The 42,896-nt window shown below is 62.7% G+C and carries 50 protein-coding genes and 4 tRNA genes; 3 read left to right on the plus strand and 51 right to left on the minus strand.

Annotation, left to right across the window (positions count from 1 at the left end):
- Positions 1–679 (minus strand): PAS domain-containing protein (locus CYJ07_RS18540; protein ID WP_156085525.1); only part of this gene is annotated, 679 nt, incomplete at its 3' end.
- Between the two features lie 250 nt (positions 680–929).
- On the opposite strand from CYJ07_RS18540, the gene fabA reads away from it, so the two are divergent.
- Both fabA and fabB read left to right on the plus strand, forming a co-directional pair.
- Positions 930–1,445, plus strand: a complete 516-nt coding sequence (fabA, locus tag CYJ07_RS18545; protein WP_104205203.1) for a 3-hydroxyacyl-[acyl-carrier-protein] dehydratase FabA — start codon at positions 930–932, stop codon at positions 1,443–1,445.
- 14 nt (positions 1,446–1,459) lie between these two features.
- Positions 1,460–2,677, plus strand: a complete 1,218-nt coding sequence (gene fabB, locus CYJ07_RS18550) for a beta-ketoacyl-ACP synthase I (protein ID WP_104205204.1) — start codon at positions 1,460–1,462, stop codon at positions 2,675–2,677.
- A 124-nt stretch (positions 2,678–2,801) separates the two neighbouring features.
- On the opposite strand, the gene CYJ07_RS18555 is transcribed toward fabB, so the two are convergent.
- From CYJ07_RS18555 to CYJ07_RS18570, 4 genes are all read right to left on the minus strand, one after another.
- Entirely contained in the window at positions 2,802–3,563 is a 762-nt protein-coding gene (locus tag CYJ07_RS18555; RefSeq protein WP_104205205.1) for a lysophospholipid acyltransferase family protein, read from the minus strand.
- Positions 3,560–4,447: a sugar nucleotide-binding protein gene (locus CYJ07_RS18560; protein WP_104205206.1), complete on the minus strand. Its 888-nt coding sequence runs from the start codon at positions 4,445–4,447 to the stop codon at positions 3,560–3,562. Before CYJ07_RS18560 ends, CYJ07_RS18555 begins: the two co-directional genes overlap by 4 nt.
- A 30-nt stretch (positions 4,448–4,477) precedes the next feature.
- Positions 4,478–5,068, minus strand: a complete 591-nt coding sequence (ssb, locus tag CYJ07_RS18565) for a single-stranded DNA-binding protein (protein ID WP_104205207.1) — start codon at positions 5,066–5,068, stop codon at positions 4,478–4,480.
- Positions 5,069–5,139: 71 nt separating this feature from the next.
- Entirely contained in the window at positions 5,140–6,528 is a 1,389-nt protein-coding gene (locus tag CYJ07_RS18570; protein ID WP_104205208.1) for an MFS transporter, read from the minus strand.
- Between the two features lie 158 nt (positions 6,529–6,686).
- Between CYJ07_RS18570 and uvrA the strand changes: the two genes are divergently transcribed.
- Positions 6,687–9,548 (plus strand): excinuclease ABC subunit UvrA, encoded by a 2,862-nt coding sequence (uvrA, locus tag CYJ07_RS18575; RefSeq protein WP_104205209.1) that lies wholly within the window; start codon positions 6,687–6,689, stop codon positions 9,546–9,548.
- Between the two features lie 317 nt (positions 9,549–9,865).
- Here uvrA and rplQ read toward each other — a convergent pair whose 3' ends face one another.
- The 46 genes from rplQ to CYJ07_RS18805 all read right to left on the minus strand — a co-directional run bounded on the left by rplQ (position 9,866) and on the right by CYJ07_RS18805 (position 42,704).
- Positions 9,866–10,261 (minus strand): 50S ribosomal protein L17, encoded by a 396-nt coding sequence (gene rplQ / locus CYJ07_RS18580; RefSeq protein WP_010626491.1) that lies wholly within the window; start codon positions 10,259–10,261, stop codon positions 9,866–9,868.
- A 39-nt stretch (positions 10,262–10,300) separates the two neighbouring features.
- Positions 10,301–11,299, minus strand: coding sequence for a DNA-directed RNA polymerase subunit alpha (locus tag CYJ07_RS18585; RefSeq protein ID WP_104205210.1), 999 nt, complete (start codon positions 11,297–11,299; stop codon positions 10,301–10,303).
- An 82-nt stretch (positions 11,300–11,381) separates the two neighbouring features.
- Entirely contained in the window at positions 11,382–12,002 is a 621-nt protein-coding gene (rpsD, locus tag CYJ07_RS18590) for a 30S ribosomal protein S4 (protein ID WP_010626489.1), read from the minus strand.
- 12 nt (positions 12,003–12,014) lie between these two features.
- Entirely contained in the window at positions 12,015–12,401 is a 387-nt protein-coding gene (gene rpsK / locus CYJ07_RS18595; protein ID WP_010626488.1) for a 30S ribosomal protein S11, read from the minus strand.
- Between the two features lie 39 nt (positions 12,402–12,440).
- Positions 12,441–12,797, minus strand: a complete 357-nt coding sequence (gene rpsM / locus CYJ07_RS18600) for a 30S ribosomal protein S13 (RefSeq protein WP_104205211.1) — start codon at positions 12,795–12,797, stop codon at positions 12,441–12,443.
- Between the two features lie 123 nt (positions 12,798–12,920).
- Positions 12,921–13,034, minus strand: a complete 114-nt coding sequence (rpmJ, locus tag CYJ07_RS18605) for a 50S ribosomal protein L36 (RefSeq protein ID WP_009099023.1) — start codon at positions 13,032–13,034, stop codon at positions 12,921–12,923.
- 52 nt (positions 13,035–13,086) lie between these two features.
- Positions 13,087–14,418, minus strand: coding sequence for a preprotein translocase subunit SecY (secY, locus tag CYJ07_RS18610; protein WP_104205212.1), 1,332 nt, complete (start codon positions 14,416–14,418; stop codon positions 13,087–13,089).
- Positions 14,419–14,853: a 50S ribosomal protein L15 gene (gene rplO / locus CYJ07_RS18615; protein ID WP_104205213.1), complete on the minus strand. Its 435-nt coding sequence runs from the start codon at positions 14,851–14,853 to the stop codon at positions 14,419–14,421.
- A 3-nt stretch (positions 14,854–14,856) separates the two neighbouring features.
- Positions 14,857–15,039 (minus strand): 50S ribosomal protein L30, encoded by a 183-nt coding sequence (rpmD, locus tag CYJ07_RS18620; RefSeq protein WP_010626484.1) that lies wholly within the window; start codon positions 15,037–15,039, stop codon positions 14,857–14,859.
- 5 nt (positions 15,040–15,044) lie between these two features.
- Complete coding sequence (rpsE, locus tag CYJ07_RS18625; protein ID WP_104205214.1) at positions 15,045–15,545, minus strand: 30S ribosomal protein S5; 501 nt, start codon at positions 15,543–15,545, stop codon at positions 15,045–15,047.
- A gap of 11 nt (positions 15,546–15,556) precedes the next feature.
- Complete coding sequence (rplR, locus tag CYJ07_RS18630; protein WP_104205215.1) at positions 15,557–15,907, minus strand: 50S ribosomal protein L18; 351 nt, start codon at positions 15,905–15,907, stop codon at positions 15,557–15,559.
- Positions 15,908–15,916: 9 nt separating this feature from the next.
- Complete coding sequence (gene rplF / locus CYJ07_RS18635) at positions 15,917–16,447, minus strand: 50S ribosomal protein L6 (RefSeq protein ID WP_104205216.1); 531 nt, start codon at positions 16,445–16,447, stop codon at positions 15,917–15,919.
- 9 nt (positions 16,448–16,456) lie between these two features.
- Positions 16,457–16,849, minus strand: a complete 393-nt coding sequence (gene rpsH / locus CYJ07_RS18640) for a 30S ribosomal protein S8 (protein WP_104205217.1) — start codon at positions 16,847–16,849, stop codon at positions 16,457–16,459.
- A 32-nt stretch (positions 16,850–16,881) separates the two neighbouring features.
- Positions 16,882–17,187, minus strand: coding sequence for a 30S ribosomal protein S14 (gene rpsN, locus CYJ07_RS18645; RefSeq protein ID WP_104205218.1), 306 nt, complete (start codon positions 17,185–17,187; stop codon positions 16,882–16,884).
- Positions 17,188–17,197: 10 nt separating this feature from the next.
- Entirely contained in the window at positions 17,198–17,737 is a 540-nt protein-coding gene (gene rplE / locus CYJ07_RS18650; RefSeq protein WP_104205219.1) for a 50S ribosomal protein L5, read from the minus strand.
- A gap of 18 nt (positions 17,738–17,755) precedes the next feature.
- Complete coding sequence (gene rplX / locus CYJ07_RS18655; protein WP_086507996.1) at positions 17,756–18,073, minus strand: 50S ribosomal protein L24; 318 nt, start codon at positions 18,071–18,073, stop codon at positions 17,756–17,758.
- Positions 18,074–18,087: 14 nt separating this feature from the next.
- Positions 18,088–18,459, minus strand: a complete 372-nt coding sequence (gene rplN, locus CYJ07_RS18660) for a 50S ribosomal protein L14 (protein ID WP_008959163.1) — start codon at positions 18,457–18,459, stop codon at positions 18,088–18,090.
- A gap of 39 nt (positions 18,460–18,498) precedes the next feature.
- The gene (gene rpsQ, locus CYJ07_RS18665) at positions 18,499–18,759 is read right to left on the minus strand and encodes a 30S ribosomal protein S17 (protein WP_104205220.1); all 261 of its coding nucleotides are present in this window, start codon (positions 18,757–18,759) and stop codon (positions 18,499–18,501) included.
- Between the two features lies 1 nt (position 18,760).
- A complete protein-coding gene (gene rpmC, locus CYJ07_RS18670; RefSeq protein ID WP_010626474.1) occupies positions 18,761–18,952 on the minus strand; it encodes a 50S ribosomal protein L29 in 192 nt (63 codons plus the stop codon).
- Complete coding sequence (gene rplP / locus CYJ07_RS18675) at positions 18,952–19,365, minus strand: 50S ribosomal protein L16 (protein WP_102588120.1); 414 nt, start codon at positions 19,363–19,365, stop codon at positions 18,952–18,954. The genes rpmC and rplP overlap by 1 nt, the downstream gene beginning before the upstream one ends.
- A gap of 15 nt (positions 19,366–19,380) precedes the next feature.
- Positions 19,381–20,079: a 30S ribosomal protein S3 gene (gene rpsC / locus CYJ07_RS18680; RefSeq protein WP_104205221.1), complete on the minus strand. Its 699-nt coding sequence runs from the start codon at positions 20,077–20,079 to the stop codon at positions 19,381–19,383.
- 11 nt (positions 20,080–20,090) lie between these two features.
- Positions 20,091–20,423: a 50S ribosomal protein L22 gene (rplV, locus tag CYJ07_RS18685; RefSeq protein ID WP_097790618.1), complete on the minus strand. Its 333-nt coding sequence runs from the start codon at positions 20,421–20,423 to the stop codon at positions 20,091–20,093.
- Positions 20,424–20,441: 18 nt separating this feature from the next.
- Positions 20,442–20,717, minus strand: a complete 276-nt coding sequence (gene rpsS, locus CYJ07_RS18690) for a 30S ribosomal protein S19 (protein ID WP_009098993.1) — start codon at positions 20,715–20,717, stop codon at positions 20,442–20,444.
- 22 nt (positions 20,718–20,739) lie between these two features.
- Positions 20,740–21,567, minus strand: a complete 828-nt coding sequence (gene rplB, locus CYJ07_RS18695; RefSeq protein WP_104205222.1) for a 50S ribosomal protein L2 — start codon at positions 21,565–21,567, stop codon at positions 20,740–20,742.
- Between the two features lie 17 nt (positions 21,568–21,584).
- Positions 21,585–21,881: a 50S ribosomal protein L23 gene (gene rplW / locus CYJ07_RS18700; protein ID WP_104205223.1), complete on the minus strand. Its 297-nt coding sequence runs from the start codon at positions 21,879–21,881 to the stop codon at positions 21,585–21,587.
- A complete protein-coding gene (gene rplD, locus CYJ07_RS18705) occupies positions 21,878–22,483 on the minus strand; it encodes a 50S ribosomal protein L4 (protein ID WP_104205224.1) in 606 nt (201 codons plus the stop codon). Before rplD ends, rplW begins: the two co-directional genes overlap by 4 nt.
- 14 nt (positions 22,484–22,497) lie before the next feature.
- Positions 22,498–23,136 carry a 50S ribosomal protein L3 gene (gene rplC, locus CYJ07_RS18710; RefSeq protein WP_104205225.1) on the minus strand — a complete coding sequence of 213 codons (639 nt, stop codon included), beginning with the start codon at positions 23,134–23,136 and terminating at the stop codon, positions 22,498–22,500.
- Positions 23,137–23,288: 152 nt separating this feature from the next.
- The gene (gene rpsJ, locus CYJ07_RS18715) at positions 23,289–23,600 is read right to left on the minus strand and encodes a 30S ribosomal protein S10 (RefSeq protein WP_010626466.1); all 312 of its coding nucleotides are present in this window, start codon (positions 23,598–23,600) and stop codon (positions 23,289–23,291) included.
- 165 nt (positions 23,601–23,765) lie between these two features.
- Positions 23,766–24,959: an elongation factor Tu gene (gene tuf / locus CYJ07_RS18720; RefSeq protein WP_104205226.1), complete on the minus strand. Its 1,194-nt coding sequence runs from the start codon at positions 24,957–24,959 to the stop codon at positions 23,766–23,768.
- A gap of 29 nt (positions 24,960–24,988) precedes the next feature.
- Positions 24,989–27,109 carry an elongation factor G gene (gene fusA, locus CYJ07_RS18725; protein ID WP_104205227.1) on the minus strand — a complete coding sequence of 707 codons (2,121 nt, stop codon included), beginning with the start codon at positions 27,107–27,109 and terminating at the stop codon, positions 24,989–24,991.
- Between the two features lie 45 nt (positions 27,110–27,154).
- On the minus strand, positions 27,155–27,625 hold the full coding sequence (rpsG, locus tag CYJ07_RS18730; RefSeq protein ID WP_010626463.1) for a 30S ribosomal protein S7: 471 nt from the start codon (positions 27,623–27,625) through the stop codon (positions 27,155–27,157).
- A gap of 115 nt (positions 27,626–27,740) precedes the next feature.
- Positions 27,741–28,115, minus strand: coding sequence for a 30S ribosomal protein S12 (gene rpsL, locus CYJ07_RS18735; protein ID WP_010626462.1), 375 nt, complete (start codon positions 28,113–28,115; stop codon positions 27,741–27,743).
- Between the two features lie 148 nt (positions 28,116–28,263).
- Complete coding sequence (gene rpoC, locus CYJ07_RS18740) at positions 28,264–32,484, minus strand: DNA-directed RNA polymerase subunit beta' (RefSeq protein WP_104205228.1); 4,221 nt, start codon at positions 32,482–32,484, stop codon at positions 28,264–28,266.
- An 11-nt stretch (positions 32,485–32,495) separates the two neighbouring features.
- Positions 32,496–36,575, minus strand: a complete 4,080-nt coding sequence (gene rpoB, locus CYJ07_RS18745) for a DNA-directed RNA polymerase subunit beta (RefSeq protein WP_104205229.1) — start codon at positions 36,573–36,575, stop codon at positions 32,496–32,498.
- Positions 36,576–36,809: 234 nt separating this feature from the next.
- A complete protein-coding gene (gene rplL, locus CYJ07_RS18750) occupies positions 36,810–37,184 on the minus strand; it encodes a 50S ribosomal protein L7/L12 (protein ID WP_104205230.1) in 375 nt (124 codons plus the stop codon).
- A 90-nt stretch (positions 37,185–37,274) separates the two neighbouring features.
- On the minus strand, positions 37,275–37,778 hold the full coding sequence (rplJ, locus tag CYJ07_RS18755) for a 50S ribosomal protein L10 (protein ID WP_104205231.1): 504 nt from the start codon (positions 37,776–37,778) through the stop codon (positions 37,275–37,277).
- A 268-nt stretch (positions 37,779–38,046) separates the two neighbouring features.
- Positions 38,047–38,739, minus strand: a complete 693-nt coding sequence (gene rplA / locus CYJ07_RS18760) for a 50S ribosomal protein L1 (protein ID WP_104205236.1) — start codon at positions 38,737–38,739, stop codon at positions 38,047–38,049.
- Between the two features lie 2 nt (positions 38,740–38,741).
- Positions 38,742–39,173 carry a 50S ribosomal protein L11 gene (gene rplK / locus CYJ07_RS18765; protein WP_071943762.1) on the minus strand — a complete coding sequence of 144 codons (432 nt, stop codon included), beginning with the start codon at positions 39,171–39,173 and terminating at the stop codon, positions 38,742–38,744.
- Positions 39,174–39,264: 91 nt separating this feature from the next.
- The gene (nusG, locus tag CYJ07_RS18770; RefSeq protein WP_104205232.1) at positions 39,265–39,798 is read right to left on the minus strand and encodes a transcription termination/antitermination protein NusG; all 534 of its coding nucleotides are present in this window, start codon (positions 39,796–39,798) and stop codon (positions 39,265–39,267) included.
- Positions 39,799–39,806: 8 nt separating this feature from the next.
- A complete protein-coding gene (gene secE / locus CYJ07_RS18775) occupies positions 39,807–40,175 on the minus strand; it encodes a preprotein translocase subunit SecE (RefSeq protein WP_104205233.1) in 369 nt (122 codons plus the stop codon).
- A gap of 67 nt (positions 40,176–40,242) precedes the next feature.
- Positions 40,243–40,318: transfer RNA gene (locus CYJ07_RS18780), tRNA-Trp, on the minus strand.
- Positions 40,319–40,461: 143 nt separating this feature from the next.
- Positions 40,462–40,536 (minus strand) — tRNA-Thr (locus CYJ07_RS18785).
- A gap of 26 nt (positions 40,537–40,562) precedes the next feature.
- Positions 40,563–40,636: transfer RNA gene (locus CYJ07_RS18790), tRNA-Gly, on the minus strand.
- Positions 40,637–40,684: 48 nt separating this feature from the next.
- A tRNA-Tyr gene (locus tag CYJ07_RS18795) sits at positions 40,685–40,768 on the minus strand.
- 116 nt (positions 40,769–40,884) lie between these two features.
- Complete coding sequence (locus CYJ07_RS18800; RefSeq protein ID WP_104205234.1) at positions 40,885–41,724, minus strand: type III pantothenate kinase; 840 nt, start codon at positions 41,722–41,724, stop codon at positions 40,885–40,887.
- Positions 41,721–42,704: a biotin--[acetyl-CoA-carboxylase] ligase gene (locus CYJ07_RS18805; RefSeq protein WP_104205235.1), complete on the minus strand. Its 984-nt coding sequence runs from the start codon at positions 42,702–42,704 to the stop codon at positions 41,721–41,723. Before CYJ07_RS18805 ends, CYJ07_RS18800 begins: the two co-directional genes overlap by 4 nt.
- Positions 42,705–42,896: the final 192 nt, after the last annotated feature.

Consider the following 42,896-nt stretch of genomic DNA (forward strand, 5'->3'; position numbering starts at 1 on the left):
TGACCGCCTTGAAGCCATCGATGTCGATGATCGCCATGTCCAGGCTCTCGCCTGCGCGCAGGTGCCGCAGACGCGAAGTCATCAGGTCGTGCAGGCGGCGTCGGTTGGGCAGCCCGGTGAGCGGATCCTCGAAGCCGATGCGTCGGAGGTCCTGCTCACGCGCCTTGTGAACGGAGATGTCGGTGAAGGTGCCGACATAATGCGTGATACGCCCGCGACCGTCGGTGATCGCCTTGACCCGCAGCCATTCGGGGAATTCATCGCCCTGCTTGCGCCGATTCCAGATCTCGCCTTCCCAGCGCCCCTTGCTCTGCAGGGTCTGCCAGAAGCGCTTGAAGAATGCCGTATCGTGACGTGCCGCCGCCAGGTTGGTGGCGTTGAGGCCGCGCACCTCCTCTTCGGTGAAGCCTGTGATCCGCGTGAAAGCGGGATTCACGGCGAGAATGTGATTCTCGGCATCGGTGATCTGTACGCCTTCCTCGGAGAGCATCAGCGCTTGCTGCATCAAGTCGGCATGCTGGCGGTCGCGCTTCACCTGCCGCCAGATATCCACGACCCCCAGCGCCACGACACCGACCGCGACCATGCGCAGGGCGACGTTGGGCAGCCAGATGCAGGCCAACAGCGCTGCCAGGGCAGCCCAGACGAGCGGGCGATTGGTCGCAATGGATGACCGCATGTGAATTCCCGGTAATCGGTTGGTAAAGTACGACAGCACGCCCATGCGAAGCATCGACCCTGCATAGGAGTATCGACACAATGCGCCGACACTTTAATTGCTGGTCGCTACCGCGTCATGCCTGACGTGCAATCACGGGCCTCGGCCAGTAGACTAGGCAGGGCCGCCCGGGCGGGTCGGCCGTCAGTGCCATGCCGCATTCGCATTGCGCGCGGGAGGGCCCACAACAACTGCGACTCGGAACGACTCAGTGACCAAGCAACATTCTTTCGAACGCGAAGAACTGCTGGCATGCAGCCGCGGTGAGCTCTTCGGTCCCGGCAACGCCCAACTGCCGGCGCCCAACATGTTGATGCTCGACCGCATTACGCGCATCCACGAACAGGGCGGCCAGTTCAACAAGGGCGAGCTGATCGCCGAGTTGGATATCCACCCCGACCTGTGGTTCTTCGATTGCCATTTCCCCGGCGATCCGGTCATGCCTGGATGCCTGGGACTGGATGCCATGTGGCAGCTGGTAGGCTTCTACCTGGGTTGGCTCGGCCATCCCGGACGCGGTCGCGCACTGGGCTGCGGCGAGGTGAAGTTCACCGGCCAAATCCTGCCCGAGGCCAAGAAGGTTACCTATCATATCAATATCAAGCGCATCATTACCCGGCGCCTGATTTTGGGCATCGCCGACGGCACCGTCTCGGTCGATGGCCGCGATATCTACCAGGCCCACGACCTGCGCGTCGGCCTGTTCACCTCTACCGCGAATTTCTGAAACAGGAGGCTCCCATGCGACGAGTGGTAGTCACCGGCCTGGGCATCGTGTCCTGCTTGGGCAACGACGCACAAACGGTCGTCGAGGCGCTCCGGAGCGGGCGCTCGGGCATTCGCTTCAAGGAGGAATACGCCGAGCGCGGCTTCCGCAGCCATGTCGCCGGGGTCGTGGATATCGATCTTGATGCGCTGGTTGATCGCAAACTGCGCCGCTTCATGGGCGACGCGGCAGCCTATGCGTATGTCAGCATGGCCCAGGCCATCGAGGATGCGGGCCTCTCCGCCGAGCAGATTTCCAGCGAACGCATCGGTCTGATCGCCGGCTCCGGCGGCGCGTCCAGCGCCAACCAGGTCGAAGCCGCCGACGTCATGCGCGAGAAGGGCCTGCGCCGGGTCGGCCCCTATCGAGTCACGCGCACCATGGGCAGCACCGTGTCCGCGTGCCTTGCCACGCCGTTCCAGATCAAGGGCGTCAACTACTCCATCTCCTCGGCCTGCGCCACTTCGGCCCACTGTATCGGCAGTGCCATGGAACAGATCCAGATGGGCAAGCAGGACATCGTCTTTGCCGGTGGCGGCGAGGAGGAGCACTGGACCCTGTCGTGCCTGTTCGATGCAATGGGCGCCCTGACGACGCAGTACAACGATACGCCCGACAAGGCCTCGCGCCCTTACGACAAGGCTCGCGACGGCTTCGTCATCGCCGGCGGCGGCGGCATGCTGGTGCTCGAGGAGCTCGAGCATGCCAAGGCACGCGGCGCGCAGATCTATGCCGAGCTGGTCGGCTACGGAGCCACCTCGGATGGCTACGACATGGTCGCTCCTTCCGGCGAGGGCGCGGCACGCTGCATGCGTCAGGCCCTGGCCACCGTCGACGGCAAGATCGACTACATCAACACGCACGGCACTTCGACGCCGGTGGGCGACGTGGCCGAGCTGCGGGCGATCCGCGAAGTCTTCGGCGACAGTACGCCGCCGATGAGCTCCACCAAGTCGTTGACCGGCCACTCGCTGGGCGCCACCGGCGTGCAGGAGACCATCTACTCGCTGTTGATGATGGAGCATGGCTTCATCGCCGCTTCGGCCAACGTCGAGGAGCTCGACGAACAGGCGGCGGGCTTCGATATCGTCACTCGCCGCCGCGACGACAGTAGCGTCGAGCGGGTGCTCTCCAACAGCTTCGGCTTCGGTGGTACCAACGCCTGTCTGGTACTGCAGCGCTATCACGACTGAGCGATCAACACTGGCAACGACGCCACGAAGCAAAGGGCGCCCATTGGGCGCCCTTTGCTTTCCGCTATTCTCTGCCGCACCCGGTAGCCACGACCTGCTGGCAACCCCGTTCGCGGGAAGCCCCTCAAGCGCTGGAACTCGGCTCGATCGCCGGCTTGGCGACGGCCGGCCGCGGCACTTCTGAGATCTCGGCCAGACGCGCCTCGATCCACGCCTCGGTTTCGACCAGTATCTCCTCCGGCGTGCGCCCGACCGTCTCGATCGGCTCGCCCACCACCACGTTGAGCTGCCCCGGGTTCTTCACCCAATGTCGCCCCGGCCAGCGCTCCCCGGCGTTATGCGCCACCGGCACCACCGGCACGCCCGCGCGACAGGCGATCACAGCACCACTCTTGTTGTAGCGGCGCCGCTGGCCCGGAGGCACCCGGGTCCCTTCGGGAAAAATCAGCACCGTCAGGCCTTCCTGCAATCGCGCCACACCTTGGAACAATACTTGTCGCATGGCCCGCGCCGGCTTCGAGCGATCCAGCGCAATGGGATGCAGCAAGCGCAGGCCCCAGCCGAAAATCGGGATGTGCAACAGCTCCTGCTTGAGTACCGTGCAGACCGGGGGCTTGAGCACCTGCAGGTAGATCGTTTCCCACTCGCACTGATGATTGGAAAGGATCACGCACGGCCCCGAAGGCAGGCGCTCCCGTCCCTGGATGCGATAGCGAATGCCACAGGTCCAGCGGAACCAGGCGGTAATAAAATGGTTGTAGAGATTTAGCAGGCGGTAGCGGGAACGCAGCGGCATCAACGGCGCCACCGGCAGGAAGAGAATCCCGCTGACGAGAATGGCCAGGAAATAACCAAGGTAGAACAGTAGGCTGCGCAACACGTTCATGGACTAGCGCGGTCCTCCCCACCGGTGGCCTGATGCGCCTGACACCACTCATCGAGCAGTCGCCCCACTTCGAGCCGCCACGGTTTCTGGTGAACGCCGAAGGCCTCCAGCACCCGCCGGCAGTTGAGTACTCGCCGCAATGGTTGATCGTGATGATGCTTGAGCGCCTTCACCTCGCCCAGCTCGATATGTTCACCCAGCCCTTCGAGCCGAGTCGATAGCTGGGTTCGCACCATGGAAGTGAAGGTGTAGGCGCTGACCGGCTCGGTGCCTGCCAGGTGATAAGCACCCCAGGCGTTGGAGCCGCATGCCAGCTGATGCAGCATGCCCACCAGCGCCATCGCCACGGCGTCCGCCGAGGTGGGACAGAAGATCACGTCCTGTGCAGCGCGCACTTCCTCGCCATTCGCCAAACTGTCGATGACGCCGCTGAGCCAGGCATGCCCCCCTTCGAGAGCGAACAGGGGGCCCAACCGTACGATCAAGTGGCGCGGATGTGAGCGACGGATGCTGTCGCCCACGGCGATCAGCCGCCGCAGGCTCTCATCACGCGGCGCCGGGATGACGTGCTCGTCGATGGGAGTCTCGAAGCCATCCTGATATAGCTGGTCGGAGACGCACCATACCAGGGGGGTATCCGTCTCGCGGCACGCCGTCAGACAGGCCTCAACCCCTTCGCCATGCGTAATCACCGCTGCCGGCTCTATCTCCATGGGGGCCGACAGAGGCGGTATGACCACCGCATCCGGTGCCAGCTCTCGCAGGTGAGCGGCATCGACCGCCAACCCGGGCTCGATGACGAGCTCGGTGTCGCTACGCCGATGCACCAGCCTGGCCAACGCCAGGTTGAGGCAGTGGCCGGCATCCAGTACCAACAGCTTCACGCGATAGTCTCCCGCCTGGGTCGATTGGCGTCAGAACGGGATCTCGTCATCGAAATCGTCGAAGCTGCCCGGATCCGGGGCGCCGTAATTGTTCTGCCGCTGGTCGCCTTGCTGGGGCTGACCGCCCTGCTGGGGCTGGCCGCCCTGAGGCGCCGGGCGCTGCTGGGACTGGCCGCCGTAGCCGCCGCCTTGCGGCTGCGGAGCAGGCGCTCCTTGAGGGGCACCATAACCCCCGCCCTGCTGCTGAGGCATGCCGGCACCGGGCTGGCCGGTGAAGTCGCCGCCACGCGTGTCGAGCATCTGCATGTCGTTGACCACGATTTCGGTGGTGTAGCGGTCCTGGCCGTCCTGCCCTTGCCACTTACGGGTCTGCAGGCGTCCCTCAACATAGATGCGTGAGCCCTTCTTCAGGTACTGCTGGGCGATTTCGGCCAGCTTGTTGAACATCACCACGCTATGCCACTCGGTACGCTCCTGGCGCTGACCGCTCTGACGGTCGGTCCAGGTGTCGGTGGTGGCCAGCCGCAGATTGGCGACGGGACTGCCGGAAGGCATGAAGCGCACCTCGGGGTCCTGCCCCAGGTTGCCGATGAGAATGACCTTATTGACGCCGCGGGCCATGCTGGACTCCCTTTTGATTGTACATGGAACATAGTCACGCAACGGCCGCCAGGCCGCTGCCTGCGTGCAAGTTAGCCGCCTCTCTGACGGCCGGAGCGAATCAGCCGAGCCAGGGCCTCCTCGTCGAGGCGGCGCCGGTCTATCTTAAGATACGCGACTCGCTCCTCGGGCACGACCAGAACATCCTCGACCCCCGCCACATCGGCGAAGCTGGCCATCAGCGTATCGAGGGCATCACCCTGATGCTCGTCACCCAGTGACACGACCTCGCTCGATAGATGGGGCGGCGGCGACATGCCCAGCATCAGCAGCCACCAGACCGCCGCCAGCGCGGCACTGCCGACGAAAACCGCCGTCAGCCCCCACCGCTGGGCCAGCAGGCCACCCATCACGCCGCCGATAAAGGCGCCCAGGAACTGGCTGGTCGAATAGAGCCCCATCGCCGATCCCTTGGCGCCGGCCGGTGCCAGCTTGCTCAGCATCGAGGGCAATGTTGCCTCGAGCAGATTGAAGGCGGTGAAGAACAGCAGCAACCAGGCGAACAGCGCCCAGCCGCCGCCGAATCCGGCCAGCCCCGCCAAACTGACGGTGATGGCGGCGATCGCCACCAGACACATGCCTTTCATGTGCTGGCGTTTCTCCGCAATGATCACCAGCGGCACCATGCCGACGAAGGCCAGCGCCATGATGGCGAGATAGGTCAGGCCGTGCCGCTCCACGCCTATGCCCGCCTCGACCAGACGGAACGGTACGGCAACGAAGATCGCCATCAGCACCAGATGCAGCGCAAAGATCGACAGATCCAACCGCCACAGGTCGGCGCGGGTGAAGATACCGATCAGTTGCTGTCGGTCGATGCCCACGTCGCGATGTTTCAGTCGCCGCGGTGCCGGGGGCACCAGCTTCCATAGCACCGCCAGGCCCAGAGCGGCGAGCAGCGCGGTGAACCAGAACACTGCGGAGAGCCCGAAAGCGGCGGCCAGCCAAGGTCCCAGCACCATGGCCACGGCGAACGCCACGCCGATCGACAGACCAATGGTGGCCATGGCGGCGGTGCGCACTTGTTCGCGGGTTTGATCGGCGAGCAGCGCCATGATCGCGGCGGCCACCGCGCCGCTGCCTTGCAGACAGCGCCCGGCAATTACGCCGCCGATGGTCTCGGAGCCGGCCGCCACCACGCTACCGAGCAGAAACAGCAGCAGGCCGACGGCGATTATCGGCTTGCGACCGAAGCGGTCCGAAAGCAGACCGAAGGGGATCTGCAACAGCGCCTGGGTCAGACCATAGATGCCCAGGGCCAGCCCTATCAGCAGCGGCGTGGCCCCGGTCAGCTCTTCGGCATACAGCGCCAGCACCGGCAGTACCATGAACAGCCCCAGCATGCGTGTCGCATACAGGCTGGCCAGGCCGGCGATGGCACGCCGTTCGGAGGCTAGCAGCAGTCCAGAGACCTTGCGCATAGGGAGAGGAACGCTTCTGTGGTGGGGCCTAGGCCCTTTTGGTGAACCGCCTATTCTAACGATTCCGGGCCACGCAGGAAACGTCCCGCCAAGGCGCTTTGGCGCGCAGCGGGGCGCGGACGTATAATCGAGGTTTTGCCGAAGGCCATGAGGTGGTAATGGACAGGATTCTGGTCAGGGGTGCGCGCACCCACAACCTCAAGCAGATCGACGTCGAACTTCCCCGCGACAGCCTGATCGTGGTCACCGGCCTTTCCGGCTCGGGCAAGTCCTCACTGGCCTTCGACACGCTCTATGCCGAAGGCCAGCGACGCTACGTGGAATCTCTCTCGACTTATGCCCGCCAGTTCCTGTCGATGATGGAGAAACCCGACGTCGACCACATCGAGGGGCTGTCGCCGGCGATTTCCATCGAACAGAAGTCCACTTCGCACAATCCGCGCTCGACCGTTGGCACCATCACCGAAATCTACGACTACCTGCGTCTGCTGTTCGCCCGCGCCGGCACGCCGCGCTGTCCCGAGCACGGCGAGGATCTCGAGGCCAGCACCGTGTCGCAGATGGTCGACCAGGTGCTGGCCCTGCCCGAAGGCAGTCGACTGATGCTGCTCGCCCCTGTGGTCAGGGGGCGCAAGGGCGAGCACCTGCAGTTACTCGCCGAGCTGCGCGCCCAAGGCTTCGTGCGCGTGATGATCGACGGCCAGGCGCTGGAGCTCGACGACATCGCCCCACTGGACAAGAACAAGAAGCACGATATCAGTGTCGTGGTCGATCGCATCAAGGTGCGCGAAGGCCTGCAGCAGCGCCTGGCCGAGTCGTTCGAGACCGCGCTCAATCTGGCCGACGGCACCGCCGTGGTCCATTTCATGGACGGCGAGGCCGAGGATATCCCGTTCTCGGCACGTTTCGCCTGCCCTGTCTGCGGCTACGCCATCGCCGAGCTCGAGCCGCGCATGTTCTCGTTCAACAACCCGGCCGGCGCCTGCCCCACCTGCGATGGGCTCGGCGTGCAGCAGGTCTTCGACCCCGACAAGCTGATCAGCCACCCGGAGCTGTCGCTGGCCGAAGGCGTGATCAAGGGCTGGGATAGGCGCAGCGTGTACTACTTCAGCCAGCTGCAAGCAGTGGCCGAGCATTATCGCTTCACCTTGGAGACGCCTTGGCAAGAGCTCGCCCGCCACGAGAAGGATATCGTCCTCTATGGCAGCGGCGACGACGAGATCGCCTTCAGCTACGTCAACGACCGCGGTCGACGAGTCACGCGGGAGCACCCCTTCGAAGGCGTGCTGCCCAACATGCAGCGTCGCTATCGCGAGACCGAATCGAGCATGGTGCGCGAGGAGCTGGCACGCTACATCGCCGATCGTCCCTGCCCCACCTGCCACGGTTCACGCCTGCGCCAAGAGGCTCGCCACGTCTTCGTCGACGACCATACGCTGCCCGACATCGTGCAACTGCCGATCGGCGAGGCGTGGGACTATTTCCAGCGCCTGACACTGCCCGGACGCAAGGGCGAGATCGCTCAGAAGGTGATCAACGAGATCCACGCGCGGCTGGAATTCCTGGTCAATGTCGGACTCGATTATCTCAACCTGGAGCGCAGTGCCGAAACGCTGTCTGGCGGCGAAGCCCAGCGTATCCGCCTGGCCAGCCAGATCGGCGCCGGCCTGGTGGGGGTCATGTACATCCTCGACGAACCCTCCATCGGCCTGCACCAGCGCGACAACGACCGCCTGCTGCGCACGCTGATCCATTTGCGCGATCTGGGCAATACCGTGATCGTGGTCGAGCACGACGAGGACGCCATCCGTGCCGCCGACCATGTGCTCGATATCGGTCCCGGTGCCGGCGTACACGGGGGCCGCATCGTCGCCCAGGGCACTCCCGAAGACGTGATGGCGACTCCCGAGTCGCTCACCGGCCAATATCTCTCGGGAGAGCGACGTATCGAAGTGCCGCCATGGCGCATACCAGGCAACCCTGAGAAGCGACTGCGCCTGACCGGGGCGAGCGGCAACAACCTGCGCGACGTCACCCTCGAACTGCCGCTAGGGCTGTTCATCTGTATCACCGGTGTCTCCGGTTCCGGCAAGTCGACGCTGATCAACTCGACCCTGATGCCGATCGCCGCGCGCGAGCTCAACCACGCCACCACGTTGACACCGGCGCCCTTCGATCGCATCGAGGGGCTCGATCAGCTCGACAAGGTCATCGACATCGACCAGAGCCCGATCGGGCGCACGCCGCGCTCAAACCCGGCCACCTACACCGGCATCTTCACACCGATCCGCGAACTCTTCGCCGGCACCCAGGAAGCGCGCTCGCGGGGCTACAAGCCCGGTCGCTTCTCGTTCAACGTCAAGGGCGGGCGCTGCGAGGCATGCCAGGGTGAGGGCATGATCAAGGTCGAGATGCACTTCCTTCCCGATATCTACGTGCCGTGCGACGTATGCAAGGGCAAGCGCTACAACCGTGAAACCCTGGAGATCGCCTACAAGGGCAAGAGCATCGACGAGGTCCTGCAGATGACCGTCGAGGACGCGCTGGCGTTCTTCAGCCCGGTGCCCGCCATCGCCCGTCGCCTGCAGACGCTGCTCGACGTGGGGCTCTCCTACATCCGCCTGGGCCAGAGCGCCACCACCCTCTCCGGTGGCGAGGCGCAGCGGGTCAAACTGGCCCGCGAGCTGGCCAAGCGCGACACCGGCAAGACGCTCTACATCCTTGACGAGCCGACGACGGGGCTGCACTTCGAGGACATCCGCCAATTGCTCGTCGTGCTTCATCGCCTGCGCGACCACGGCAACACCATCGTGGTGATCGAACACAACCTGGATGTGATCAAGACCGCCGACTGGATCGTCGATCTCGGCCCCGAGGGCGGCTCCGGCGGCGGGCGCGTCATCGCCGAGGGCACTCCGGAGCAGGTGGCCGAGATGGAGGCCTCCCACACCGGGCGATTCCTCAAGCCGCTACTGGAACGGGCCAAGAGCCAGAAGGCCGAGCCGGCGACTTCCAAATAAAACGGCCAATCGACGGGGAGCCCAATCACGCTAAGCGGCATCGGGGACACCCCCTAGTGGAGGTCCGATACCAAGAGTGAGGAGCCCAGCTCCGAACGAACTGGCCATGGAGGGCCAGTACCGGCCCTGCCAGTGGAGCAGGTGCGGAAGCGTCGCAGGGCATCGAGCACCCAAGGGTGGGTTCACGGCGCCTCCGCGAAGAATTGTCGTCGATAAGCCGCACCCACCGCTGATGCCGCAATAAAAAACCCGGCTTCGCGAGAAGCCGGGTTTTTCGTGTTGCTACAGCACTGCCGGGCCAGGCCCGCCACCAGGGATCACTCCTCGGCGGCAGCTTCCTCGACCTCCTCCACGACCGGGCGGTCGACGAGTTCGACGAAGGCCATGGGGGCGTTGTCGCCGGTGCGGAAACCGCACTTGAGGATACGGACGTAGCCGCCCGGACGCTCGGCGTAACGCGGACCCAGCTCATTGAAGAGCTTGCCGACCGCTTCTTTGGAGCGGGTGCGGCTGAAGGCCAGACGACGATTGGCGACGCTGTCCTGCTTGGCCAGGGTGATCAGCGGCTCGATGACGCGACGCAGCTCCTTGGCCTTGGGCAGGGTTGTCTTGATCACTTCGTGCTCGATCAGCGACACGCTCATGTTCTTGAACATGGCCTGGCGATGCGAGCTGGTACGATTCAGGTGACGACCACTCTTACGATGACGCATGGTTGTGATTCCTTACCAAACTGGGACTCGAGTCGACGCTCACGCGGAGGCCTTGTCGTCCTTCAGGCTCGCCGGCGGCCAGTTTTCCAGCCGCATGCCAAGGGAAAGACCACGAGCAGCCAACACGTCCTTGATCTCATTCAGGGACTTCTTGCCGAGGTTCGGTGTCTTCAGCAGCTCCACTTCGGTGCGCTGGATCAGATCGCCGATGTAATAGATATTCTCGGCCTTCAGGCAGTTGGCACTGCGGACGGTCAACTCGAGATCGTCTACGGGGCGCAGCAGGATCGGATCGACATGATCCTCTTCCTCCTCGACCTCCTGCTCCTTGTCGGCTTCCAGATCGACGAACGCGGCCAGCTGCTCCTGCAGGATGGTGGCGCTGCGGCGAATGGCTTCCTCGGGATCCAGGGTGCCGTCGGTTTCCAGGTCGATGATCAGCTTGTCGAGGTCGGTCCGCTGCTCGACGCGTGCGGCGTCGACGGCGTACGAGACGCGACGCACGGGGCTGAAGGTGGCATCCAGCTGCAGGCGACCGATGGCGCGAGACTCATCGTCGGCACCGACTCGGGCATCCGCCGGCTCGTAGCCGCGACCGCGAGCGATCTTGAGCTGCATCTTGAGCTCGGCGCCCTCGTTGACGTGGGCGATGACGTGATCCGGATTGACGATCTCGACGTCGTGATCGAGGACGATATCACCCGCTGTCACCACGGCCGGGCCCTGCTTGTTCAGCGAGAGCACCGCCTCGTCGCGACTGTGCATGCGGATGGCCACGTCCTTGAGGTTCAGAAGAATCTCGATGACGTCTTCCTGAACACCCTCGATCGCGCTGTATTCATGCTCGACACCCGAGATCTCGACTTCCACCACGGCGCAGCCGGGCATGGACGAGAGCAGAATGCGGCGCAGCGCATTGCCCAGGGTGTGGCCAAAGCCACGCTCGAACGGCTCGAGCACGATCTTCGCGTGATGCGCGCTGATCTCTTCGACCTTGATATCGCGCGGACGGAGAAACTCTGTCACTGAACGCTGCATAACTACACCTTTGAGGCTGCCTAACGGTTACTCGGTACTCGACGCCGGCCCCGCAGGACCGGCGCGACGCAGTCAGCGACGCTTACTTCGAGTACAGCTCGACGATCAGGTTTTCGTTGATGTCGGCCGACAGGTCGCCGCGTTCCGGGATAGCCTTGAAGGTGCCTTCCATCTTCTTCGCGTCCACCTCGATCCAGGCCACGTCGCCACGGTTGGCGGCAATGGAGAGCGCACTTTGGATGCGCGCCTGGTTCTTCGCCTTCTCGCGAACGGAAACCACGTCGCCGGGCTTGACCTGATAGGAGGCCACGTTGACGGTACGGCCGTTGACCGCGATCGCCTTGTGGCTCACCAGCTGGCGCGCCTCGGAGCGTGTGGAGCCGAAGCCCATGCGGTAGACGACGTTGTCCAGTCGGGATTCGAGCAGCTGCAGCAGGACTTCGCCGGTGGCGCCGGAGCGACGGGCGGCCTCCTTGTAGTAGCTGCGGAACTGCTTTTCGAGCACGCCATAGATGCGGCGCACTTTCTGCTTCTCGCGAAGCTGCAAGCCGTAGTCGGAAAGACGCTGACGGCGCTGGCCGTGCACACCCGGGATCTGCTCGGATTTGCACTTCTTCTCGAAGGGAGTCACACCGCTCTTGAGAAAGAGATCGGTGCCTTCACGACGAGACAGTTTGCACTTGGGACCAATGTAACGAGCCATGAATCTGTCTCCTTAAACGCGGCGTTTCTTCGGCGGACGGCAGCCATTGTGGGGAATGGGCGTCGCGTCGGTGATGCTTTGCACGCGGAAGCCGGCGGCGCTCAGCGCGCGCACGGCGGATTCACGGCCCGGACCGGGGCCCTTGACCAGCACGTCGACGTTTTTCACACCATACTCGGCTGCAGCAGTCGCTGCACGTTCGCTTGCCACTTGAGCAGCGAACGGGGTGCTCTTGCGAGAACCACGAAAACCCGAACCACCGGCAGTTGCCCAGGAGAGAGCGTTGCCCTGGCGGTCTGTGATCGTCACGATCGTGTTGTTAAAAGAGGCGTGGATGTGCGCAACGGCGTCCACTACCTGCTTTTTAACCTTTTTACGGTTGCTACGCGGGTTAGCCATGTTGATGTCTATTCCTGTCTTTACGCCAGAACGTGCGTGTTACTTGCGGATCGGCTTACGCGGGCCCTTGCGGGTACGCGCGTTAGTCTTGGTCCGCTGACCACGCAGCGGGAGACTACGACGATGACGCAGACCACGATAGCAACCCAGGTCCATGAGACGCTTGATGTTGAGCGTCACATCACGACGAAGGTCACCTTCCACGGTGTACTTGCCGACTTCACTACGCAGGGTATCTACTTCCTCGGAGGAGAGATCCTGGATCTTGGTGGTCGGCGCGATGCCGGCAGCGGCACAGATTTCCTGTGCACGCGTGCGGCCAATCCCGAAGATATAGGTCAGCGAGATCGCCGCATGCTTGTTGTCCGGGATATTGACGCCTGCAATACGGGCCATCAGCTTTCTCCGAAATTTGAGCGGCTTGCTCGATTGGTCACTACAAAAGGCGCAACAGCATACCCCTTTACCCTTCTCGGGGCAAGGGGTATGCCGGCGCCGCTTTTTCTACAGACGCCAGGATCAACCCTGGCGCTGCTTGTGCCGCGGCTCGATGCAGATGACGCGGACCGCGCCATTGCGCCGAATAATCTTGCAGTTGCGGCACATCTTCTTGACGGAAGCTCGAACTTTCATCGTTCCTTCTCCAAAATCGGCACGCGGCGCGCCAAATCACCGGCGGCGCGACTCAGCGCATGATGCCGCCGCTGCCATAGCCTTTCAGGTTGGACTTCTTCATCACCGATTCGTACTGATGCGACATGAGGTGCGATTGCACCTGGGCCATGAAGTCCATGATGACCACCACCACGATCAGCAAGGAGGTACCGCCGAAGAAGAACGGTACGTTCCATGCCACGATCAGGAACTGGGGCATCAGGGAAACCACAGTGATGTACAGAGCACCGAACAGGGTCAGACGCGTCATGACCTTGTCGATGTAGCGAGCGGTCTGCTCACCAGGACGAATACCCGGCAAGAACGCCCCTGACTTCTTGAGGTTGTCAGCGACATCCTTGGGATTGAAGACCAGCGCTGTGTAAAAGAAGCAGAAGAATACCACCGCCGCCGCGAAAAGCAAGATGTACAACGGCTGTCCCGGCCCGAGAGCCTGGGATGCCCGCTGCAGCCACTCCATGCCGTCGCCGGCCCCGACCCACTGGCCGATGGAGGCGGGGAACAGCAGAATGCTGGAAGCGAAGATCGGCGGAATTACCCCCGCCATGTTCACCTTCAGCGGCAGGTAACTGCTCTGCCCGGCATACATCTTGTTGCCTACCTGGCGCCGCGGATAGTTCACCGTGATACGACGCTGGCCGCGCTCGATGAACACCACGAAGGCCACCGTCGCGACGCCAAGCACGGTGAGTGCCAGCAGCGGCAACACGTTCCATGCACCTTCGTTACGCGCCAGCTCGAAGGCCTGGCCGACGGCACCCGGCAACCCGGCGACGATACCCGCGAAGATCAGCAGCGAGATGCCGTTGCCGATACCCTTCTCGGTGATCTGCTCACCCAGCCACATCAGGAACACTGCGCCCGACACGAAGGTGACGATGGCAGTGAAATAGAAACTGAAGTCGGCGGTGTAAGTAATGCCCTGGCTGGCAAGGCCCACCGACATGCCGGTGGCCTGCACCAGGGCCAGCGCCACCGTGCCGTAGCGGGTGTACTGGCTGATCTTGCGGCGGCCGGCCTCGCCCTCCTTCTTCAACTGCTCGAGGTGGGGCGAGACTGCGGTCAGCAGCTGCATGATGATCGACGCTGAGATGTAGGGCATGATGCCCAGGGCGAAGATGCTCATGCGCTCCAGGGCACCGCCCGAGAACATGTTGAACAGTCCCAGGATGGTGCCCTGCTGCTCCCTGAACAAGGCAGCAAGCTGGTCAGGATTGATACCGGGAACGGGGATATGGGCACCGATGCGGTACACCACGATGGCGAGGAGCACGAAGCGCAAACGCGCCCACAGTTCACTCAGACCGCTGCCCATCGCCGGCATGTTTCCTGACTTGGCCATTTAGTCCTCTACCTTGCCACCGGCGGCTTCAATCGCGGCACGAGCACCCTTGGTGACCTTGAGGCCACGCACGGTGACTGCCTTGCTGACGTCGCCGGAAAGAATGATCTTCGCGTATTGGGTGGCGTCCTTGAGTACGTTGGCCTGCTTCAGGGTCTCCAGGGTGACTTCGTCACCGCTGACCTTGGCCAGTTCGCTCAGGCGCACCTCTTCGGAGACCAGCGACTTCATGGAAGTGAAGCCGAACTTGGGCAGACGCCGCTGCAGCGGCATCTGGCCGCCCTCGAAACCGGGCTTCACGGAACCGCCGCTACGCGACTTCTGGCCCTTGTGGCCACGGCCACCGGTCTTACCCAGACCAGAACCGATGCCACGGCCGACGCGCTTCTCGGCGTGCTTGGAACCCGGAGCCGGGCTCAGCGTGTTGAGTTTCATGGATTACTCTCCCTCTACCCGCACAAGGTAGTTGACCTTGTGGATCATGCCGCGCACGGCAGGGGTGTCTTCCAGTTCAACCGTATGACCGATGCGACGCAGCCCCAGGCCCTTCATGGTGGCCTTGTGCTTGGGCAGTGTGCCGATGGTGCTACGGATCTGGGTAACCTTGAGTGTGGCTGCCATGGTACTTACCCCGTGATCGCTTCGACGGACAGGCCGCGCTTGGCGGCGATGTCTTCCGGCGACTGCATGGAAGCGAGACCATTGACGGTTGCACGCACCACGTTGACCGGATTGGTGGAGCCGTAGCACTTGGCCAGGACGTCGTGGACGCCAGCCAGTTCGAGCACGGAGCGCATGGCGCCGCCGGCGATGATCCCGGTACCCTCGGAGGCCGGCTGCATGTACACCTTGGAGGCACCGTGACGGGCCTTGACCGGGTACTGCAGGGTGTTGCCCTTGAGGCTCACCTTGATCATGTTGCGACGCGCCTGGTCCATGGCCTTCTGGATCGCGACCGGCACTTCACGCGCCTTGCCGCGGCCGAAGCCTACACGACCATTGCCGTCACCCACGACGGTCAGCGCGGTGAAACCGAAGATTCGGCCACCCTTGACCACCTTGGCGACGCGGTTGACCTGCACGAGCTTTTCCTGCAGGTCGCCGGTGTTCTGTTCATTCTTCGCCATCGTAAAACCCTTTAGAATTCCAGGCCGCCTTCACGTGCGGCGTCGGCCAGGGCCTTCACGCGACCGTGGTACTTGTAACCGGCACGATCGAAGGCCACCTGGGTGATGCCAGCCTGCTTGGCGCGTTCGGCAATCAGCGCACCCACCTTGGCGGCGGCGTCGGCATTGCCGGTCGCCCCCTCGCGCAGGTCCTTGTCCAGCGTGGAAGCGCTGGCCAGCACCTTGCCACCATCCGGCGAGATGATCTGCGCGTAGATGTGGCGCGGGGTACGGTTGACGCACAGGCGATACACGCCCAGCTCGCGCATCTTGGCACGAGCGCGGCGGGCACGACGGAGACGAGATTCTTTCTTCGCGTTCATAACCCTGCCTTACTTCTTCTTGGCTTCTTTACGACGCACCTGCTCGTCGGCGTACCGCACACCCTTGCCCTTGTAGGGCTCGGGCGGACGGAAGGCGCGAACCTCGGCGGCGACCTGGCCCAGCTTCTGCTTGTCCGCGCTCTTCAGCACGATGACGGTGTTCTTCGGCGTTTCCGCAGAGACACCCTCGGGCAGGGAATACTCGACCGGGTGGGAGAAGCCCAGTGACAGATTCAGCGTCTGGCCACTTGCCTGGGCACGATAGCCGACGCCAACGATTTCGAGGGTCTTGGTGAACCCTTCGGAGACGCCGGTGACCAGGTTCTGAACCAGAGCACGTGTGGTACCGACCATCGCCCAGGACTTGGCCGTCTCGCTCGGGTTGAAGGTCAGCTGACCCTCTTCCTGACCGATGGCCACGTCCGGATGGACGGTCATGGACAACGTGCCTTGGCTGCCCTTGACGGTCAGCTGGTCGCCGTCGAGCTTGATGTCGACGCCGGCAGGCACTTTAACCGGATATTTGGCTACGCGGGACATTCCAGACTCCTAGAATACGGTGCAGATGACTTCGCCACCGACGCCCGCCTGGCGAGCGGCACGGTCGGTCATCACGCCCTTGGAGGTGGTGACGATCGCGACACCCAGACCATCTGCCACCTTGGGCAGCGCATCCTTGCCCTTGTACTGGCGCAGGGACGGCTTGGAAACCCGCTGCAGATGCTCGATGACCGGCCTGCCCTCGAAGTACTTGAGGGTCACGGTCAGCTCGGGCTTGGTGCCCTCGGCCACTGAGAAGTCGGCAATATAGCCTTCTTCCTGGAGTACGCGAGCCACCTCGACCTTGAGCGTGGAGGACGGCATGGTAACCGTCTCCTTGGTGGCCATCTGCGCATTGCGGATACGGGTAAACATATCCGCCAGAGTGTCTTGCATGCTCATTTACATTGCGCTCCTGATGATTCCGTGGCGGCTTACCAGCTGGACTTTTTCAGCCCAGGGACTTCGCCACGCATGGCGGCTTCACGCAACTTGTTACGGCCCAGGCCGAACTTGTTGTAGTAGCCGTGCGGGCGGCCGGTGATACGGCAGCGGTTGCGCTGACGCACCGGGCTGGAGTCGCGCGGCAGCTGCTGCAGTTTCAGCGTCGCCTCGAAGCGCTCTTCGTCGGAAGTATTCACGTCCTGGATGATCGCCTTGAGCTCGGCGCGCCGGGCCGCATACTTCGCGACCAGCTTGGTGCGCTTGAGCTCACGCTCTACCATGCTTTTCTTTGCCATGATCCCACCCTTATTTCTTGAACGGGAAGTTCAGCGCGCTCAGCAGGGCGCGACCTTCCTCGTCGGTGTTGGCGGTAGTGGAGATGGTGACATCCAGACCCCGAATCCGGTCGATCTTATCATATTCGATCTCCGGAAAGATGATCTGCTCACGCACCCCCATGGAGTAGTTGCCGCGACCGTCGAAGGACTTCGGGTTGAGACCACGGAAGTCACGTACGCGGGGAATCGCGATATTGACCAGACGGTCCAGGAACTCCCACATGCGCTCGCGCCGCAGGGTTACCTTGATGCCGATCGGCCAACCTTCGCGCACCTTGAAGCCCGCGATGGACTTGCGTGCCTTGGTCACCATCGGCTTCTGACCGGAGAGCTTCTCCAGGTCGCCGATGGCATTCTCGATCAGCTTCTTGTCGCTGGTCGCGTCGCCGATGCCCATGTTCAGAGTCACCTTGGTGATCCGCGGCACCTGCATCACGTTGGCGTAGCTGAACTGCTCTTTGAGTTGAGCCACCACCTCGTTCTGATAACGTTCTTTCAAGTTCGCCATTTTGCTACCCGACTCGCGTTAGGCGTCGATCTGCGTCTGCGTCGACTTGTAGATACGTACCTTGGTACCGTCTTCCTTAACCTGGAAGCCGACGCGATCCGCCTTACCGGTCTCCGAGTTGAAGATCGCCACGTTGGACGCGTGAATCGGAGCCTCGCGCTCGACGATACCGCCCTGATTGCCCGCCATAGGGTTGGGCTTGGTGTGACGCTTGATCATGTTCACACCGGACACGACGAAGCGTTCGTCCTTGAGGACGCGCTTCACGGTGCCGCGCTTGCCCTTGTCCTTGCCGGCGATGACGATCACTTCATCGTCACGTTTGATCTTTTGCATATCCGCCTCGCTCCTTACAGCACTTCGGGCGCCAGGGAAATGATCTTCATGAACTTCTCGTTGCGAAGCTCACGCGTCACCGGCCCGAAGATACGGGTACCGATCGGCTGTTCGTTGGTGTTGTTCAACAGAACGGCCGCATTTCCATCGAAGCGGATCAGCGAGCCGTCGGGACGACGGACGCCGCTCCTGGTGCGGACGACCACCGCCTTCAGGACCTGGCCCTTCTTGACCTTGCCCCGCGGAATGGCTTCCTTCACCGTTACCTTGATGATGTCACCGACGCGTGCGTAGCGACGGTGCGAACCGCCCAGCACCTTGATGCACTGCACCCGGCGCGCTCCGCTGTTGTCGGCGACATCTAGCATTGTCTGAGTCTGAATCATCGGTTTTCTCCAAACCTAATCTGACTGCTCTCGCCGAGCTCAGCCCTTGGCCTGCTCAAGCACCTCGACCAGGGTCCAAGCTTTTTTCCTGGACAGCGGGCGACACTCCTGAATGGCGACCGTGTCGCCGATCTTCGCCTGGTTCGCCTCGTCATGGGCGTGCAGCTTGGTGGAGCGCTTGACGTACTTGCCGTAGATCGGATGGCGCTCGCGGCGCTCGATCATTACGACGATGGATTTCTCCATCTTGTCGCTCACCACCTTGCCGGTGAGCGTACGGGCTTTTTTCTCTTCGGCCATCTCAGTCACCTGCCTTCTCGTTGAGCACAGTCTTCACCCGGGCGATGTCCCGACGAACCTGCTTGAGCAGATGAGTCTGGCTGAGCTGGCCGGTGGCCTTCTGCATGCGCAGGTTGAACTGCTCGCGGAGGAGTTCGAAGAGCTGCTCCTGGAGCTGCTCGACTGACTTTTCACGAATTTCCTGGGCTTTCATCACATCACCGTCCGTTTCACAAAGGTGGTGGATATGGGCATCTTCTGGGCAGCCAGGGAGAAGGCCTCGCGGGCCAGCTCTTCGGACACACCCTCGATTTCATACAGGACCCGACCCGGCTGGATCTGTGCGACCCAGTACTCGACGGAGCCCTTGCCCTTACCCATACGGACTTCGAGCGGCTTCTTGGAAATCGGCTTGTCCGGGAAAACGCGGATCCAGATCTTGCCGCCACGCTTGACGTGACGGGTGATCGCACGACGGCCGGCCTCGATCTGGCGCGCTGTGATGCGGCCGCGACCGGTGGCTTTCAGGCCGTATTCCCCGAAGCTGATCTTGCTTCCGCGATGCGCCAGGCCCCGATTGCGACCCTTCATCATCTTGCGGAACTTCATACGCTTGGGCTGTAACATCGACTCGCTCTCCCCTTACCTGGAACCTTTCTTCTTGGAGGGCGCTGCCTGCGGCTGTTTGGCCTTGGCGCGAACCTCTTCGATGCCCCCGAGGATTTCACCCTTGAAGACCCACACCTTGACACCGATGATGCCGTAGGTGGTTTTAGCTTCGTAGGTGGCGTAGTCGATGTCCGCACGCAGCGTGTGCAGCGGCACGCGACCTTCCCGGTACCATTCGGTGCGGGCGATTTCCGCGCCGCCGAGGCGACCGGAGAGCTGCACCTTGATGCCGCCCGCGCCGAGGCGCATGGCGTTCTGCACCGCGCGCTTCATGGCGCGACGGAACATGACACGGCGCTCGAGCTGGCCGGCGATGTTCTGCGCGACGAGCTTGGCGTCCAGTTCCGGCTTGCGGACCTCTTCGATGTTGACGTGCACGGGCACGCCCATCATCGCGGTGACCTCGCGGCGCAGACGATCGACGTCTTCACCCTTCTTGCCAATCACGATTCCCGGACGGGCAGTGTGAATGGTGATACGGGCGTTGTTCGCCGGACGCTCGATGGTGATGCGGCTCACGGACGCATTCTTCAGGCGCTCCTCGAGGAAGCGACGCACTTCGAGGTCGTTGTTCAGCTTGTCGGCGTAAGCATCGCCCTCGGCATACCACACCGAGGAGTGGTCCTTGACGATACCCAGCCGAATACCTGTCGGATTGACTTTCTGACCCATCTGGTCGACTCCTACTTCTCGGCTACCTTGACGGTGATGTGGCAGGTGCGCTTCAGGATGCGATCCGCACGGCCCTTAGCGCGCGGACGGATGCGCTTGAGCGTCATGCCCTCATCGACGCAGATGGTCGAGACACGCAGCTCGTCGATATCCATGCCGTTATTTTCTTCCGCGTTCGCGATGGCGGACTGCAGCACCTTCTTGACCAGCTTGGCAGCCTTCTTCGGTGAGAAGGTCAGCAGGTCGAGCGCCTCGGCGACCGGTTTACCGCGCACCTGGTCAGCCACCAAACGGGCCTTCTGGGCGGATAAACGAGCGCCACGCAGCTTAGCTGTGACTTCCATCTCTCAATCCTCTCTGGCTTACCGTTTGGCTTTCTTGTCCGCCGCATGTCCGCGATAGGTGCGGGTGGCAGCGAATTCGCCCAGCTTGTGGCCAACCATTTCCTCGGAGACGTGCACCGGGACGTGTTGGCGACCGTTATGGACTGCAATGGTGAGCCCGACCATGTTGGGCAGAATCATTGAACGACGCGACCAGGTCTTGATCGGTTTGCGATCGTTCTTTTCCACTGCAGCCTCAACCTTCTTCAGCAGATGAAGGTCAATGAAGGGACCTTTCTTCAGTGAACGTGGCACAGCCGTTACCCCTTAATGTCTGTTACTTGGCCTTGCGGCGACGAACGATCAGCGCGTTGGTGCGCTTGTTCTTGCGGGTCTTGTGGCCCTTGGTGGGCACACCCCACGGCGACACCGGATGACGACCGCCGCTGGTGCGGCCTTCGCCGCCGCCGTGCGGGTGATCGACCGGGTTCATGGCCACGCCGCGAACGGTCGGACGCACGCCTCTCCAGCGCTTCGCACCGGCCTTGCCAAGTTGACGCAGGCTGTGCTCGGAGTTGCTCACTTCCCCCAGGGTCGCGCGGCAGTCGGCTAGCACCTTGCGCATCTCGCCGGAGCGCAGACGCACGGTGGCGTAGCTACCTTCGCGGGCAACCAGCTGGGCGCTGGTACCGGCACTACGCGCGAGCTGGGCACCCTTGCCGGGCTTGAGCTCGATGCAGTGAACGGTGGAACCCAGCGGGATGTTGCGCAGCGGAAGGGTGTTGCCCTTCTTGATCGCCGCGTTCACGCCGGACTCGAGACGGTCGCCGGCACTCACGCCCTTGGGCGCGATGATGTAGCGACGCTCGCCGTCCAGATACTTCAGCAGTGCGATGTGTGCACTGCGATTGGGATCGTACTCCAGGCGCTCGACGACGGCGGGAACGCCATCCTTGGTACGCTTGAAGTCGATCAGCCGGTAGTGCTGACGGTGACCGCCGCCCACGTGACGGGTGGTGATGCGACCGTTGTTGTTACGCCCACCGGAGCGCGACTGCTTCTCGAGCAGCGGCGCATAGGGCTTGCCCTTGTGCAGGTCTTCGCTGACGACCTTGACGACGTGGCGACGACCGGCGGATGTGGGTTTTGTCTTGACGATTGCCATGATCCGTACTCCTGCCCTTATTCGGCGCCAGTGAAGTCTTCGAGCGTCTCACCAGCAGCCAGGGTCACGTAAGCCTTGCGGTAGCCCTGGCGGCGGCCCAGACCCTGCGCAGTACGCTTGGTCTTGCCCTTCATGTTCAGCACCTGGACGCGGTCGACCTTCTTGCCAAACAGCACCTGCACGGCCTGCTTGATTTCCGGCTTGGTCGCGTCGCTGGCCACCTTGAACACATACTGGTTGCGCTCGGCGGCGAAAGCGGCCTTCTCGGTCACGTGCGGACCGAGCAGAACCTTGAATACGCGCTCCTGGTTCATGCCAGCTTCTCCTCGAATTTACGCAGAGCAGAGACGGTGACCAGCACCTTGTCGAAGGCGATCAGGCTCACCGGATCGGCGGCAGCCACATCCACCACATCCACGTTGGGGATGTTGCGAGCGGCCAGGTACAGCTTCTCGTCGACTTCCTCGGTGACGATCAGCGCCTTCTCGAGCCCCAGCTCGCCCAGCTTGGCGACCAGCTGCTTGGTCTTGGGCGCATCGACGGTGAATTCGTCGATGGCGATCAGACGCTCCTGGCGCACCAGCTCGGACAGGATCGACCGCATGGCGGCGCGGTACATCTTGCGGTTGACCTTCTGCGAGTGGTCCTGAGGACGCGCTGCGAAGGTCACACCGCCGCTGCGCCACAGCGGCGAGCGGATGGTGCCGGCACGCGCACGGCCGGTGCCTTTCTGACGCCACGGCTTCTTGCCGCCGCCACGCACGTCGGAACGGTTCTTCTGAGCGCGGGTACCCTGACGCGCACCGGCCAGATAGGCGGTGACGACCTGGTGAACCAGCGCCTCGTTGAATTCTTTGCCAAAGGTGGCGTCGGCGACTTCGACAGTACCCGCGCCAGCAGCAAGATTCAGATTCATCGGTTCTATCCCCTTCAGCCAGCTTTGACGGTGCTGCGAACGATGACGTCGCTGCCGGTAGCACCGGGCACGGCACCCTTGATCAGCAGCAGGTTGCGCTCGGCATCGACCCGTACGACTTCGAGGCTCTGGACGGTGCAGCGGACATTGCCCATCTGACCGGCCATTTTCTTGCCCTTGAAGACACGACCCGGAGTCTGACACATGCCGATGGAACCCGGCGCGCGATGCGACAGGGAGTTGCCGTGGGTGGCATCCTGGGTACGGAAGTTCCAGCGCTTGACGGCGCCCTGGAAACCCTTGCCCTTGGAGGTGCCGGTCACGTCGACCTTCTGACCAGCTTCGAAGAGGGATACGGTGAGTTCGCCGCCCACTTCCGGAGTTTCATCGCCTTCAGCGAGACGGAACTCCATCAGGGAGCGACCGGCCTCGATCCCCGCCTTGGCGTACAGACCTGCCTGCGCCTTGGTGAGATGCTTGGCCTTGCGGGAGCCGGTTGTTACCTGGACCGCGGCGTAGCCGTCGCTGTCGACGGTCTTGACGCTGGTGACGCGGTTCGGCTCAACCTCGATCACGGTTACGGGCACGGAGGCGCCATCTTCGGTAAAGACACGGGTCATACCGGCCTTTCTACCGACTAAACCGATAGTCATTCTCAGTCTCCTTTAGTGTACGGGGCTATCACCCGCTATGGCTGCCCTTTCCAGAGCATTCCACTAGCACGTTGTATGACGCCATCTCGGCGTGGCGGCTGCTGCTCGAAACGCTGGGCGAACGAGCGCTGGGCCGCGGGTGTCTAGTGTGGTTAGTCGAGCTTGATCTGAACGTCCACGCCAGCGGCGAGGTCGAGCTTCATCAGGGCGTCGACGGTCTTTTCGGTCGGCTCGACGATATCGAGCACGCGCTTGTGAGTGCGAATTTCGTACTGGTCGCGCGCGTCCTTGTTGACGTGCGGCGAGATCAGTACGGTATAGCGCTCACGATTGGTCGGCAACGGAATCGGACCACGTACCTGGGCGCCAGTGCGCTTGGCGGTATCAACGATCTCCGCCGCAGACTGGTCGATCAGGCGATGGTCGAATGCCTTCAACCGAATGCGAATCTTCTGGTTCTGCATTTGCCCTAAACTCCAATGGATGTCGACGGCGCCTGCCGCCTACCCACGCATTCAAAGGATGCGCATTATATGCATGCCCGACACCAGAGTCAAACAACTCCGCATCGGGTGCGCAGAAAGGGGGCTCCTCGCGGAGCCCCCTTCGATCAGTCAGCAGCCTGTGACTTACTGAACGATCTTGGCCACGACGCCGGCGCCGACTGTACGGCCACCTTCACGGATGGCGAAGCGCAGACCTTCGTCCATGGCGATCGGAGCGATCAGGGTGACGACCATCTTGACGTTGTCGCCCGGCATGACCATTTCCACGCCTTCCGGCAGTTCACAAGTACCGGTCACGTCAGTGGTACGGAAGTAGAACTGCGGACGATAGCCCTTGAAGAACGGCGTGTGACGACCACCCTCTTCCTTGGACAGAACGTAGACTTCGGCTTCGAAGACGGTGTGCGGGGTAATCGTGCCCGGCTTGGCCAGAACCTGCCCACGCTCGACTTCGTCACGCTTGGTACCACGCAGCAGGGCACCGACGTTCTCGCCCGCACGACCTTCGTCGAGCAGCTTGCGGAACATCTCGACACCGGTAACGGTGGTCTTGGTGGTGTCCTTGATACCGACGATTTCGACTTCCTCGCCAGCCTTGACGATGCCGCGCTCGATACGGCCGGTGACCACGGTGCCGCGACCGGAGATGGAGAACACGTCCTCGATCGGCATCAGGAACGGCTGATCGATGGCACGCTCCGGCTCCGGAATGTAGTCATCCAGGGCCTTGATCAGGTTGGCAACGGCGGTGGTGCCCATGCCGTTCTCGTCTTCGCCGTTCAGCGCCATCAGCGCGGAACCGATGATGATCGGAGTGTCGTCGCCCGGGAAGTCGTACTCGTTGAGCAGTTCGCGAACTTCCATCTCGACCAGCTCGAGCAGCTCCTCGTCATCGACCATGTCGGCCTTGTTCAGGAACACGACGATGTACGGCACGCCGACCTGACGCGACAGCAGGATGTGCTCGCGAGTCTGCGGCATGGGGCCGTCGGCAGCGGAACAGACCAGGATGGCGCCGTCCATCTGCGCAGCACCAGTGATCATGTTCTTGACGTAGTCGGCGTGCCCCGGGCAGTCGACGTGCGCGTAGTGACGCTGCTCGGACTGGTACTCGACGTGAGAGGTAGCGATGGTGATGCCGCGCTCACGCTCTTCCGGAGCATTGTCGATGGAGTCGAACTGACGCCATTCACCGCCGAAGACCTCAGCAGAAACGCGAGTCAGAGCCGCAGTCAGAGTGGTCTTGCCGTGGTCGACGTGACCGATGGTGCCGACGTTGACGTGCGGTTTGGAACGTTCGAATTTTTCCTTAGCCACTTCGATAACCTCTTTACGTTTGCTAGCGGTTAGCCTTTCTGGTTGATGACGGCTTCAACGATACTGGAGGGCGCCTCTTCGTAGCTCGCGAACTCCATAGTGTAGCTCGCACGACCCTGGGTCTGAGAACGCAGATCGGTCGCATAACCGAACATCTCGCCCAGAGGCACCATCGCGCGGATGACCTTGCCAGAGGAAGAATCATCCATGCCCTGCACCAGACCGCGGCGACGGTTCAGGTCGCCCATGACGTCACCCATGAAATCCTCGGGCGTCACGACTTCGACCCTCATCACCGGCTCCAGCAGCACGGCCTTGGCCTTGCGGGCCCCTTCCTTGACAGCCATGGAAGAGGCGACCTTGAACGCGTTCTCGTTCGAGTCCACGTCATGGTAGGAACCATCGTACAGCGTGACCTTGACGTCGATCATCGGGTAACCCGCGATGACGCCGTTCTGCAGCTGCTCGTAGGCCCCTTTCTCGACGGCACCCACATACTCCTTGGGTACCACACCGCCGACGATCTCGGAAGCGAACTTGAAGTGCATGTCTTCGTCTTCGCCCTTGTCCGCCTCGGTGAGCGGCTCGATACGCAGCCAGACATGACCGTACTGACCACGACCACCGGACTGACGTACGAACTTGCCTTCCTGCTCGACCTTGCCGCGAATGGTTTCGCGGTAGGCGACCTGCGGCTTGCCGATGTTGGCTTCGACCTTGAACTCGCGACGCATGCGGTCGACGATAATGTCCAGGTGCAGCTCGCCCATGCCGGAGATGATGGTCTGGCCGGTCTCCTCGTCCGTCTTGACGCGGAACGACGGATCTTCCTGAGCCAGCTTGCCCAGTGCGACACCCATCTTCTCCTGGTCGGCCTTGGATTTCGGCTCCACGGCCACGGAGATCACCGGATCCGGGAATTCCATGCGCTCCAGCACGATCTTGTGCTCGAGGTCGCACAGGGTGTCACCGGTGGTGACGTCCTTGAGACCGATACAGGCGGCGATGTCGCCCGCCAGGATTTCCTTGATCTCTTCGCGCGAGTTGGCGTGCATCTGCACGATACGACCCACGCGCTCCTTCTTCTGCTTGACCGAGTTGTAGACGCTGTCGCCCGACTTCAGCACGCCGGAATAGACGCGGATGAAAGTCAGGGTGCCGACGAAGGGGTCGGTGGCGATCTTGAAGGCCAGCGCGGCGAAGGGGGCGCTATCGTCCGCTTCGCGCGTAGCGATAGTGCCGTCCTTGTCGTCCAGCTCACCCTCGATGGCCTTGACCTCGGTGGGTGACGGCATGTACTCGATGACACCGTCGAGCACGGCCTGAACGCCCTTGTTCTTGAACGCCGAGCCGCAGGTGACCAGCACGATCTCGTTGTCCAGCGTACGCCGACGCAGGCCGGACTTGATCTCCTCGTTGGTCAGCTCGCCCTCTTCGAGGTACTTGTCCATCAGCTCTTCGGAGGCTTCGGCAGCGGCTTCGACCATCTGCTCGCGGTACTCCTCGGCAGTCTCCTGGAGCTCGGGCGGGATATCGACCAGCTCGTAGTTCATGCCCAGGCTTTCCTCGTCCCACAGGATGGCCTTCATCTGGATCAGGTCGATGACACCCTTGAACTCCTCCTCGGTGCCCCAGTTGATCTGGATCGGCACCGCATTGGCGTTCAGGCGCTTCTTGAGCTGATCGACGACCATGAAGAAGTCGGCCCCGGTGCGGTCCATCTTGTTGACGAACACCATGCGCGGCACTTCGTACTTGTTGGCCTGGCGCCACACGGTCTCGGTCTGCGGTTGCACGCCCGATGAGCCGCACAGCACCACCACGGCGCCATCGAGCACGCGCAGGGAACGCTCCACCTCGATGGTGAAGTCGACGTGCCCAGGGGTGTCGATGATGTTGATGCGGTGTTCGTCGAACTGCTTGTTCATGCCCTGCCAGAAGCAGGTAGTCGCTGCGGAGGTGATGGTGATACCACGCTCCTGCTCCTGCTCCATCCAGTCCATGGTGGCCGCACCGTCATGGACCTCGCCCACCTTGTGGGATAGGCCGGTGTAGAACAGGACACGCTCGGTCGTGGTGGTCTTGCCGGCATCGACGTGGGCGACGATACCGATATTACGATAGCGCTTGAGTGGTGTCTTGCGAGCCACGGTGGAACTCCCCGTTGGTTGGCGATGCGTTTAGAAGCGCTGCACTTAGAAGCGGTAGTGCGAGAACGCCTTGTTGGCTTCGGCCATGCGATGCACGTCTTCACGCTTCTTGACCGCAGAACCCTTGCCCTCGGCGGCATCGAGCATCTCGCCAGCGAGACGCTGCACCATGGTCTTCTCACCACGCTTGCGCGCCGCATCGACCAGCCAGCGCATGGCCAGCGCCTGGCGACGCGAGGGGCGGACTTCAACCGGCACCTGATAAGTCGCACCGCCGACGCGGCGGGACTTGACCTCGACCATCGGCTGGATGGCTTCCAGCGCCCGATCGAAGATCTCCAGCGGCTCTTCCTTACTACGCTCGGCAACCGTGTCCAGCGCACCGTAGACGATACGCTCAGCTGTGGACTTCTTGCCGCTGACCATCAGGTGGTTCATGAACTTGGCCAGGCGCTCGCTTCCGAACTTCGGATCCGGCAGGATTTCGCGCTTGGCTACAACTCTTCTTCTAGGCATGACAAGCCCTCTATCGAAGGGTCTTTCAGGCAAACCCGGGACTCTCGCTTAGGCGACGCCCGGCCTTACTCTTATCAGACCGATATGAATTCTGGGGTACGCGAACCGATGTCGATCAGGACTTCGGACGCTTGGTACCGTACTTGGAACGACCCTGCTTACGGTTCTGAACGCCGGAGGTGTCGAGAGCGCCGCGAACGGTGTGATAACGCACACCCGGCAAGTCCTTGACACGGCCGCCGCGGATCAGCACCACGGAGTGCTCCTGAAGGTTGTGACCTTCACCGCCGATATACGAGGAAACCTCGAAGCCGTTGGTCAGGCGCACGCGGCAGACCTTACGCAGGGCCGAGTTCGGCTTCTTCGGGGTGGTGGTGTAGACGCGGGTGCAGACGCCGCGCTTTTGCGGGCAGGCCTGAAGCGCCGGCACGTCGCTCTTGGCGGCGGGGCGCTTGCGCGGCTTGCGCACGAGCTGATTGATAGTTGCCATGTTGTGTAGCTGACTCCAATGGTTGCCTTGCCTTTCAGCGGGCGCGGGCGCACCCACCCCACTGTTAAAGGCTGCGCATTCTAAGGTCTAGCGGGGTGAGGCGTCAAGCGGAAGACCCTGCCAACCGCCTGACGCCGTCACGTGCCGCCTACAGCTCGTCTTCGTCCGAGTCGAGCGCGGTGAGCTGGGCACCCAGCTCCTGCTCGACATCGAACGCCGACGGGTGGAGCAGACGCTCGGTATCTTCCCGCTTGCGACGACGCTCCTGATGGTGAGCCAGTCCCGTCCCCGCCGGGATCAGGCGACCGACCACCACGTTCTCCTTCAGGCCGCGCAGGTAGTCGCGCTTGCCGGTAACCGCCGCCTCGGTCAGCACACGCGTTGTCTCCTGGAAGGAGGCCGCGGAGATGAACGACTCGGTGGCCAGGCTGGCCTTGGTGATGCCCAGCAGCACGCGCTGGTACTTGGCCGGAAACTTCTCGGCCTTCTCCAAGCGGGCGTTCTCCTCGAGCACCCGTACCAGCTCGACCTGGTCGCCGGGGATGAACTCGGAGTCACCGGCATCGGTGATCTCCACCTTGCGCAGCATCTGACGCACGATCACTTCGATGTGCTTGTCGTTGATACCCACGCCCTGCAGGCGGTAGACCTCCTGGATCTCGGCGGTGATGTACTTGGCCAGCTCCGCCACGCCCAGCAACCGCAGGATGTCGTGCGGATTGCTCGGACCGTCGGAAATCACCTCGCCCTTCTCCACGGTCTCGCCTTCGAACACCGCGATCTGGCGCCACTTCGGTATCAGCATCTCGAACGGATCGCCGCCCTCTTCCGGCGTGATCGTAAGGCGCCGCTTGCCCTTGGTCTCCTTGCCGAAGCTGATCGTACCGCTGATCTCGGCCAGGATCGCCGGCTCCTTCGGCTTGCGCGCCTCGAACAGGTCCGCCACGCGGGGCAGACCCCCGGTGATGTCCTTGTTGCCGGACGCCTCCACCGGGATACGCGCAACGATCTCGCCGACCCCGAGCTTGGCGCCGTTGTCGACCGAGACGATCGCCTTGCCCGGCAGCAGGTACTGTACAGGGGTGTTGGAACCCGCCACGCTGACCGGCTCGCCGCTCTCGTCGGTGAGCAGGATCATCGGCCGACTGTCGCGACCGGCCTGCGGACGCGCTGCCGACTCGATCACTTCGATGGAGGAGAGGCCGGTCATTTCGTCCACCGTACGGTGGATGGTGACCCCTTCGACCATGTCGACGTACTGCACCTTGCCTTCGACCTCGGCGATGATCGGATGGGTGTGCGGATCCCATTTGGCCACAATCTGACCGGCCTCGACCGCGTCGCCGTCCTTGATCGACAGCTCAGCACCGTAGGGTAGCTTGTAGTACTCGCGCTCACGGCCATGCTCATCAGCAACCGCCAGCGCGCTGGAGCGGGACACCACCACCAGCTTGCCGTCGGCGCGCTCGACGAACTTCATGTTATGCAGGCGCACCTTGCCCCCATGCTTGACCTGGACGCTGTCCACCGCCGAGGCGCGCGACGCCGCGCCGCCGATGTGGAAGGTCCGCATGGTCAGCTGGGTGCCCGGCTCACCGATCGACTGCGCGGCGATGACGCCCACCGCTTCGCCGATGTTGACCTGATGACCCCGGGCAAGATCGCGGCCGTAGCACGACGAGCAGACCCCGTGGGCCGACTCGCAGCTGATGCCGCTGCGCACCACGATCTCGTCGACACCCATGGTATCGAGGCGTTCGCACCAGGCCTCGTCGAGCAGCGTGCCCTTCTCGATCAGCACCTCATCAGTGCTCGGATCGATGACGTCCTGGGCCACCACGCGACCCAGCACACGCTGCGCCAGTGAGACGATGATGTCGCCGCCTTCGATGACCGGGTGCAGGGTCAGACCCTGCTCGGTACCGCAATCGGGCTCGGTGATCACCACGTCCTGGGCGACGTCGACCAGACGGCGCGTCAGGTAGCCCGAGTTGGCGGTCTTGAGGGCCGTGTCCGCCAGGCCCTTGCGCGCACCGTGGGTCGAGATGAAGTACTGCAGTACGTTCAGGCCTTCGCGGAAGTTGGCGACGATCGGCGTCTCGATGATCGAGCCGTCCGGCTTGGCCATCAGGCCGCGCATGCCCGCCAGCTGGCGGATCTGGGCGGCACTACCCCGGGCGCCGGAATCGGCCATGATGAACACGCTGTTGAACGAGTCCTGCTCGACCTCGTTGCCCTCGCGATCGATCACGGTCTCCTTCGAGATGCCCGCCATCATCGCCTTGGCCACCTTGTCGTTGGCCTTGGACCAGATGTCGATGACCTTGTTGTATTTCTCGCCGGCGGTGACGAGACCGGAGGAGAACTGATCCTCGATCTCCTTGACCTCGGCTTCGGCGGCCTCGACGATTTCAGTCTTGGCGTCGGGGATGACGAAGTCATTGACACCGATGGAGGCGCCCGACCAGGTGGCCATGCGGAAGCCGGTGTACATCAGCTGGTCGGCGAAGATGACGGTCGCCTTGAGCCCCGCGCGCCGATACACCTCGTTGAGCAGCTTCGAGATGGCTTTCTTCTTCATCGCCTGGTCGACCAGCTCGAACGGCACCTCATCGGGTAGGATGCGGAACAGCAGGGCACGACCCACGGTGGTGTCGTAGAGGGTACGCTCGGTGCTACGCTCGCCGGTTTCCTCGTCGACACGCACCTCGGTGAGACGCACCTTGACGCGGGCATGCAGCGACACGTTCTGGGTGCCGAAGGCGCGCTCGACCTCGTTGAGGCCGGAAAACACCATGCCCTCGCCCTTGGCGTTGATCTTCTCGCGGGTCATGTAATACAGACCCAACACCACGTCTTGGGACGGCACGATGATCGGATCACCGTTGGCCGGCGACAGTACGTTGTTGGTGGCCATCATCAGCGCGCGCGCTTCAAGCTGGGCTTCCAGCGTCAGCGGCACGTGGACCGCCATCTGGTCACCGTCGAAGTCGGCGTTATAGGCGGCACACACCAGCGGGTGCAGCTGGATCGCCTTGCCCTCGATGAGCAGCGGCTCGAACGCCTGGATGCCCAGACGATGCAGCGTCGGCGCACGGTTGAGCAGCACCGGATGCTCGCGGATGACATCGGCGAGAATGTCCCACACCTCGGGCAGCTCACGCTCGACCATCTTCTTGGCGGCCTTGATCGTGGACGCGTGGCCGAGAGACTGCAGCTTGGAGTAGATGAACGGCTTGAACAGCTCCAGCGCCATCTTCTTGGGCAGACCGCACTGGTGCAGACGCAGGGTCGGGCCGACCGTAATGACCGAACGGCCGGAATAATCGACGCGCTTGCCCAGCAGGTTCTGACGGAAGCGCCCCTGCTTGCCCTTGATCATATCGGCCAGCGACTTCAGCGGACGCTTGTTGGAGCCGGTGATGGCGCGGCCGCGCCGGCCGTTGTCGAGCAGCGCATCGACCGCCTCCTGCAGCATGCGCTTCTCGTTGCGCACGATGATGTCCGGCGCATTGAGGTCGAGCAGCCGCTTCAGGCGGTTGTTGCGGTTGATCACCCGGCGGTACAGGTCGTTGAGGTCGGACGTCGCGAAGCGACCGCCGTCCAGCGGCACCAGCGGACGCAGGTCCGGCGGCAGGACCGGCAGCACCTCCATGACCATCCACGCCGGATCGTTGCCGGAGTTGTGGAACGCCTCCAGCAGCTTGAGACGCTTGGAGAGCTTCTTGATCTTGGTCTCGGAGTTGGTCTGCGGGATCTCCTCGCGCAGGCGATCGACCTCCTCGACGAGGTCGATGTCCTTGAGCAGCGCCTGGATCGCTTCGGCGCCCATGCGAGCGTCGAAGTCGTCGCCGAACTCTTCGAGGGCCTCGAAGTACTGCTCATCGTTGAGCAGCTGACCACGCTCGAGCGTGGTCATGCCCGGATCGATGACCACGAAGCTCTCGAAATAGAGCACCCGCTCGATGTCGCGCAGGGTCATGTCGAGGAACATGCCGATGCGCGACGGCAGCGACTTGAGGAACCAGATGTGCGCGACAGGGCTAGCCAGCTCGATGTGGCCCATGCGCTCGCGACGCACCGCTGCCTTGGTCACCTCAACGCCGCACTTCTCGCAGATGATGCCGCGGTGCTTCATGCGCTTGTACTTGCCGCACAGGCACTCGTAGTCCTTCACCGGACCGAAGATCTTGGCGCAGAACAGCCCGTCCCGCTCCGGCTTGAAGGTACGGTAGTTGATGGTCTCGGGCTTTTTGACCTCGCCGTAGGACCAGGAGCGAATCATGTCCGGAGAGGCGAGCGAGATCTTGATCGCGTCGAACTCTTCGGACTGTGACTGCGATTTGAGGACTTTCACCAAATCTTTCATGGAGTCGGCTCCTAGCTCTCTAACTCGATATCGATGCCCAGCGAACGGATCTCCTTCACCAACACGTTGAAGGATTCCGGCATGCCGGCATGCATGGTGTGGTCGCCGTCGACAATGCTCTTGTACATCTTGGTGCGACCTTCCACGTCGTCGGACTTCACCGTGAGCATCTCCTGGAGGGTGTAGGCGGCGCCGTAGGCTTCCAGGGCCCAGACCTCCATCTCACCGAAGCGCTGACCGCCGAACTGCGCCTTGCCGCCCAGCGGCTGCTGGGTGACGAGCGAGTAGGAGCCAGTGGAACGGGCGTGCATCTTGTCGTCCACCAGGTGGTTGAGCTTCAGCATGTACATGTAGCCGACGGTCACCGGGCGATCGAAGGCATCGCCGGTACGCCCGTCGTATAGGGCCATCTGGCCGGAATCCGGCAGATCGGCCAGGCGCAGCAGCTGCTTGATCTCACTCTCCTGGGCACCGTCGAACACTGGCGAGGCCATCGGCACGCCACCGCGCAGGTTCTTCGCCAGTGCGATCACCTCGTCGTCGGTCAGCGAATCGAGATCCTCGACCCGGGTTCCCTCGGTGGCGTTGTAGACTTCGCCCAGGAACTTGCGGATCTCAGCGACCTGCTGCTCGCGCGCCTCGCGAAGCATGGCCTCGATCTTCTGTCCCAGCCCCCAGGCCGCCAGGCCCAGGTGGGTTTCGAGGATCTGCCCCACGTTCATCCGCGACGGCACGCCCAGCGGATTGAGCACGATATCCACCGGCTCACCGTTGTCGTCGAAAGGCATGTCCTCGACCGGCATGATGGCTGAGATGACACCCTTGTTACCGTGACGGCCGGCCATCTTGTCGCCCGGCTGGATGCGGCGCTTGACCGCCAGGTAGACCTTGACGATCTTGAGCACGCCCGGCGCCAGGTCGTCGCCCTGGGTCAGCTTGCGCTTCTTGTCCTCGAAGCGCTCCTCCATCTCCTTGCGCCGGCCCTCGAGCTGCTCGTCGGCCTGGGCCAGCAGCTCGTTGAGCGACTCGTCCTGCAGGCGCAGCTTGAACCACTGCTGGCGCGGCAGTTCCTCGAGATAGCTGTCGGAGAGCACGTCGCCCTTCTTCAGCTTGGGACCGCCGTTGACCGCCTGGCCGGAGAGCGTGCGCTTGAGGCGCTCGAAGGTGGCATCCTCGGCAATGCGGTAGGTCTCCTGAAGGTCCTTGCGCACTTCGTCGAGCTGCATCTGCTCGATGGCCAGCGCCCGGGAATCCTTCTCCACACCGTCGCGGGTGAAGACCTGTACGTCGATGACCGTGCCCTTCATGCCGGTGGGCGCCCGCAGCGAGGTATCCTTCACGTCGGAGGCCTTCTCGCCGAAGATCGCCCGCAGCAGCTTCTCTTCCGGCGTCAGCTGGGTTTCGCCCTTGGGCGTGACCTTGCCCACCAGGATGTCGCCCGGCCCCACTTCGGCACCGATATAGACCACGCCGGCCTCATCCAGCTTGGAGAGCGCCGACTCGCCGACATTGGGAATGTCGGAGGTGATCTCCTCCGGCCCCAGCTTGGTGTCGCGCGAAACGCAGGTCAGCTCCTGGATGTGAATGGTGGTGAAGCGATCTTCCTGCACCACGCGCTCCGAGAGGAGAATCGAGTCCTCGAAGTTGTAGCCGTTCCAGGGCATGAAGGCGATACGCATGTTCTGACCCAGGGCCAGATCGCCCATGTCGACGGACGGGCCGTCGGCGAGAATGTCGCCGCGTGCCACTGCGTCGCCCGGGCGCACGATCGGGCGCTGATTCATGCAGGTGTTCTGGTTCGAACGCACGTACTTGGTGAGGTTATAGATATCGACGCCAGCTTCGCCGCCGATGATCTCGTCCTCATTGATCCGCACCACGATACGCTTGGCGTCGACCGAATCGATCACCCCGCCGCGGCGCGCCACCGCGCAGACGCCGGAATCGCGCGCAACGAAGCGCTCCATGCCGGTGCCGACCAGCGGCTTCTCGGCGCGCAGGGTGGGCACCGCCTGGCGCTGCATGTTCGAGCCCATCAGGGCGCGGTTGGCGTCGTCGTGCTCGAGGAACGGAATCAGCGCCGCGGCAACGGAGACCACCTGGCGCGGCGAAACGTCCATCAGCGTGACCTGCTCGGGGCGCATGAAGGTGGTTTCGCCCTTGTGGCGGACCTGCACCAGGTCGTCGACCAGCTTGTTCGACTCGTCCACGGTGGCCGAGGCCTGGGCGATGACGAAGTCGCCCTCCTCGATCGCCGACAGATGCACCACCTCGTCGGTGACCTGACGATCCACCACCTTCCGGTACGGCGTCTCGAGGAAACCGTAGCTGTTGGTGTGGCTGTAGGTGGCCAGCGAGTTGATCAGACCGATGTTGGGGCCTTCCGGCGTCTCGATCGGACACAGGCGGCCGTAGTGCGTGGCGTGAACGTCGCGCACCTCGAAGCCGGCCCGCTCGCGCGTCAGGCCGCCCGGACCGAGCGCGGAGACGCGTCGCTTGTGGGTGACCTCGGAGAGCGGGTTGTTCTGGTCCATGAACTGCGAGAGCTGGCTGGAGCCGAAGAATTCCTTGACCGCCGCCGCCACCGGCTTGGCGTTGATCAGGTCCTGCGGCATCAGGCCTTCGCTCTCGGCCATGGAGAGACGCTCCTTCACCGCGCGCTCGACGCGCACCAGCCCTACGCGGAACTGGTTTTCGGCCATCTCGCCCACGCAGCGGATGCGGCGGTTGCCCAGGTGATCGATATCGTCGACTTCGCCGAAGCCGTTGCGGATATAGATCAGTTCCTTGAGCACGTCGAGGATGTCGCGGTTGTCGAGCACGCCGGAACCGGTGTCGGCTTCGCGACGCAGCCGGCGGTTGAACTTCATGCGACCAACGCCGGAGAGGTCGTAGCGGTCCTCGGTGAAGAACAGGTTATGGAACAGCGTCTCGGCCGCTTCCTTGGTGGGCGGCTCGCCGGGACGCATCATGCGGTAGATCTCGACCAGCGCCTCGAGCTGAGAGCCGGTGGTATCCAGACGCAGGGTCTCGGAGATGAAGGGGCCGCAATCGAGGTCGTTGGTGTAGAGGGTCTCGAGCGAGGTGATGCCCGCCTGTCCGATCTTCTCCAGCAACTCGGGCGTGATCACGCTATTGCACGGGCAGATCAGCTCGCCGGTATTCGGATCGACCTGATCCTTGGCCAGGGTTTTGCCGAACAGGTAGTCCATCGGCACCTCGAGACGCTCGAGGCCGGCCTTCTCCAGCTGGCGGATATGCTTCTGAGTGATTCGCCGGCCTTCCTCGACGATCAGGTTGCCGTCGGCATCCTTGATGTCGAAGGTGGCAGTCTCGCCGCGCAGGCGCGACGGCACCAGTTCCACGGAGAAGCCAGACTTCTCGATATGGAAGGTGCTGGTGTCGAAGAACTCGTCGAGTATCTCCTCGGCGCTCATGCCCAGCGCGCGCAGCAGCACCGTAGCCGGCAGCTTGCGGCGACGGTCGATACGCACGAACACGTTGTCCTTGGGATCGAACTCGAAATCGAGCCATGAGCCGCGGTAGGGGATCACGCGAGCGGAATACAGCAGCTTGCCGGATGAGTGGCTCTTGCCTTTATCGTGGTCGAAGAAAACACCCGGCGAGCGGTGCAGCTGGGAAACGATGACCCGCTCGGTCCCGTTGACCACGAAGGTGCCGTTCTCGGTCATCAGGGGGATCTCCCCCATGTAGACTTCCTGCTCCTTGATGTCCTTGATGGCCTTGTTCGAAGAGTCGCGATCATAGATGATCAAGCGAACCTTGACCCGCAGGGGAGCGGAGTAGGTGACACCACGCAGCTGGCACTCCTTGACGTCGAACGCCGGGGTACCGAAGCGGTAGCTGACATACTCGAGCGCGGCATTGCCGGAGAAGCTCTCGATCGGGAATACGGACTTGAAGGCCGCATGCAACCCCACCTCGAGACGCTCATCGGCCGAGCGGTCCTGCTGGAGGAAGTCGTAGTAGGAATCAAGCTGGATCGCCAGCAGGTAGGGCACATCCATCACTTGGGGCAGTTTGCCGAAATCCTTGCGGATGCGTTTTTTCTCAGTGTATGAGTAAGCCATCTGTATTCCCCAGCTTGTTCACCATGGGTGACCGATGCGTGGTCGGCGCCGCCCGACGAGACCGCCCCCGTCAGGCGCTGACGGCAAGCTCCACAGGGGTAGCTCGCCGTCGGGATTCTTCTAGCGACGCTGCTTCAGCACGACGCTAGTGCAACAGAAAAAGGCCGGCAGCGGGAAGGCCCGCCACCAGCCATGGAAGCTTACGCAGCGCGTGAAGCCATGGAAACCAAAGGGTTACTTGAGTTCCACGGTTGCGCCGGCTTCTTCCAGCTTCTTCTTGGCCTCTTCGGCCTCGTCCTTGGACATGGCTTCCTTGATGGTTGCCGGAGCGCCATCGACGGCACCCTTGGCTTCCTTCAGGCCCAGGCCGGTGATCTCGCGCACGGCCTTGATCACGTTGACCTTCTTGTCGCCGGCGCTGGTCAGCACCAAGTCGAACTCGGTCTGCTCTTCGGCAGCGCTGGCGTCACCGCCGGCAGCCGGGCCGGCCACGACGGCAGCAGCGGCAGAGACGCCGAACTTTTCTTCCATCGCTTCGATCAGCTCGACAACTTCCATGACGGACATGTCGGCGACGGCGTTGATGATGTCTTCTTTGGTCAGTGCCATTTCGATAATTCCTAACTTTGCGGGAGCCTCGGCGCACCGAGTACTCGTCTGTTCAGTGTTCGATCCAGGCAGCAGTAATGAGTTCGCCGATCAGGCGGCCTGTTCCTGCTTCTGGTCGCGCAGCGCGGCCAGCGTACGAACCAGCTTACCGGCGGATGCCTCCTTCATGACGGACATCAGCTGAGCGATGGCCTCGTCATAGGTCGGCAGGGTCGCCAGACGGTCGATGTCGCTTGCCGGGATCAGCTCGCCTTCGTAGGCCAGCGCCTTGACTTCGAAGTTCTTCTCGTCCTTGGCGAAATCCTTGAACAGGCGGGCGGCAGCGCCCGGATGCTCGGTGGAAAACGCCAGCAGAGTCGGACCAACGAAGCTCTCGTTCAGACACTCCCACTGAGTGCCTGAGAGGGCGCGGCGTGCCAGGGTGTTGCGAACAACACGCAGCTGGACGCCATTCTCGCGTGCCTGCTTGCGCAGACCGGTCATCTTCTCGACCGTGACGCCACGAGAATCGGCAACTACGACGGAGAGAGCGCCCTTGGCCGCTTCACTGACCTCGGCAACGATCGCCTTCTTGCCTTCGAGTGCTAGTGGCACAGTGATCACTCCTTCGTGCCGGAACCTCGCAGAGCGGGCTCCGGGGTTACCATCTCTTCCATCGCCGCAAGCAGCGACTGGAAGTCCTGGGTGATGGTGCTCACCAGCGTTCTGGCGGCCACACCATCTGCGCAGGCACCCACTGGGGGAGATTAAGTCATCCCCGTTCAGGGGATGGCGCCTGCGGTCTTTGACGGCGCCCCTCGCCGCCTGTCAGGCAGCTCGGGGACCGCAAAGTTCTTGCTACTCGTCTTCTACCCCTCTGCCCTTATGCCAGGGCGGAGTGGTCGATGGTCAGACCCGGCCCCATCGTAGTGGACAGGGTGACCTTCTTGAAATAAATGCCCTTGGACGTGCTCGGCTTGAGACGCTTGAGGTCGGAAACCAGTGCTTCCAGGTTACCCCGGATGGCATCGGCATCGAAATCGACCTTGCCCAAGGTGGTATGGATGATACCGTTCTTGTCGGTACGGAAACGCACCTGACCCGCCTTGGCGTTCTTGACCGCTGTCGCCACGTCGGGCGTCACGGTGCCGACCTTGGGGTTCGGCATCAGGCCACGCGGACCGAGGATCTGGCCCAGCTGACCGACGACCCGCATGGCGTCCGGCGAGGCGATAACCACGTCGAAATCGAGCTGGCCCTTCTTGACCTGCTCGGCCAGATCGTCCATGCCGACGATATCGGCACCGGCTTCCTTGGCTGCATCGGCATTGGCACCCTGGGTGAACACGGCGACGCGCACATCCTTGCCGGTACCGTTGGGCATGACGGTCGCACCACGCACCACCTGGTCGGATTTACGCGGATCGACGCCCAGGTTGATGGCGACTTCCAACGATTCCTTGAACTTGACGGTGGACAGCTCGGCGAGCAGAGCCACGGCCTCTTCCAGCGAGTACGCCTTGGTCGGATCGACCTTCTCGCGAATCATCTGAGCGCGCTTGGAAAGCTTGGCCATGATCACAGACCCTCCACGTTGAGGCCCATGCTACGGGCACTACCGGCAATGGTACGCACCGCGGCGTCGAGGTCGGCAGCCGTCAGGTCCGGCTCCTTGGTCTTGGCGATTTCCTCGAGCTGTTCGCGGGTCACGGTACCGACCTTCTTCTTATTCGGCTCGCCAGAGCCGGACTTGATGCCTGCTGCCTTCTTCAGCAGGACCGCCGCGGGCGGAGTCTTGGTGATGAAGGTGAAGCTACGGTCGGAGTAGACAGTGATAACCACCGGCGTCGGCAGGCCCGGCTCGATATCCTGGGTCGCCGCGTTGAACGCCTTGCAGAACTCCATGATGTTCACGCCGTGCTGACCCAGCGCGGGGCCCACGGGGGGACTCGGATTGGCTTTACCGGCTGCCACCTGCAGCTTGATGTAAGCCTGTACTTTCTTGGCCATGATGAACTCCAGTTGGGTAGTAGCGCCTTGCGGCTCCCCGGGTTAGGCGACCGCTCAGGCGGCCGCGCAGCGAATCAGCGGTCGAGAACGATCACTCCTTCTCGACCTGAGAGAACTCCAGCTCGACGGGAGTCGCCCGACCGAAGATCAGCACGCTGACCTGCAGACGGCTCTTGTCGTAATTGACTTCCTCGACCACGCCATTGAAGTCGGCGAAGGGACCATCGACGACGCGTACGGACTGGCCCGGTTCGAACATCGTCTTGGGCCGCGGCTTGTCGCTGCCATCCTTCACCCGCCGCAGGATGGCATCCGCCTCCTTCTGCGTGATGGGAGCGGGCTTCTCCTTGGTACCACCAATGAAACCCATGACCCGTGGCGTCTCGTTGACCAAGTGCCAGGTCGCGTCATCCATCTCCATCTCGACCAGCACGTAGCCGGGATAGAACTTGCGCTCGCTCTTGCGGCGCTTACCGTCACGCACTTCGACGACCTCTTCGGTCGGCACCAGAATCTCGCCGAAGCGGTCCTCCATGCCGTACATCTTCACCCGCTCCTTGAGAGAGCGCATGACATGCTTTTCGAAGCCGGAATAGGCGTGCACGACGTACCAACGCTTGGACATGAAAACTCCTAACCGATGACGCCGGACATCGCCCAGCCAAGTAGGGTGTCGATCAGCCACAGCATCAGCCCGACGACCAGCACGGCGACCAGCACGATGGCGGTCGTCTGTACGGTTTCGGGTCGGGTCGGCCATACAACGCGCTGAATTTCCTTCTTGGCGTTCTTGGCAAGCTCAGCCAGCTCCCGCCCCCTGGCGGTCGTCAGCGCAAGCGCCGCGGCGGCCGCGCACAGCACAACAACGCCAAGCACACGGTAGAGAATTGCCTGGTCGGCGAAGTAGGTGTTGCCCACCACCGCCAGAACCAGCAACGTGACGACAACCGCCCACTTGAGCCCGTCGTGGCGCGACTCCTGCACCTCGGCGTTATGTTTCATGAAAACGAGACTCCTCAGGGTGCGGCAATCGAGTGTTCGTAAAGAAGAATGCCAACCTGGGGAAGGCTGGCAGGCCAGGAGGGAATCGAACCCCCAACCTGCGGTTTTGGAGACCGCTGCTCTGCCAATTGAGCTACTGGCCTGTATCTGATGCGCGCCACCCTTTGCAGATGGCATGCACAACAGCGGGCGCCATGATAGCGAAGGTCTCGCAAGGTGGCAACCCCTTCCGGCGCGTCGACACGCCTAAAAAGAAAAAGGCGAGCCTTGGCTCGCCTCTCGCTATTGGAGCTCATGGACGGATTTGAACCGTCGACCTCACCCTTACCAAGGGTGTGCTCTACCCCTGAGCTACATGAGCGCAACCTACCGGCATCGTGCAATGCCTGGAGCGGGCAGCGGGAATCGAACCCGCATCATCAGCTTGGAAGGCTGAGGTTCTACCATTGAACTATGCCCGCCTACCCACTCTTCCCAACCCAGACCCCAGCGATCTCGATCGGCTTATCTGGTGGAGGGGGAAGGATTCGAACCTTCGAAGCTTTCGCGGCAGATTTACAGTCTGCTCCCTTTGGCCACTCGGGAACCCCTCCAGATGGCGGACCATTCTACCGCCTGCCGAACCCCTGTCAAGTGCTTATTTATCAGCGACTTGCTTGCAGCCCACACCCGAGGGCGAGCCTACGGCTTCGGAACGCGCTGCATTGTGTCAAAACAGCATTGAGAAAGCAAGTCCCGCTCTGATTTTTTCGAGCCCGGCCGGCTGGGGTACACGTGGCGCGCCCGACATGCGTCCGGCACGCTCGGCGGCCGTAAGCGGAAAACAGGCCTCCAGACCGCCGTATACCATGTCTGGCCAGACGGCATGGGGGGACTGAACGCCGCGCGCCACGACGCGGGCATCGCCACCGGTCAGCAGCATCGGCAGCGCGATCCCCTCGCGATCGCAAACTTCGGCATAGATACGATTGACGGCGCTGACCGCCGCCAAGTAGATCCCGTGATTCACCGCCTCGACCGTACGCTTGCCCGGCAGCAGCAACTCTTCCGCCTCGCTGTCGGGATCGATCGCCACATTTCGTGTGCCCAGTTTGAGGCTCTCCTTCATCAGCCTCAGGCCGGGAATGATGTAGCCGCCGAGATGACGCCCACCCGGCAGCACGAAGTCGATGGTGATGGCGCTGCCGCAATCCACGGCGCAGCACCCTCCGGCCAACTGATAGCCGGCCAGCACTCCCAGCCAGCGATCCACTCCGAGGCGATAGGGCTCCTCGTACCCGTTGACCACTCCCAATGCCTCCGGCACCGAGCGAGCCACGTGAACATGGCTGACGCGGCTCTGCAGCAGTGCTACGGTCTGCTCGAGCACGGCTTGTCTGGCGACACTGGAGATTCTCACCGCCTCGACCACATCGAGATCGGGGATATCCGAGCCCGGCTTCCACTCCTCACGGGTCCACACGGCGCCGCGCGAGCGAATCTCGCTGCTGTCGGCATCCTTCAGGCGCCACTTGGAGAGCGTATTGCCGATATCCAGATCCAGGATCATGGGCGCCCACGCACGCTGATCTCCCCCCCTCCCAGGCGCTCACGCCTGCCACGATGGCGAATCCACAGGTTGCCCGCCTCGTCCACCGATTCCGCTATCGCCGTGAGCCGCTCCGCCCCACGGTGCACCTCGACTTCACATTCCGCGAATGCATGCCGGGCATTCCATTCTTTCTGCCAGGCGGCAAAGCCTTGCGCCTCGTAGTTGGCAAGCAGCGGCATCAGCTCGTCCAGCAATTCTGCAGCCAGTCGATTTCGTGATAGCCCAGGCGCTTGGTCGTGTACCGCCGCCACATGCTGTTCGATCCGTTTACGGAAGGTTTGCGGCAGGTCGAAATTGGTTCCCAAGCCCACCACGACCTCGCAAGGTCCGGCGGTGTCACCGCTGATCTCGACCAGGATGCCGGCCAGCTTGCCCAATCGCCCTTCATCATCTTCCAGCAGCACATCGTTGGGCCACTTGAGTCTGGGCCTGACGCCGTGCCGCTCCAGCACCCTGGCCAGCGCCACGCCTATAGCCAGACTCAGCCCCTCCAGAGCTGCCACGCCTGTCTCGAAACGCCAGCCCACCGAAAACATGAGCGCGCGTCCCCAGGGGGTCGACCAGGCGCGACCGCGACGGCCTCGCCCCGCACTTTGTTGTTCGACCAGGCACACCTCACCATGGCCCGCCTCTTGCTCGAAGCGTTGGCGAATGAATGCATTGCTCGAGGGCAGCGTCTCCTCGATGAACAGCCGAGCGACATGCTGCCTCCCACGCCGCGACAGCCCTGCCACGATGGCACTGCCATCGAGCAGCTCCAACGGGGCCGACAAGCGGTAGCCCTGCCCCTTAACCGCCTCCAGCGTGATATCCATTGCCTCGAGCTTCTTCAATTGTTTCCAGACTGCGGTGCGGGATACGCCCAGCCGCTCCCCTAACTGCTCACCCGAGTGGAACTCCCCGTCACCCAACAGCCGGATCAAATCGCCGATGGTCATGCCCTAGCGCCCCAACCGGGAAAAGAGTCATTCTAGCGGAACAGCGCAGCCGTCGGAAACGCGCTGATAGGAAAAAGAAAAGCCCCGCGTTCCTTCGAACACGGGGCTTTCTTGGAGGAAGGGCCGGGGCCGTTGGCCGGCCTTCGACGGGCGGCGCTCCGCGATGCTCCCTGGAGGCCCTAAAACGGCGAA

This window comes from Billgrantia saliphila, assembly GCF_002930105.1.
Taxonomy (GTDB): domain Bacteria; phylum Pseudomonadota; class Gammaproteobacteria; order Pseudomonadales; family Halomonadaceae; genus Halomonas; species Halomonas saliphila.

Excerpts from the sequence above, each read along its gene's own strand:
- fabB (WP_104205204.1), top strand. The coding sequence starts at position 1,460 with ATGCGACGAGTGGTAGTCACCGGCCTGGGCATCGTGTCCTGCTTGGGC.
- CYJ07_RS18555 (WP_104205205.1), bottom strand. The coding sequence starts at position 3,563 with ATGAACGTGTTGCGCAGCCTACTGTTCTACCTTGGTTATTTCCTGGCC.
- ssb (WP_104205207.1), bottom strand. The coding sequence starts at position 5,068 with ATGGCCCGCGGCGTCAATAAGGTCATTCTCATCGGCAACCTGGGGCAG.
- CYJ07_RS18570 (WP_104205208.1), bottom strand. The coding sequence starts at position 6,528 with ATGCGCAAGGTCTCTGGACTGCTGCTAGCCTCCGAACGGCGTGCCATC.
- uvrA (WP_104205209.1), top strand. The coding sequence starts at position 6,687 with ATGGACAGGATTCTGGTCAGGGGTGCGCGCACCCACAACCTCAAGCAG.
- rplQ (WP_010626491.1), bottom strand. The coding sequence starts at position 10,261 with ATGCGTCATCGTAAGAGTGGTCGTCACCTGAATCGTACCAGCTCGCAT.
- CYJ07_RS18585 (WP_104205210.1), bottom strand. The coding sequence starts at position 11,299 with ATGCAGCGTTCAGTGACAGAGTTTCTCCGTCCGCGCGATATCAAGGTC.
- rpsD (WP_010626489.1), bottom strand. The coding sequence starts at position 12,002 with ATGGCTCGTTACATTGGTCCCAAGTGCAAACTGTCTCGTCGTGAAGGC.
- rpsK (WP_010626488.1), bottom strand. The coding sequence starts at position 12,401 with ATGGCTAACCCGCGTAGCAACCGTAAAAAGGTTAAAAAGCAGGTAGTG.
- rpsM (WP_104205211.1), bottom strand. The coding sequence starts at position 12,797 with ATGGCCCGTATTGCAGGCGTCAATATCCCGGACAACAAGCATGCGGCG.
- rpmJ (WP_009099023.1), bottom strand. The coding sequence starts at position 13,034 with ATGAAAGTTCGAGCTTCCGTCAAGAAGATGTGCCGCAACTGCAAGATT.
- secY (WP_104205212.1), bottom strand. The coding sequence starts at position 14,418 with ATGGCCAAGTCAGGAAACATGCCGGCGATGGGCAGCGGTCTGAGTGAA.
- rplO (WP_104205213.1), bottom strand. The coding sequence starts at position 14,853 with ATGAAACTCAACACGCTGAGCCCGGCTCCGGGTTCCAAGCACGCCGAG.
- rpmD (WP_010626484.1), bottom strand. The coding sequence starts at position 15,039 with ATGGCAGCCACACTCAAGGTTACCCAGATCCGTAGCACCATCGGCACA.
- rpsE (WP_104205214.1), bottom strand. The coding sequence starts at position 15,545 with ATGGCGAAGAATGAACAGAACACCGGCGACCTGCAGGAAAAGCTCGTG.
- rplR (WP_104205215.1), bottom strand. The coding sequence starts at position 15,907 with ATGAACGCGAAGAAAGAATCTCGTCTCCGTCGTGCCCGCCGCGCTCGT.
- rplF (WP_104205216.1), bottom strand. The coding sequence starts at position 16,447 with ATGTCCCGCGTAGCCAAATATCCGGTTAAAGTGCCTGCCGGCGTCGAC.
- rpsH (WP_104205217.1), bottom strand. The coding sequence starts at position 16,849 with ATGAGCATGCAAGACACTCTGGCGGATATGTTTACCCGTATCCGCAAT.
- rpsN (WP_104205218.1), bottom strand. The coding sequence starts at position 17,187 with ATGGCAAAGAAAAGCATGGTAGAGCGTGAGCTCAAGCGCACCAAGCTG.
- rplE (WP_104205219.1), bottom strand. The coding sequence starts at position 17,737 with ATGGCGAACTTGAAAGAACGTTATCAGAACGAGGTGGTGGCTCAACTC.
- rplX (WP_086507996.1), bottom strand. The coding sequence starts at position 18,073 with ATGCAAAAGATCAAACGTGACGATGAAGTGATCGTCATCGCCGGCAAG.
- rplN (WP_008959163.1), bottom strand. The coding sequence starts at position 18,459 with ATGATTCAGACTCAGACAATGCTAGATGTCGCCGACAACAGCGGAGCG.
- rpsQ (WP_104205220.1), bottom strand. The coding sequence starts at position 18,759 with ATGGCCGAAGAGAAAAAAGCCCGTACGCTCACCGGCAAGGTGGTGAGC.
- rpmC (WP_010626474.1), bottom strand. The coding sequence starts at position 18,952 with ATGAAAGCCCAGGAAATTCGTGAAAAGTCAGTCGAGCAGCTCCAGGAG.
- rplP (WP_102588120.1), bottom strand. The coding sequence starts at position 19,365 with ATGTTACAGCCCAAGCGTATGAAGTTCCGCAAGATGATGAAGGGTCGC.
- rpsC (WP_104205221.1), bottom strand. The coding sequence starts at position 20,079 with ATGGGTCAGAAAGTCAATCCGACAGGTATTCGGCTGGGTATCGTCAAG.
- rplV (WP_097790618.1), bottom strand. The coding sequence starts at position 20,423 with ATGGAAGTCACAGCTAAGCTGCGTGGCGCTCGTTTATCCGCCCAGAAG.
- rplB (WP_104205222.1), bottom strand. The coding sequence starts at position 21,567 with ATGGCAATCGTCAAGACAAAACCCACATCCGCCGGTCGTCGCCACGTC.
- rplW (WP_104205223.1), bottom strand. The coding sequence starts at position 21,881 with ATGAACCAGGAGCGCGTATTCAAGGTTCTGCTCGGTCCGCACGTGACC.
- rplD (WP_104205224.1), bottom strand. The coding sequence starts at position 22,483 with ATGAATCTGAATCTTGCTGCTGGCGCGGGTACTGTCGAAGTCGCCGAC.
- rplC (WP_104205225.1), bottom strand. The coding sequence starts at position 23,136 with ATGACTATCGGTTTAGTCGGTAGAAAGGCCGGTATGACCCGTGTCTTT.
- rpsJ (WP_010626466.1), bottom strand. The coding sequence starts at position 23,600 with ATGCAGAACCAGAAGATTCGCATTCGGTTGAAGGCATTCGACCATCGC.
- rpsG (WP_010626463.1), bottom strand. The coding sequence starts at position 27,625 with ATGCCTAGAAGAAGAGTTGTAGCCAAGCGCGAAATCCTGCCGGATCCG.
- rpsL (WP_010626462.1), bottom strand. The coding sequence starts at position 28,115 with ATGGCAACTATCAATCAGCTCGTGCGCAAGCCGCGCAAGCGCCCCGCC.
- rpoC (WP_104205228.1), bottom strand. The coding sequence starts at position 32,484 with ATGAAAGATTTGGTGAAAGTCCTCAAATCGCAGTCACAGTCCGAAGAG.
- rpoB (WP_104205229.1), bottom strand. The coding sequence starts at position 36,575 with ATGGCTTACTCATACACTGAGAAAAAACGCATCCGCAAGGATTTCGGC.
- rplL (WP_104205230.1), bottom strand. The coding sequence starts at position 37,184 with ATGGCACTGACCAAAGAAGACATCATCAACGCCGTCGCCGACATGTCC.
- rplA (WP_104205236.1), bottom strand. The coding sequence starts at position 38,739 with ATGGCCAAGCTTTCCAAGCGCGCTCAGATGATTCGCGAGAAGGTCGAT.
- rplK (WP_071943762.1), bottom strand. The coding sequence starts at position 39,173 with ATGGCCAAGAAAGTACAGGCTTACATCAAGCTGCAGGTGGCAGCCGGT.
- nusG (WP_104205232.1), bottom strand. The coding sequence starts at position 39,798 with ATGTCCAAGCGTTGGTACGTCGTGCACGCCTATTCCGGCTTCGAAAAG.
- secE (WP_104205233.1), bottom strand. The coding sequence starts at position 40,175 with ATGAAACATAACGCCGAGGTGCAGGAGTCGCGCCACGACGGGCTCAAG.
- CYJ07_RS18800 (WP_104205234.1), bottom strand. The coding sequence starts at position 41,724 with ATGATCCTGGATCTGGATATCGGCAATACGCTCTCCAAGTGGCGCCTG.
- CYJ07_RS18805 (WP_104205235.1), bottom strand. The coding sequence starts at position 42,704 with ATGACCATCGGCGATTTGATCCGGCTGTTGGGTGACGGGGAGTTCCAC.